Annotated in this window: 50 protein-coding genes and 3 tRNA genes (2 of these 53 running past the window's edge); 31 read left to right on the top strand and 22 right to left on the bottom strand. The window is 68.0% G+C overall.

The window, feature by feature from the left end; all coding sequences use genetic code 11:
• From ACR81A_RS12185 to ACR81A_RS12175, 3 genes are all read left to right on the top strand, one after another.
• A protein-coding gene (locus ACR81A_RS12185; protein WP_440311952.1) for a VWA domain-containing protein crosses the window boundary here: on the top strand, positions 1–1699 show its end. 1754 nt of this gene lie to the left of the window's left edge; the window shows 1699 of its 3453 coding nt (coding positions 1755–3453); its start codon lies off the left edge, out of view; it ends in the stop codon at positions 1697–1699.
• A 101-nt stretch (positions 1700–1800) separates the two neighbouring features.
• Entirely contained in the window at positions 1801–3315 is a 1515-nt protein-coding gene (locus ACR81A_RS12180) for a SpaH/EbpB family LPXTG-anchored major pilin (RefSeq protein WP_440311951.1), read from the top strand.
• A gap of 99 nt (positions 3316–3414) precedes the next feature.
• A complete protein-coding gene (locus tag ACR81A_RS12175; protein WP_440311950.1) occupies positions 3415–4398 on the top strand; it encodes a class C sortase in 984 nt (327 codons plus the stop codon).
• A 3-nt stretch (positions 4399–4401) separates the two neighbouring features.
• Here ACR81A_RS12175 and serC read toward each other — a convergent pair whose 3' ends face one another.
• Positions 4402–5520 (bottom strand): phosphoserine transaminase, encoded by a 1119-nt coding sequence (serC, locus tag ACR81A_RS12170; protein WP_440311949.1) that lies wholly within the window; start codon positions 5518–5520, stop codon positions 4402–4404.
• An 84-nt stretch (positions 5521–5604) separates the two neighbouring features.
• On the opposite strand from serC, the gene ACR81A_RS12165 reads away from it, so the two are divergent.
• The 5 genes from ACR81A_RS12165 to ACR81A_RS12145 all read left to right on the top strand — a co-directional run bounded on the left by ACR81A_RS12165 (position 5605) and on the right by ACR81A_RS12145 (position 10084).
• Positions 5605–6297 (top strand): metal-dependent transcriptional regulator, encoded by a 693-nt coding sequence (locus ACR81A_RS12165; RefSeq protein ID WP_440311948.1) that lies wholly within the window; start codon positions 5605–5607, stop codon positions 6295–6297.
• A gap of 91 nt (positions 6298–6388) precedes the next feature.
• On the top strand, positions 6389–7741 hold the full coding sequence (gene gdhA, locus ACR81A_RS12160; protein ID WP_440311947.1) for an NADP-specific glutamate dehydrogenase: 1353 nt from the start codon (positions 6389–6391) through the stop codon (positions 7739–7741).
• A gap of 216 nt (positions 7742–7957) precedes the next feature.
• Positions 7958–8725: an NlpC/P60 family protein gene (locus ACR81A_RS12155; RefSeq protein ID WP_202380872.1), complete on the top strand. Its 768-nt coding sequence runs from the start codon at positions 7958–7960 to the stop codon at positions 8723–8725.
• A gap of 137 nt (positions 8726–8862) precedes the next feature.
• Positions 8863–8935 (top strand) — tRNA-Arg (locus ACR81A_RS12150).
• 519 nt (positions 8936–9454) lie between these two features.
• Entirely contained in the window at positions 9455–10084 is a 630-nt protein-coding gene (locus tag ACR81A_RS12145) for a hypothetical protein (protein WP_440311946.1), read from the top strand.
• A gap of 7 nt (positions 10085–10091) precedes the next feature.
• Here the strand turns inward: ACR81A_RS12145 and ACR81A_RS12140 are convergent, their stop codons facing one another.
• The 5 genes from ACR81A_RS12140 to ACR81A_RS12120 form a co-directional block, all read right to left on the bottom strand.
• Positions 10092–11306, bottom strand: coding sequence for a peptidoglycan glycosyltransferase FtsW (locus ACR81A_RS12140; RefSeq protein WP_440311945.1), 1215 nt, complete (start codon positions 11304–11306; stop codon positions 10092–10094).
• A gap of 7 nt (positions 11307–11313) precedes the next feature.
• The gene (locus ACR81A_RS12135) at positions 11314–12657 is read right to left on the bottom strand and encodes an LCP family protein (protein WP_440311944.1); all 1344 of its coding nucleotides are present in this window, start codon (positions 12655–12657) and stop codon (positions 11314–11316) included.
• Positions 12658–12791: 134 nt separating this feature from the next.
• Positions 12792–13298 carry a hypothetical protein gene (locus ACR81A_RS12130; RefSeq protein WP_440311943.1) on the bottom strand — a complete coding sequence of 169 codons (507 nt, stop codon included), beginning with the start codon at positions 13296–13298 and terminating at the stop codon, positions 12792–12794.
• A 114-nt stretch (positions 13299–13412) separates the two neighbouring features.
• Positions 13413–14033, bottom strand: a complete 621-nt coding sequence (locus tag ACR81A_RS12125; RefSeq protein ID WP_440311942.1) for a response regulator — start codon at positions 14031–14033, stop codon at positions 13413–13415.
• The gene (locus ACR81A_RS12120; protein ID WP_440311941.1) at positions 14030–15331 is read right to left on the bottom strand and encodes a sensor histidine kinase; all 1302 of its coding nucleotides are present in this window, start codon (positions 15329–15331) and stop codon (positions 14030–14032) included. Before ACR81A_RS12120 ends, ACR81A_RS12125 begins: the two co-directional genes overlap by 4 nt.
• A gap of 143 nt (positions 15332–15474) precedes the next feature.
• On the opposite strand from ACR81A_RS12120, the gene ACR81A_RS12115 reads away from it, so the two are divergent.
• Positions 15475–16002, top strand: coding sequence for a hypothetical protein (locus ACR81A_RS12115; RefSeq protein ID WP_202380879.1), 528 nt, complete (start codon positions 15475–15477; stop codon positions 16000–16002).
• Positions 16003–16364: 362 nt separating this feature from the next.
• Here ACR81A_RS12115 and ACR81A_RS12110 read toward each other — a convergent pair whose 3' ends face one another.
• Positions 16365–16916 (bottom strand): hypothetical protein, encoded by a 552-nt coding sequence (locus ACR81A_RS12110; RefSeq protein ID WP_440311940.1) that lies wholly within the window; start codon positions 16914–16916, stop codon positions 16365–16367.
• Between the two features lie 33 nt (positions 16917–16949).
• Here ACR81A_RS12110 and ACR81A_RS12105 point away from each other — a divergent pair, with 33 nt between their 5' ends.
• The 8 genes from ACR81A_RS12105 (at position 16950) to ACR81A_RS12070 (ending at position 26428) form a co-directional block, all read left to right on the top strand.
• On the top strand, positions 16950–17852 hold the full coding sequence (locus ACR81A_RS12105) for an EamA family transporter (protein WP_237462206.1): 903 nt from the start codon (positions 16950–16952) through the stop codon (positions 17850–17852).
• A gap of 9 nt (positions 17853–17861) precedes the next feature.
• The gene (locus ACR81A_RS12100; protein ID WP_440311939.1) at positions 17862–18572 is read left to right on the top strand and encodes a CYTH domain-containing protein; all 711 of its coding nucleotides are present in this window, start codon (positions 17862–17864) and stop codon (positions 18570–18572) included.
• Entirely contained in the window at positions 18569–18811 is a 243-nt protein-coding gene (locus tag ACR81A_RS12095; protein ID WP_237462207.1) for an HPP family protein, read from the top strand. Before ACR81A_RS12100 ends, ACR81A_RS12095 begins: the two co-directional genes overlap by 4 nt.
• A gap of 122 nt (positions 18812–18933) precedes the next feature.
• Positions 18934–20355, top strand: a complete 1422-nt coding sequence (locus ACR81A_RS12090; protein ID WP_202380881.1) for an NAD(P)/FAD-dependent oxidoreductase — start codon at positions 18934–18936, stop codon at positions 20353–20355.
• A gap of 17 nt (positions 20356–20372) precedes the next feature.
• Positions 20373–20792, top strand: coding sequence for a cupin domain-containing protein (locus ACR81A_RS12085; protein WP_202380882.1), 420 nt, complete (start codon positions 20373–20375; stop codon positions 20790–20792).
• 146 nt (positions 20793–20938) lie between these two features.
• Positions 20939–22303 (top strand): uracil-xanthine permease family protein, encoded by a 1365-nt coding sequence (locus ACR81A_RS12080; RefSeq protein ID WP_440311938.1) that lies wholly within the window; start codon positions 20939–20941, stop codon positions 22301–22303.
• A gap of 103 nt (positions 22304–22406) precedes the next feature.
• On the top strand, positions 22407–26201 hold the full coding sequence (locus ACR81A_RS12075) for an AAA family ATPase (protein ID WP_337248880.1): 3795 nt from the start codon (positions 22407–22409) through the stop codon (positions 26199–26201).
• A complete protein-coding gene (locus tag ACR81A_RS12070) occupies positions 26198–26428 on the top strand; it encodes a hypothetical protein (protein ID WP_202380884.1) in 231 nt (76 codons plus the stop codon). The genes ACR81A_RS12075 and ACR81A_RS12070 overlap by 4 nt, the downstream gene beginning before the upstream one ends.
• A gap of 18 nt (positions 26429–26446) precedes the next feature.
• Here ACR81A_RS12070 and ACR81A_RS12065 read toward each other — a convergent pair whose 3' ends face one another.
• Both ACR81A_RS12065 and ACR81A_RS12060 read right to left on the bottom strand, forming a co-directional pair.
• The gene (locus tag ACR81A_RS12065) at positions 26447–26671 is read right to left on the bottom strand and encodes an FmdB family zinc ribbon protein (RefSeq protein ID WP_202380885.1); all 225 of its coding nucleotides are present in this window, start codon (positions 26669–26671) and stop codon (positions 26447–26449) included.
• Positions 26672–26682: 11 nt separating this feature from the next.
• Positions 26683–27300, bottom strand: coding sequence for a 5-formyltetrahydrofolate cyclo-ligase (locus ACR81A_RS12060; RefSeq protein ID WP_440311937.1), 618 nt, complete (start codon positions 27298–27300; stop codon positions 26683–26685).
• A 78-nt stretch (positions 27301–27378) separates the two neighbouring features.
• Between ACR81A_RS12060 and ACR81A_RS12055 the strand changes: the two genes are divergently transcribed.
• The 6 genes from ACR81A_RS12055 to pdxR all read left to right on the top strand — a co-directional run bounded on the left by ACR81A_RS12055 (position 27379) and on the right by pdxR (position 32360).
• The gene (locus ACR81A_RS12055) at positions 27379–28293 is read left to right on the top strand and encodes a UTP--glucose-1-phosphate uridylyltransferase (protein WP_440311936.1); all 915 of its coding nucleotides are present in this window, start codon (positions 27379–27381) and stop codon (positions 28291–28293) included.
• A gap of 6 nt (positions 28294–28299) precedes the next feature.
• Positions 28300–28908, top strand: coding sequence for a GNAT family N-acetyltransferase (locus ACR81A_RS12050; protein ID WP_202380888.1), 609 nt, complete (start codon positions 28300–28302; stop codon positions 28906–28908).
• A gap of 91 nt (positions 28909–28999) precedes the next feature.
• Positions 29000–30040: a hypothetical protein gene (locus ACR81A_RS12045; RefSeq protein ID WP_440311935.1), complete on the top strand. Its 1041-nt coding sequence runs from the start codon at positions 29000–29002 to the stop codon at positions 30038–30040.
• A 76-nt stretch (positions 30041–30116) separates the two neighbouring features.
• Positions 30117–30192, top strand: a tRNA-Ala gene (locus tag ACR81A_RS12040).
• 85 nt (positions 30193–30277) lie between these two features.
• Complete coding sequence (locus tag ACR81A_RS12035; protein ID WP_440311934.1) at positions 30278–30898, top strand: LysE family translocator; 621 nt, start codon at positions 30278–30280, stop codon at positions 30896–30898.
• A gap of 10 nt (positions 30899–30908) precedes the next feature.
• Positions 30909–32360 carry a MocR-like pyridoxine biosynthesis transcription factor PdxR gene (gene pdxR, locus ACR81A_RS12030; RefSeq protein ID WP_440311933.1) on the top strand — a complete coding sequence of 484 codons (1452 nt, stop codon included), beginning with the start codon at positions 30909–30911 and terminating at the stop codon, positions 32358–32360.
• A gap of 24 nt (positions 32361–32384) precedes the next feature.
• Here the strand turns inward: pdxR and ACR81A_RS12025 are convergent.
• A tRNA-Lys gene (locus ACR81A_RS12025) sits at positions 32385–32457 on the bottom strand.
• Between the two features lie 124 nt (positions 32458–32581).
• Between ACR81A_RS12025 and ACR81A_RS12020 the strand changes: the two genes are divergently transcribed.
• Positions 32582–33211, top strand: coding sequence for a hypothetical protein (locus tag ACR81A_RS12020; RefSeq protein WP_440311932.1), 630 nt, complete (start codon positions 32582–32584; stop codon positions 33209–33211).
• A 211-nt stretch (positions 33212–33422) separates the two neighbouring features.
• Here the strand turns inward: ACR81A_RS12020 and ACR81A_RS12015 are convergent, their stop codons facing one another.
• The 9 genes from ACR81A_RS12015 to ACR81A_RS11975 form a co-directional block, all read right to left on the bottom strand.
• Positions 33423–35222 (bottom strand): amino acid transporter, encoded by a 1800-nt coding sequence (locus tag ACR81A_RS12015; RefSeq protein ID WP_440313152.1) that lies wholly within the window; start codon positions 35220–35222, stop codon positions 33423–33425.
• A 357-nt stretch (positions 35223–35579) separates the two neighbouring features.
• Positions 35580–36359 carry a phosphate ABC transporter ATP-binding protein PstB gene (pstB, locus tag ACR81A_RS12010; RefSeq protein ID WP_202380893.1) on the bottom strand — a complete coding sequence of 260 codons (780 nt, stop codon included), beginning with the start codon at positions 36357–36359 and terminating at the stop codon, positions 35580–35582.
• A gap of 40 nt (positions 36360–36399) precedes the next feature.
• Positions 36400–37521 (bottom strand): phosphate ABC transporter permease PstA, encoded by a 1122-nt coding sequence (gene pstA, locus ACR81A_RS12005; RefSeq protein ID WP_202380894.1) that lies wholly within the window; start codon positions 37519–37521, stop codon positions 36400–36402.
• The gene (gene pstC / locus ACR81A_RS12000; protein WP_440311931.1) at positions 37521–38459 is read right to left on the bottom strand and encodes a phosphate ABC transporter permease subunit PstC; all 939 of its coding nucleotides are present in this window, start codon (positions 38457–38459) and stop codon (positions 37521–37523) included. Before pstC ends, pstA begins: the two co-directional genes overlap by 1 nt.
• Before the next feature lie 84 nt (positions 38460–38543).
• Positions 38544–39650, bottom strand: a complete 1107-nt coding sequence (gene pstS / locus ACR81A_RS11995) for a phosphate ABC transporter substrate-binding protein PstS (protein ID WP_440311930.1) — start codon at positions 39648–39650, stop codon at positions 38544–38546.
• Between the two features lie 247 nt (positions 39651–39897).
• Entirely contained in the window at positions 39898–40848 is a 951-nt protein-coding gene (locus ACR81A_RS11990; protein WP_440311929.1) for an NUDIX hydrolase, read from the bottom strand.
• The gene (locus ACR81A_RS11985) at positions 40845–42971 is read right to left on the bottom strand and encodes an RNA degradosome polyphosphate kinase (protein ID WP_440311928.1); all 2127 of its coding nucleotides are present in this window, start codon (positions 42969–42971) and stop codon (positions 40845–40847) included. The genes ACR81A_RS11990 and ACR81A_RS11985 overlap by 4 nt, the downstream gene beginning before the upstream one ends.
• Complete coding sequence (gene mshD, locus ACR81A_RS11980; RefSeq protein ID WP_440311927.1) at positions 42968–43930, bottom strand: mycothiol synthase; 963 nt, start codon at positions 43928–43930, stop codon at positions 42968–42970. Before mshD ends, ACR81A_RS11985 begins: the two co-directional genes overlap by 4 nt.
• On the bottom strand, positions 43914–44606 hold the full coding sequence (locus ACR81A_RS11975) for a winged helix-turn-helix transcriptional regulator (RefSeq protein ID WP_440311926.1): 693 nt from the start codon (positions 44604–44606) through the stop codon (positions 43914–43916). Before ACR81A_RS11975 ends, mshD begins: the two co-directional genes overlap by 17 nt.
• 145 nt (positions 44607–44751) lie before the next feature.
• Here ACR81A_RS11975 and ACR81A_RS11970 point away from each other — a divergent pair, with 145 nt between their 5' ends.
• The 3 genes from ACR81A_RS11970 (at position 44752) to ACR81A_RS11960 (ending at position 47198) form a co-directional block, all read left to right on the top strand.
• A complete protein-coding gene (locus tag ACR81A_RS11970; protein ID WP_440311925.1) occupies positions 44752–45054 on the top strand; it encodes a hypothetical protein in 303 nt (100 codons plus the stop codon).
• A 196-nt stretch (positions 45055–45250) separates the two neighbouring features.
• Positions 45251–46393: a CAF17-like 4Fe-4S cluster assembly/insertion protein YgfZ gene (gene ygfZ / locus ACR81A_RS11965; protein WP_440311924.1), complete on the top strand. Its 1143-nt coding sequence runs from the start codon at positions 45251–45253 to the stop codon at positions 46391–46393.
• Between the two features lie 61 nt (positions 46394–46454).
• A complete protein-coding gene (locus ACR81A_RS11960; protein ID WP_202380902.1) occupies positions 46455–47198 on the top strand; it encodes a phosphoglyceromutase in 744 nt (247 codons plus the stop codon).
• A 256-nt stretch (positions 47199–47454) separates the two neighbouring features.
• Here the strand turns inward: ACR81A_RS11960 and ACR81A_RS11955 are convergent, their stop codons facing one another.
• Positions 47455–47643 (bottom strand): DUF3073 domain-containing protein, encoded by a 189-nt coding sequence (locus ACR81A_RS11955; RefSeq protein WP_202380903.1) that lies wholly within the window; start codon positions 47641–47643, stop codon positions 47455–47457.
• A gap of 131 nt (positions 47644–47774) precedes the next feature.
• Between ACR81A_RS11955 and ACR81A_RS11950 the strand changes: the two genes are divergently transcribed.
• Positions 47775–48416 (top strand): hypothetical protein, encoded by a 642-nt coding sequence (locus tag ACR81A_RS11950; RefSeq protein ID WP_440311923.1) that lies wholly within the window; start codon positions 47775–47777, stop codon positions 48414–48416.
• Positions 48417–48464: 48 nt separating this feature from the next.
• Here ACR81A_RS11950 and ACR81A_RS11945 read toward each other — a convergent pair whose 3' ends face one another.
• Positions 48465–49724, bottom strand: coding sequence for a DUF445 domain-containing protein (locus ACR81A_RS11945; RefSeq protein WP_440311922.1), 1260 nt, complete (start codon positions 49722–49724; stop codon positions 48465–48467).
• A 142-nt stretch (positions 49725–49866) separates the two neighbouring features.
• Here ACR81A_RS11945 and ACR81A_RS11940 point away from each other — a divergent pair, with 142 nt between their 5' ends.
• Positions 49867–54219: an efflux RND transporter permease subunit gene (locus ACR81A_RS11940; protein WP_440311921.1), complete on the top strand. Its 4353-nt coding sequence runs from the start codon at positions 49867–49869 to the stop codon at positions 54217–54219.
• A complete protein-coding gene (locus tag ACR81A_RS11935; RefSeq protein ID WP_440311920.1) occupies positions 54220–55803 on the top strand; it encodes a DEAD/DEAH box helicase in 1584 nt (527 codons plus the stop codon). It abuts the gene before it with no gap.
• A 19-nt stretch (positions 55804–55822) separates the two neighbouring features.
• Here the strand turns inward: ACR81A_RS11935 and ACR81A_RS11930 are convergent, their stop codons facing one another.
• Positions 55823–56452 (bottom strand): TetR/AcrR family transcriptional regulator, encoded by a 630-nt coding sequence (locus ACR81A_RS11930; RefSeq protein WP_440311919.1) that lies wholly within the window; start codon positions 56450–56452, stop codon positions 55823–55825.
• Positions 56453–56589: 137 nt separating this feature from the next.
• On the opposite strand from ACR81A_RS11930, the gene ACR81A_RS11925 reads away from it, so the two are divergent.
• Positions 56590–57111, top strand: the 5' portion of a protein-coding gene (locus tag ACR81A_RS11925) for an MFS transporter (protein ID WP_440311918.1). Its footprint extends 798 nt past the window's final position; 522 of the gene's 1320 nt are visible here — the first part of the coding sequence; it begins with the start codon at positions 56590–56592; its stop codon lies off the right edge, out of view.

The following is a 57111-nucleotide window of genomic DNA, read 5'->3' as shown; positions in this document are numbered from 1 at the left end:
CCCGGCGCTGACCTCGGTGGCCACGCAGAGCCAGGCCGATGCGTTCAAGGCTCGGTGGAGCAGCTGGGGCGCCAACGGCGGCACGAACTGGGAGCAGGCTCTCGTCGCAGCGTCTGATGCACGCGCAAGCAACCCATACGACGTCGCCATTGTGATCACCGACGGCCAGCCCACCTTCTGGGGCTCGAACGCATCGGGGCCTGGTGATTACACCCGCATGGTCGAGCTTGAGAAGGGCATCTTTGCGGCGAACGCGCTCAAAGCACAGAACACCCGCGTGATCGCGTTCGGTGTGGGCGCCGGCGTCTCAGGGAGTGCAAACGCAGCGAACCTGGCTGCGATCTCGGGCAAGACCGTGAACAGCGACTACTACCAGACGAGCAACTATCAGACCGCGGGGAACACGCTGCGGGCGCTCGCACAGGGCGCGTGCAAGGGGCAGCTCACCGTCACGAAGATGATTGTGCCGAACACCACACCCGCGGGGCAGATCACGGGAGCGACCCCGGCGCCCGCTGGCTGGAACTTCGCAGTGTCGGATCCGGCCCAGGGCGTTACCCTGCCGAACCCAGCAACGCGAGTGACCGAAGACGATGGCACGGGCACCGTGGCATTCCCGCTCACCTACGGGACCGGCGTCACGAGTGGTGCGGTGACGATTGCGGAGACGCAGCAGCCGGGCTATCAGATCGTTCCGGTCAACGGGAAGAACGCCGTCTGCACGAACCTCGTAACGAGGCAGCCGGTCACCCCCATCAGCGATGTGACGAACGGCGTGCGAGTGGCTGTGCCGCAGAACGAGACCGTCAACTGCACCGTGTACAACCGGGCTCCCGACCAGTCGGCCACTGTGCAAGTGGACAAGGTGTGGCGCGTGCTTGATGAGAACGGCACGGAGACGGGCCGCTACCGGATCCCGGGCGATGAGGGATCGCTGCCCCAGGGACTCGGCGCTCAGCTCACGCTGACCGGACCGGCCAGCGCCGGGGCGACCCCGCAGCAGTGGGGGACCCCGCGCTCAGGCTACGCCGCGAACAACACCGTGACGCTGGCGGAGACCACTACGATCGACGCCGCGAAGTTGCCCGGCTGCACGGTCACCTCGCAGCAGCTCACCAAGCGCGGCTCGGTCGCGGTGACCGAGTCGGTGCCAGCTCAAGCGACGCTGACCCCAGGCGCGAACACGTTCGAGATGACCAACACGGTGACGTGCACCTCGAAGCTCACGCTCCTGAAAGAGGTACGCGGGGGCACCGCGAGCCCCGCGGGCTGGGACCTCACGGCAGCCCCGCAGGGCGGTGGCCAGGCGAAGACCGTCTCGGGCGCAAACACGCGCTCCGCGGCGAACACCTTCGCGGTGACCCCGGCGAAGCAGTACGCGCTCTCTGAGGCACTGCACGATCCGGCCACCCCGCTCGCGTACCTCCTCGACCGCGTCGAGCGCTGCGTCCCCGACACCACCGCACCCGGTGGGTGCGACTGGACCCAAGTGGATGAGAGCGCTCCCGTCTCGGTGGGGATCGGACAGCACGAGGTCTACCGCTTCGTGAACGTCTCCGCCCCCGGGCTTGAGGTCCCGTTGACCGGAGGTGTGAGCTCTGACGCGCTCAACATCGCCGGCGCAGGCCTCGCCGCCCTCGCACTGCTCGTCGGATCGCTCAGTTGGGCACACCGCCGACGCAGGGAAGCCCGCGCATAGTGCGCGGCACACAGACCAGGGCGCGGCCAGAACTGGCGCCGCCCAGCAGGGCCCGCACCGCAGGCCCACATGAAATGAACCACCCAGGAAGGACACCCACCATGAGTCAGAACGGACGCGGGGGAACCCCGAAACGAGCGCTTGCTGCGCTCGCCGTATCCGCTATCGCGCTGCTCGGCGCGGTCGGCGCAACCACGCCCGCGTTCGCTGCCCCGGAGCTCGGTGGCATCGACCCGAACGCGAGCGGCTCGATCATCGTGCACAAGCACGAGCACCAGACGGGCACCACGCCCGTGACGAAGAACCCGGACGGCTCGGGCGCTGACATTCCCACGCCCGGAATCAAGGACGTCACCTTCACGGCGTACCCGCTGCTGAAGGGCGGCGCCGCGATCGACCTGAACGATCCCGCCGCGTGGGATCAGCTTGCCGACCTCACCGCCGGTGCCGACTGCACGGCGCCGAGCGGCTACGAGCTGGGTACCCCACTCGCTCCCGCGGTCACCGGGGCCGACGGCACCGCGACGATCCCCACCGACGTGGGCGTCTACGTGGTGTGTGAGACGGATGCTCCCGCGCAGGTCGTTGACCGCGCCGCTCCGTTCATCGTCACCGTGCCGTATCCCTTCGAGGGCACCTGGCTCACTGACGTGCACGTGTACCCAAAGAACGGCGTCACGAGCGTCTCGAAGACGATCAACGCTCAGCAGGGCCTTGGCCTCGGCAGCACGGTCGAGTTCCCCGTGACCGTGAAGGTGCCCGCGCTCGCCGCAGGCCGCACGTTCGCGAGCTTCGATATCGCGGATACGCTCGACGCACGACTCACCCCGTCTCCCGCCGCGAACGGTATCGGCGTGGGCATCAAGAGCATCACCGTTGACGGCACCCCGGTGACCGCGGCGAACTTCGGAATTGCCGCCTCCGGCCAGACCGTGACGCTCTCTTTCACCTCGGCGCCCGGCCTCGACTACCTCCGGAGCCTCGCGGGCAAGGAGATCGTGGTGACGTTCCAGGCAACGGTGACCACGCTCGGTACCGGCGTGATTGAGAACACCGCGTTCGACTCCGTGAACGGCAAGAAGTACACCACCAACAAGGTGACCACGAACTGGGGCGACGTTGTCGTCAAGAAGGTGGACGCGAAGAGCAAGGCGACGCTCGCCGGCGCCAAGTTCGAGGTATACGCGGCAAGCGATCCCTACGCGGCTGACTGCACGAACGCGACCCCCACCGGTTCGGCCCTGCAGGTGAGCGGCGCGAGCGAGTTCACGACGGGCAGCACCGGCCAGGTGACCGTGCCTGGCCTCTTCGTGAGCGACAGCGAGAACGACACGAAGAACGCTGCGCAGCGCTGCTACGTGCTCAAGGAGACCGCGGCTCCCGCGGGCTACGTCACCCCGACCGGCGCTGCTGCGCTCTTCCCCGTGGCAGTGAAGACCGGTGCAACCGCCGGTGTTGACGTGACCGTTGAGAACGTGCAGCAGAAGGTTCCGGGTCTGCCGCTCACCGGCTCGGCCGGCGCGCTGATGCTCTCGGTCGCGGGCGGAGCACTGCTCATCGCCGCGGCTGGCACCGGGCTGATCATCTCGCGCCGTCGCACGGCACGCGCCGAGTAACACCCCTTCCGGGGCTCGGCTGCGGCTGAGCCCCGGTCCCTGACCGGGCCGGCGGGGGATTTCCCCATCTCCCGCCGTCCCCTCTGAGAAGGAGCCCTTGTGTCGCAGCAGACCCTCGCCGAGGACCACACCACAGCTTCCTCGGCTGACACGGGGTCGTCGACCGGCCCTTCTCCCCACCCACCGGGCTCGGTCCGCCGCTGGCGGAGACCGAGCCCGGTGGTCCTCTTCGTTGCGCTGCTCGCGCTTGCCGGCATCGCGCTGATCCAGGCACCGAGCATCGCAACCTGGTACTCGCAACTCGAGTACTCGCGCGAGATCGTGGGCCTCAACCGCGACACTGGCGCGGGGGACGTCACCGCGCGTGCGGCCGAGCTCGCCGCGGCGCGTAGCTACAACGAGGGACTGACTGGCGCGGCGGTGGTCGCCGCGGGGCAGCGGATCCCCCAAGCCGTTTCAGACACCGATGGTGCAGACTACGACGGGCTACTCGCGAGCGACGCGTCGGGACTCATGGCGCGGATCAAGATCCCCAAGATCGACGTTGATCTTCCGATCTACCACGGCACCAGTGATGACGTGCTCCAGCAGGGCGTTGGGCACCTCGAAGGCACCGCGCTTCCTGTCGGCGGCCCCACCACGCACACCGTGCTCACGGGCCACCGCGGGCTCGCGAAGGCAGAGCTGTTCAACAACCTTGACCAGTTGACGCCGGGCGACACGTTCACGATCGAGGTGTGGGGCGAGGTGCTGACCTACCGCGTTGCCGAGACAAAGGTCGTGCGGCCCGATAAAACCGAATCGCTCTACCCAGTATTTGGCAAGGACCTCGCGACCCTGATCACGTGCACCCCGCTCGGGATCAACACGCACCGCATCCTCGTCACCGGGGAGCGCGTCACGCCCACCCCGCAGCGTGATCTTGACGCGGCAGGGGCCGAGCCCACGATCCCCGGCTTCCCCTGGTGGGCCGTCTGGTCGGCCGCTGGGGTGCTGGGCGTCGCCGGATATGTCACGGCAACATGCCGCGTGCGCGGCACCGCTGCTCTGAAGAACAGCCATGCCGCGCACGCGCGGGTGTAGTGCTTAGCTGAGGCGCTCGAGCACGTAGTCGATCGATGCGGTCAGGGCGCGCACGTCGTCCGGCTCGATGGCCGTGAAGGTGGCGATGCGCAGCTGGTTGCGACCCAGCTTGCGGTAGGGCTCCGTGTCAACAATGCCGTTCGCGCGCAGTGCGGCGGAGATCGCCGCGGCATCCACCGAATCGTCGAAGTCGATCGTGACGACCACCTGCGAGCGGTGGTCGGGGTTCGTGACGAACGGCGTGGCCACCGCGGTGCGCTCGGCCCAGTCGTACAGCACGGCCGAGGACTCGGCGGTGCGAGCCGCGGCCCAGGCCAGGCCACCCTGGCCATTGATCCAGCGCAGCTGCTCGTCCATCATGGCGAGCGGCGCGAGCGCCGGGGTGTTGAGCGTCTGGTTCTTCCGCGAGTTCTCAATCGCTCCTGCGAGGTTCAGCGTCTCGGGGATGTAGCGGCCCGAGGAGGTGATCCGCTCGATCCGCTCAATCGCGGCGGGCGAAACAAGCGCGAACCAGATGCCGCCGTCCGATGCGAAGTTCTTCTGCGGGGAGAAGTAGTACACGTCGGCCTGGGAAGCGTCGAAATCGATGCCGCCCGCTGCGCTCGTCGCGTCAACGACCGTCAGTGCGCCGGCATCGCCAGCAACGCGCTGCACCGGCGCCATGACGCCCGTGGAGGTCTCGTTGTGTGGGAACGCGTAGACGTCGATGCCCTCGGCGGGCGCGAACTCCGAGCGGGATCCCGCATCCGAGCTACGCACATCGGGTGCCTCGAGGAAGGGAGCTGCCGCAGCAGCCTTGCCAAACTTTGCGCCAAACTCGCCAAACGCGAGGTGCTGGCTGCGGCGCTCGATGAGCGAGTGCACGGCCGAATCCCAGAACGTGGTCGCGCCACCGTTCGCAAGCAGGATCTCGTAGCCCTCGGGGGCGCTGAACAGCTCTGCAAGCCCGGAGCGGACGCTGCCCACGAGGTCCTTCACGGGAGCCTGGCGGTGCGAGGTGCCCAGCACGCGCGGCTGCAGCGATGCGAGGAAATCGAGCTGCTCTGAGCGAACCTTCGAAGGGCCGCACCCAAAGCGGCCGTCGGCGGGCAAGAGGTCTGTGGGGATCGAGATGTCGGCCATGCGCACGATTCTACCGGGGGAGTACACCGCAGTTTCACGGTACGCATGCCCTAAGCTGGTGGCCGGACTGATGAGAGGACGGCGATGACAGATCTGATCGACACGACGGAGATGTACCTTCGCACGATTCTGGAGCTCGAAGAAGAGGGCATCGTCCCGCTTCGTGCCCGGATCTCTGAGCGACTTGGTCACTCGGGCCCCACCGTCTCGCAGACTGTTGGCCGGATGGAGCGCGACGGTCTCGTGGTTGTGACGGACGATCGTCGCCTCGAGCTCACGGAGCCGGGTCGCACGAAGGCCGTTCGAGTGATGCGTAAGCACCGGATCGCGGAGCGGCTCCTCGCCGATGTGATTGGCCTCGAGTGGGCCTATGTGCACGAGGAAGCGTGCCGCTGGGAGCACGTGATGAGCGAGCGCGTCGAGCGAAAGCTGCTTGGCATGCTCGGCAACCCCACGGAATCGCCCTACGGGAACCCGATCCCGGGCCTCGAGGAGCTCGGCTCCACCCGCGCGGGCTCGTTCCAGACGGGTGTGACCGGTCTCGGTGACCTGCTGATCGACCAGGAGCTCGTGCTGCGTGCGCGGATCCGGCGCCTGGCCGAGCCCCTGCAGGTCGATCCCGAACTGCTTGAGCAGCTCGCGGCCGCGGGTGTGACACCCGGAAACCATGCTTCCTTCGCGCGACGTGGCGACACCGTTCACGTCGAGGTCGAAGGATCAAATGAAGCGATCGATCTTCCACTGGAAGTCGCCGCGCACATTTTCGTCTCGCAGTAGAGGCACCCCGCAATAGCGGTGACTCCCTCCGAATGGAGGGAGCCCGGCCTCGTGCTGCCCACAATGGAGTTGATAGACAGAGGAGTCCCTGGTGACATTGCCCACCCCCGAAGCGCATGTGCGCGACGTAACCGAAGTCGTTGAGCGCAGAAGCGCAGGCGAATCGGAATTTCTGCAGGCCGTTCGGGAGGTGCTGGACACACTCGCGCCGGTGCTCGCCGAGCACCCCGAGTTCATCGAGGGCGGCATTCTCGAGCGGCTGGTGGAGCCCGAGCGGCAGTACATTTTCCGGGTGCCGTGGACGGACGATCAGAACCGGGTGCAGGTGAACCGTGGTATCCGCGTGCAGTTCAACTCGGCGCTCGGGCCGTATAAGGGTGGGCTGCGGTTCCATCCTTCCGTGAACCTGTCGGTTATCAAGTTCCTCGGCTTCGAGCAGATTTTCAAGAACGCGCTCACCTCGCAGCGCATCGGTGGCGGCAAGGGCGGGTCGGACTTTGATCCGACCGGGAAGAGCGACGCCGAGGTCATGCGCTTCTGCCAGAGCTTCATGACCGAGCTGGTCCACCACATCGGCGAGCACACAGACATCCCCGCAGGCGACATCGGTGTGGGGGCCCGCGAGATCGGGTTCATGTTTGGCCAGTACCGTCGCATTACGCAGCGCTACGAGGCGGGCGTGCTCACCGGCAAGGGCGTCGGCTGGGGTGGCGCCGAGGTGCGCACCGAGGCCACAGGGTACGGCGCCGTGTTCTTTGCGGAGGAGATGCTCGCGCGGGCCAGCCAGGGCATCGAGGGCTACCGCGCTGTTGTCTCCGGATCCGGCAACGTCGCAACGTACGCGATTGAGAAGGTCGAGCAGCTCGGTGGCAAGGCGATCACCGCCTCCGACTCAAGCGGCTACATCGTCGATGAGGCAGGAATTGATCTGGATCTGCTGAAGCAGGTCAAGGGCGTGGAGCGTGCGCGCATCTCCGAGTATGCGGAGCGTCGACCGGGGTCGCACTATGTTGCGGGCGGCTCGGTGTGGGACGTCCCCGCGGAGCTTGCCTTCCCGTGCGCCACGCAGAACGAGCTCACTGGTGCGCACGCGCGCACGCTGATCTCAAACGGGGTTCGCGCCGTCACGGAGGGTGCGAACATGCCGACCACCCCCGACGCGGTCGAGGCGTTCCAGGGTGCCGGCGTGCTGTTTGCGCCGGGGAAGGCGGCCAACGCGGGCGGTGTCGCAACCTCCGCGCTCGAGATGAGCCAGAACGCTGCTCGATCCCGGTGGGACCGAGACAAGAGCGAGTCCCGTCTCCACGGCATCATGCGCGACGTCCACGAGGCGACGTACGACGCCTCGGCGCGCTACGGCAAGCCCGGTGACTACGTGCTCGGGGCGAACTCGGCCGCGTTTGTGCGCGTTGCGCAGGCAATGCTTGAGCAAGGCGTCATCTAAACAGCTGAGTTGCGCTGCGCGTGGCCTGGGAATTTCGTTCGGGGTCGAACGAGTTCCAGGCCGCGCTGGCGCCTGGAACTGTTGAAATGACGCGGCTTGTGGCGGGTTCGTGACCTGAGCGTGACATTCCCGTGATCATCCGTTACTCTTGAACGGTCGCGTCTCGTACGAGGCGCCCCAGATGTACAACCCACAAGGTGAAGGCAGATTATTCTCGTGAATCACAACCCCAGTACTGAGGTCGCGGTTTCGGACAACGCTGCCCGTCCCACGCGGGCGCGGGCAAAGCGCGTCGGCCAGATGGTCGGAGCAGCAGTCCTGAGCCTGGGCCTGGTGGGAACCTTCGGGCTCCCCGCCTACGCCCTTGCGCCCGAGGTCGAGGGCCAGCCCGATGCAGACATCGCGCTGCAGCAGAACCTCGATACGCCCGAGGTCGCCGCGCAGATTTCGCCCGTCGTCGCGCTTGATGGCGAGATTGGCGCCGCAATCCTTGAGCAGGAGCGCAAGGACAAGGAAGCCGAGAAGAAGGCTGAAGCTGACGCGAAGAAGGCTGCTGAAGAGCAGGCTGCAACCCTGAACGGCACGAGCACCACGGGTGCAGCTGCCCCCGCTGAGGGAAAGAGCTCGGCAGACGTTCCCGCAGGCAAGGGTGCGCAGGGCCTCGTGGCTGCCGCGCTCGCGCAGGTGGGTGTCTCGCAGGACTGCACCGACCTCGTCCAGAACGCGCTCGCGGCCATTGGGCTCACCGAGCGTCGCGACCAGGGTGGCTACGACCACGGTGTCTCGGACTTCTACCGCTACGGCACCCCCGTCACCGATGGCAACTACGCCCCCGGCGACATCCTGATCTGGCCGGGCGCCCCCCACGTGGCCGTCTACATCGGCAACGGCCAGGCCGTGCACGGTGGCTGGCAGGGCAACCAGACGGTGGTCGCGGGCTACGCGTCGCCGAGCGCAACGCCGGACGTCATTCGTCTCGGCTAAGAGAGCTTTTCAGAGCGGGCGGGGTTTCGACCTCGCCCGCTCTGCGTTTTCTGCGCCGGTTTCTGTTGGGTCCTGTGCGCGCGATGCGGGGTATCTGACGTGCGCTAGACTCCCAAAGGTCGCCTACGCGCGGCTCCGCCCTGGTAGCTCAGTGGATAGAGCACTTCTCTCCTAAAGAAGGTGTCGGAGGTTCGATTCCTCTCCAGGGCACAAAACATCTGAACGGTATTTCGTGTGACGCGTTGCTTTTGTGCCTAGGCCTCTTCAAGTGCTTCACGAGAGAGATCTCTCAATATCACTCCCCAACGATCCTTGGGGTAGAGGTGTGACCCTAGAACTCTTACCACGCATCCCCGTCTTTCCTCTTCCCAAAGCGGAAACTGGGCTAGAAGCTCCTATCTCCGAGCAAGAAGAAGGAAGCGGGTCTCGCCCAGGGGGATGCCCGTTTCGGGAATCAGGTTGAGGGGCTGGCTCACGTCGCGCGCGAACGCGAGTTGGGATTGCAGTGAGAGTGATAGCCTCTTCCGGTTAGGAGTTCGCTGTCCCTTGTCTGTGTCGAGTGCTGCGAGTTCCCGGGAAACTGTTTCTGGGTGGTTGCCTTACCCACGCTGACGTTGAGAAAGCAGATACAACAATATGCAGAATGGACTTTCTGGCGGGGGTGATCGCGCCGTCGACCATACCTCGAATCGCGCTGCTGGGGGACACTCGACAGCAAAGCTCGTCTCCTTGATCAGTGTCGCTGCGGTCAGCGGGTTGGTGCTCGGAGGAAGCGCCGGTGTCATGCTTGGGACAACGGCCCAATCCTCGGCAGGACATGAGACCGCGAAGTCAGGCTCCTCGCAGGAGACTGATGCGACGCCGACCACGGGGCCCGTTGAAGAAGAACAAACTCCTTCCCCGGCGGTGAGTAAACGCGGAAACCTCATTAAGCGGGTAGGCGAACGTGGTGGTATCGGGGATAGTGAGCCGCTCGAAGTGGAGTTCCTGGTCACCGGAATCACGGTCGACCCTGAATGCACCGGGGAGTATCCTCAACCCTCAAAGAACGGCCACTTCGTAAAACTGGACTTTGAAGTGGCGACTTCGTCGGAAGCGCAGGGAGAATTCGGCTTCGCGTTCTGGAAATGGATTCGTCCCGACGGGACTACGGCCAACGCGGACCCCGGACAGGACGGCAATGGGTACATGTGCCTCGCTGCAGGTGAACAATTGCCCCACTACATCGGGCCTGGCGAGAGCGTCACCGGGAGCGTCGTCCTCGATGTCGCGGACCCTGAGGGCACCCTTGTCGCGCAGCCTGCCTACGCTGGAAGCACTGGTTCGTGGACCTGGGAATGGGCGGTGCCAGCTGGGTAGCTGAGGGTTAGTTCGGTCTGCGCGAAGGAGCGCTGTTCGCCTCGCCCTGTTCGCGCACGCAGGCGAGCACCACGCCCATCGCCATGAGCGTTGAGATGAGCGACGTGCCGCCCGCAGATACGAAGGGGAGTGGCACACCGAGCACGGGGATGAAGCCGAGCACCACGGCGACATTCACCGCCATCTGTGCCGTGATCCACGCTGCAGCGCCGCCGAGGACAGCGACCGCGAACGGGTCGCGGCAGTGCCCCATGAGTGCAATGAGCACCGCCACCAGCGTGACGAACGCGAGCAGGATGACGCCTGCGCCCACCGCGCCCAGCTCCTCGCCAATGATGGCGAAGATGAAATCGGTCTCCGCCTCGGGGAGCCACGACCACTTCGCCTTTGAATTGCCGACGCCCGCCCCGAACACCCCGCCTCGGGCGAGCGCCCAGAACCCGTTCAGCGACTGCCAGCACACCCCCTGAGCGTGCTCCGTATCCGAGAGACAGTCGATCTCGATGAAGTGGATGATGCGCACCACCCGGTTCGGCTTGATGAGTGTCATCACGGCGATCCCGGCCGCGGCAAGGGCGGCGATGCCCGCGAGGAACCTCAACCGCACGCCGGAGAAGAACAGACAGCCGAACACAAGCGCCGTGATGATCATGAGCGTGCCAAGATCTCCGCCCAGCACGTTGATGAACATCGACAGCGCGACCACCGGCAGGATCGGAATGACCACGTGCCACCAGCGCCCGAGGAGCGGGAGCTTGGCGGCGAGCACGGTGGCCACCCACACGAGCAGCACGAACTTCATGAATTCCGCTGGCTGGGCGGAGATCGGGCCGAGACGCAACCAGTTGCGGTTGCCGCCGGCCTCGTACCCGAGCGGCGTGTACACGAGTAGCTGCAGGGTGAACCCGGCTCCCAGCAGCCACCAGGCCCGCCGGCGCAGCACGACGGTGGGGACTCGGCTGAGCACGACGAAGAGGGCGAGCCCGATCAACGCGTACGACCCCTGCCGAACAAACCCGGAAATGGGGTTCTGCCCGCCTGCGATTGCGGTGACCTGACTTGCCGACTGCACCATCACCACCCCGGTCACGGTGAGAAACAGCACCGCCCCGATGAGCGTGAGCGCAAGCTTTCTCAGCGGCCCGGGTCCCGGCGGCACGAGCGACCGCCGGGACCTGGGGTCCGCGGGGAGAACGACACGCTGCGTACGGCGGGCAAGCATGGTGCCCCTAGTTCACACAGGGAAGCGAGCCGGCGAGGATCGGTTCGTCCCACGAGTCGTACACCGCGAGGGGTTCGCCCGCTGCGCCTCGGCCACTGGGTACCTGTGCGGGAGCCTCATCCTCGGCGAGCTGGTTCGGCTCGTCCGTCTCGTCCAGATCCCCGTCGGTGATTGGCTCGTCGCCGGCCAGCGCATCGGGATTGTCCGCGGCGACCTCGGGCTCGAAGTAGGAGCCGTCGAGCACGGCAGCGACGACGCTCTGCACCTCGTCAATATCGACCGTGTTGACCGAGGCACCATCGATCGTCTCAAACCCGAGGATCGGCAGCGTGACGAACCGGGCGCCGCTCTTCGACGCTTCGAACGCGGTGCGCACGAAGGCGAGGATGTCGAAATCGGAGTCGAGAGCGACGTGATGCTGCGTGACATCGGCGAGCGCGAGCACGGTCTTCGGGTTCGTGAGCGTGCTGCGCTGCTTCAGGTTCGTCGCGAGGCTTGAGAGGAATGCCTGCTGTCGGCGTGAGCGATCCAAATCAGTGAGGAACGGTCCGTCGAATCCGGTGTCTCGCCGCTGCCGCACGAAGCTCATCGCCTGCTCGGCGTCGAGCTCCTGCACTCCGGCCGTGAACTGGGCGCCCGAGTAGCTGTCTTCGGTCGCCTGGTTCAGGCAGACCGTCACGGGGGCGACGGCCTCGGCAACGTAGTAGAAGCCACCCATGGTCATCTCAACGAAATGGTCGATGCGCACATCGCCGAGGAAGTGCGACACCGTCTCGATCTGCGCCTGCCGACCGGCGCGGCGCGCATCCTGGTACGCCTCCTCGTCCGAGAACTCCTCATCCGAGTAGGCAATCTCGTTCATGCGCTCCTGCATCGCGAGCCCGTACGCCTCCTTGATCTTCGAGTGCGTCACCCCCAGCGGGGCCCCCACCAGCTCGACATAGTCGTCGCGCGGGATCGAGATCACGCTGGTCTGCGATCGATCCTCGGGGATGTGCAGCAGCATGAGCACGTTTGCGTTGTATCCGCCATCATCCGCGTTGCCGGCGTGGAGCGCTTCGTAGATTTCATCGGGCAGTGGCTCGCCGTTCTGATCGACCCGCGAGTCCATGCCCATGATGAGGATGTTCTGCTCGCTCGTGTCTTCTTCGGGCTGTTCGACGAGCGGAAGCGCGAAGTCCGAGCGCACGATGCTGTCGGTGAAGTTCTTGAAGATGAGCGCTGCCACGGCGGCGCCCGCGCCGAGCACGAGCACGAGGCTCGCGGCAATCGTGGTGATGAGGCGACGCCGGCGAGACCAGCGACGTCTCGGCTGGGCTGCGTCGGGGGTAGCGAAATAGGGATCGTGCATGGAGGTTCCGTCCGTGTGGGGTGAGCTGCGATCGCGGCGCGGCAGAGCCGGGCCATCGTGAGTCACCGCGCGTCGAAGCGAAGCCTGCGTGGCACACCCTCAGTGGGCGTGCGTGTCCGTGCGAGGAGCGGTGCTCAGACGCAGAGCAACGGCGGGGTAGTGGGCACCTCGAGCGTGGGGGTGAGTGGCATCAGCAGTCGCGAGAGGCGCTGGGTCTCGCCGCGTGAGAGCGTCGGGAGCGGAACGTCGACCGCCGGGAGCGAGGCACCCGCGTGCGAGAGCGGCAGCACGTGCGACGCTGCCCCATCTGGAGCAGGCTCGTCCGCGCCGGGCGCACGCACCATGGTCATGTACAGGGTGCTCGCCTCCGCAGGCTGCGTGAGCGCAAGTGCCACATCCTTGCTCTCGATGAGCTCGGGGCGATCGCTCGGTGGCGCGATGCTCGGTGCGCTCTGCGGCGTCGCCTCAGGGCGCGGGGAGGGCACGCGCGGCGCCTCAATCTGCTCGGTGGCCTGTACCGGGGTGGCACCCGCGTGGGCGGCGTCCGCCTGCGCGAGGTCGATCATCCAGAACGCCGGCAGCAGCACCGCAAACGCGAGCAGCAGCGCCAGGGGAACGCGGTGCGTGTGTGCGCGCATCATGCTCCCATCAGATCTGGATCGGGGCCGAGCGCCCAGACGGTGAGCGATGCTAGCAGGGTTTGCTGGGCGGTTCTGGGGGCACCCGCGCCGAGCGGCACCCGCGCCGGGCGGCGGCTAGACGAGCCCGGTCTCCTGCGCCACGTGGATTGCGCGCGCCCGAGTCTCGACGTCGAGCTTCGTGAAAATGTGCGCGAGGTGGCTCTTCACGGTGGCCTCGGTGACAAACAGTGCGCGAGCCATTTCGCGGTTGGTGGCACCGGTGACGAGCAATTTCAGCACCTCGAGCTCGCGTGCGGTGAGCTTCGGCAGCGGGTTGCGCATTCCCTGGACCACGCGCGACGCGAGGCTCGGCGCGAGCACCGTTTCGCCGGCCGCGGTGCGCTGCACGGCGTCGATGATCGCCTCGGGCGGCATGTCCTTCAGGAGGTAGCCGGCCGCGCCGGCCTCGATCGCACCAAGGATCTCGGCATCGCGGTCAAACGTGGTGAGGATGAGCACCGCGGGCGCGGGATCGAGCCGCCGCAGTTCGGCGGTGACGCCGATCCCGTCGAGCCCATCGCCGAGCCGCAGGTCGCACAGCACCACGGCAGGGGACAGGTGCCCCGCGAGTGTGATGGCCTCTTCCCCCGTGGCCGCCTCGCCCACCACCTGGATGCGCGGATCGGCGTCAAGCACAGCGCGCAGCCCGGTGCGCACGACGGGGTGGTCGTCGACGAGCAGAACGGTGACGGTCATCGGGGCTCCTCTGTCGGGGCGGGCGCGGTAGCGGTCGGCGCTGCGGCGGAATCGGGGCGTGGGCTCGGGGCAGCGGTGAGCGGGAGGTACGCCGAGAGCGCGGTGCCGTCGCCGGGCGCGCTCTCGACCTCTAGCCCACCGCCGAGCTCGCGCAGGCGATCGCGCATGAAGCGCAGGCCATAGCTTGAGCCGCCGGCGCCCGCGCGTTCCCAGCTCGCCGCGTCAAAGCCACGCCCATCGTCGATGAGGTCGAGGCGCACCGCATCGCCCGCGTCGATCAGGCTGAGCACGGCACGCGAGGCCTCCGCGTGGAGGCGAACGTTCGCGAGCGCGGACTGCGCGGTGCGCAGCAGAGCGACCTCCGCGGCGGCGCCGAGCTGTGGGAGTGAATCGTCGACGTGCAATTCGGTGCGCACGCCGGTCTCGTCCTCGAACGCAGCGAGCAAACGACCGAGCGCCGCACCGAGCGCGCCCTCGTCGAGCTCGGCGGGCGAGAGCGCCGCGATGATTCGGCGCACGTCCCCCAGACTGTCGCCGGCCAGATCCTCGATGCGGGCGAGGGTGCGCAGGGCATCGTCGGGCGTCGCGGGCTCACGCTCCGCGTGCGCGAGCAAGCGGATGGACGAGAGCGATTGCGCGACAGTGTCGTGAATATCGCGCGCGAGGCGCGTGCGCTCAGCGACGGCGCCGGAGTGGCGCTGCGCGACCGCGAGCTCGTCCTGCAGCTCCGCCATCTCCTGTTGCGCGCGCGTGAGCGAGGCGACAAGGCGCTCGCGCTCGGCGGCATCACGCAGCAGTTCAAGGTAGCCGCGTGAGATGCCCAGCGCGAAGATACCGCCGATGAGGGGGCCAAACACGTTCGCGTAGCTCGTGGCGCCGTGGTGCACGAGCGGGCCGCCCACGACCACCGCGTACACGAGTGCCGAGAAGAGCAGCGCCCACCGGCCGGGGAGGAGGTGCCCGGCGAGCAGCCAGAGGAGAAAGGCGAGCCACACGAACTCTGCGGAGACCGCGACCGCGACGACCCAGATCACGGCGAGGCCGACGAGCCACCACGCGACCACGCCCGTGCCGCGCACGCGCGAGGGCAGCAGCGTGCCCGCGGTGTGCCAGGCGAGGATCGCGAGGCCGCAGATCAGCGCGACCGGGATCGCGACCCCGTCGCCGGTCGCGCGGATCACGCCAATCGTGGTGAGCGCCGCGGCGATCACGTGCTGGCCGATCTGCATCGCGCGCACCGCGGGGCGCGGGGCGGTGCCCGGGGCCGCGTGGGGGAGTGGTGCGTTCACAATGCTCATGCCAGTCTCCTCCGTCCCCGTGGGGTTCTGGCCCCACACTATCCGAGCCGTCTGCACCCGTGGCTCCGCCTTTTGATTGATCTTTGCCCCGATCATGCGGTTTTCGGGTGACATCGAGATGAGTGCAGACGTACGCTGGCGCTATGAAATGGGAACAGCTCCTCCTGCGCATCGATCGGCTCGCGGGCGGGCGGGCCGCGGGTGAGCGGATCCCCGTCGCGGATCGGGATCATCCGCGCACCCGCCGCGCCTTTGGATGGATCTGGGCGCTCCTTGGGGTGGAGGTGCTGCTCGGGCTCGGCGCGGTCGTGGTGGCTGTCGTGATCGCCGGGTCGGGTGGTGCAGTGCCGTTCGCGGTGTGGATGCGCACCGTCGTGGTGCTCGGAATGACCGTGACGCTCTGCTACTTCACGTGGCGCGCCTCGCTCGGCTGGCGCTGGGCGTACCAGCGGCTGCGGCTCTTCGCGCAGATCTTTCCCGTGATCACCTTGGTCATGGCGGCGATCCCCGGCCTCTACCCGCTCTGGATGATCACGGAGCAGATCGTGTTCAGCCTCATCATGATCGGCATCGCTGATTTCCTGACGAGCGACCACATGCGCGCCGCGTTTCGGAAACCGGGCAGCGAGCCCAATCTGTCGACCGCTTCCGAGCCGACCACTCAGCCTTAACGCAGCGCGACGCGGCATTCGGCACAGAAACACCGACAACGCTACCCAGTGCCCTCTACGCAACACGGAGTTTTCGAATCCGGGCTACGGAGAACGCCGCGTTCGGGGCTACGGGCGCCGCTCGCGGGCCTACTCTAAAAGGACCACCAACCCCCGGTGGAGCGCGGATCCCCCAATCCGTGCGACACGAACTGCTCGATCCCCAGACCGCAATCATTCCCCCATTCGATCGTGTGTCTTGAGCAGATCCCCCTGAACTGTGTCGGCCGCATCCCCCATCACACGCGGCCGGCACAGTTGTTTTCTGGCAGGAGCCGCTATTTTCTGGCAGGAGCCGCCATGCGGGTCGCGGGTGAGTGCCGCTAGATCGGCTCGGGGGAGCGCAGCAGCGCGGCGCGATCGGCAAGAAACGCAGCAAGCGTCTGCGCTCCGGACAGCGGTGCGCCGGCCCGCCACCGCACGCGCACTTCGCTGTCCGCGAGGCCGAGCGGCAGCGCCGAGTTCTCGGCCTCAAGCGCTGCGAGCGCGTCCGCATCGCCGAGCGGGATCGCGACGGCATCAAAGTTCACGGGCGCACCGCTCTCGAAGCCGCCCCGCAGCGCCGCCGCGGCGATCTCGCGGCGCTCCTCGCGGGACAACGACTGGTAGCCCGGGCGACCGCGCTCGGCTGCCCGGGTCGCGCGACCGGCGGCGTAGAGCGTGCCGTCAGTACCGAGGAGCAGGGTGCCCACGCGCCACACGCGGCCGAGTGAGCGCATGCGAGCGGGCCGAGTCCAGAGGAGCACGCGCCGGGGCGGCTCGAGCACGGCGAGATACTCAGCTTCGACGCCAGCCTGAGTGAGTGCGGCAGCGGTCTCCATGCACGCTGCAACAGCGCGCGCTGTTGCCCCGCTCTCCCGATCGTCCACCGTCACCCGGCCAGTGTAACCGGCACTAGAGTTGGTCTGATGAGCTCAGTGTCGACGCCCCAGCACTTCGGACGCAGCGCAACGATCCGCGCCATGCTCCTCGTGCTGATCGGATCCCTTGGTATGCAGTTCTCCGCCGTAATCGCGGTGGGGCTGTTCCCTGCATTTGGCGTGCTCGGCACGAGCGCACTGCGCATGCTGCTCGCCGCCGTGATCCTGCTCATCATCTTCCGCCCGCGGCTGCGTGGGCGCACCCGCCGCGAGTGGAGCGGAATCGTGCTCTACGGCGTTGCCATGGCCGCGATGAATGCGTTCCTGTACCTCGCGTTCGCTCGCCTGCCGCTCGGCATCGCGACCACAATTGACTTCCTTGGCCCCTGCCTCGTCGCGCTCGCGGCCTCCCGCCGTGCGCGCGAGGGGCTGCTCGCCGTCGTGGCGCTGCTCGGTGTCGCGCTGATCGCGGGCTTCGGCGGCGCGCTCGACCCGCTCGGCCTCATGTTCGCCGGGCTCGCGGGCGCCGCGTTTGGGCTCTACACGCTGCTCGCAGCGCGCGTGGGACAGTCCGACGGTGGCCTGCCGAGCGTCGCGCTGTCGGTGACCGTCGCGGCGATCCTCACACTGCCATTCTCCGCGCCCGTGGTGCCGCTCGTGCGCGTGGAGCACCTCATTCCACTGCTTGCGTCCGCGCTGCTCGGCACCGCGCTCGCGTTCACGGTCGACACGATCGCGGGCCGACTCACCTCGGCGCGTGTGCTCGGCGTCTTCTTTGCGTTCGATCCTGTTGTGGGCACGATTCTCGGCGCGCTGTTCCTGGACCAGATGCTCACCCCCATTGCGCTCGTCGGCATCATCCTGGTGGTCGCCGCGGGAGCCGGAATTGTGTGGCTCTCCGGCGGGCACGGGCCCGCTGCCCCGCCGCAGGACGAGCCGGCGACCCCGTAAGCTGTCGGCGTGACGACACAGCCGGGAACCGAGTCGCTCGAGATCGAGCGCAAGTACGAGATCGCGGTCGGGGCACCGCTGCCGAGCGCGGAGGAGTTCGCGGCAGCGGGCTTTGCCGCGGACGCGCCCGAAACCTTCGAGCTCGTCGCGCGCTACTACGACACGCCTGACGAGGACCTCGCACGGGCTGGCATTGCCGTGCGCGTGCGCGAGGGCGGCACTGACGCAGGGTGGCACGTGAAGCGACGCGAGCCGGGCGGCGTGCGCGAACAGCACTGGCCCCTCGAGACGCAACTGCCCGCGGGGTTGCTCGCAGAGCTCGCCGCGCGGATCGGCGTGGCCGCGGGATCCGTGCGGCCGCGCGCCGAACTGCTCACCGAGCGCACCGTTGTTGTGCTGCGGGATGTCCAGGGCCGCGCGCTCATCGAGCTCGCTGACGACCGCGTGCGCGCGACCGACCTCGCCGACGGGGTGCGGCGCGCCTGGCGGGAGTGGGAGGCCGAGCTCCTCCCAGGCGGAGCGGAACCGCACCTCGATGCGCTCGATCCCGTGCTGCGGGCGGCCGGGGCCAGCCCGTCCGCGAGCCCCGCAAAGATTGCGCGCGCGACGGGCAAGCTCGTGCAGATCGCCCGCGCGAAACAGGCCGATGCTGCCGTGATCGCCGCACTTCTGGAACTCGACGCCGATGATCAGGCGGCGGCGCGTACCCTGGACTCATGAGCAACCGAGCGAAGCCCAATAAGAACCGGAATGAGCGCGGGGCGGGCAAGAAGCAGGGCTCGCAGAAGGGCTCGCAGCCGTCGCCTGAGGCGCGGCGCAAGCAGATCATTGTCGGCATCGTGATGGGCGCCATCATGGGCGTCGTCCTGGGCGCGCTCACCCAGTTCTGGCTGTGGCTCCCCGCCGGGCTCGCGATGGGGCTCGCCACGGGCGCCATCATGAAGCCGCCGGCTGAGTAACGGGCGGCGCGTGGCGGCTCCTGAAAAAGAGGAGTCACCACGTGTAAACGCGAATGTCAATGTCATTTACATTCGCGTGATTCTGTGCAAGGATCGTCTCGGACATCGAAGACGAGGACCCCATGCACCAGACCATTTTTGAAACGAACCGACCGGCAGCGAAGATCGTCGAAGACTCGCTTGCCGACACGAAGCTCTCCTGCTTCTGGATCGACGACGTTGCCGACACCGCAGCGCGCTACCCCGCGCTCGCGGGCGATACGCGCGTGGACGATGCTGTGGTGGGCGGCGGCTACGCCGGCCTCTGGACCGCGATCAAGCTGAAGACGGAGCACCCCGAACGACGGGTGATCCTGCTCGAGGCGAAGCGCGTTGGCTGGGCGGCATCAGGCCGCAACGGCGGCTTCTGCGAGGCGAGCATCACTCACGGTGAGCCGAACGCTGAGGCACGCTGGCCCGAGGAGACCGGCGTGCTCGCTCGCCTCGGCTACGAGAACCTCGACGCGATGGAGCAGTTCATCGCGGACAACGGGCTCGACGTGGACTTCGAGCGCACCGGCCAGCTCTCCGTGGCGAACGCCCCGCACCAGGTCGAGTGGCTCGGCGAGAGCGAGGACCCCACGGTCGTCACGCTGAACGCCGAAGAAGTGCAGGCCCGCATCGCATCGCCGACTTTCCTGGGCGGCGAGTTCGCCCCGCGGGAGAATGCAAACCTGCACCCCGCGAAGCTGGCGGCAGAGCTTGCGCGCCACGCCGCGAAGATCGGCGTCGAGATCCACGAGCAGACGCCCGTGAAGCGCCTCGATGGGGGAGCGGATACTCCCGTGCAGCTCACCACCGAGCGCGGCACGGTCACCGCGGAGCGCGTGGCGCTCTGCACGAATGTGTTCCCCTCGCTGCTGAAGCGCTACCGCTTCCACACAGTTCCCGTGTACGACTACGTGCTCATGACCGAACCGCTGAGCGACGAGCAGCTCGCCTCGATCGGCTGGGACGGCCGGGAGGGTCTCGCCGACATGGCGAACCAGTTCCACTACTCGCGCCTCACGAAGGACAACCGGATTCTCTGGGGCGGCTACGACGCCGTCTACTACGCGGGCGGCAAGATCAAGCCCGAGTACGAGGACCGGATGGAGAGCCACCGCAAGCTTGCGAGCCACTTCTTCACGACCTTCCCGCAGCTCGCAGGCGTGAAGTTCACCCACCGCTGGGCCGGCGTCATCGACACGAGCACGCGCTTCTGCGCCTTCTTTGGCCAGGCGCTGGGCGGTCGCGTGCAGTACGTCGCTGGCTTCACGGGTCTGGGCGTTGGGGCCACCCACTTCGCGGCCGACGTGATTGTCGACCGCCTCGAGGGTCGGGTCACCGAGCGCACCGAGCTCAAGATGGTGAAGGACGTGCCGCTGCCGTTCCCGCCCGAGCCCGCCGCCTCGATCGGCATCAACCTCACCCGTTGGTCGCTCGACCGCGCGGATCACAACGAGGGCAAGCGCAACGTGCTGCTCAAGACGCTTGATGCGCTCGGCCTGGGCTTCGACTCGTGAGCGGCGTAGAGGAGAACATGGATCAGACAGCAGCGAACGAGAGCGCAGCGAACGAGGGTGCCCTGCCGAACGGCCGCAACGCAGCCGTGCACGCCGGGTCGATCCCGGTGGCGCTCGAGGCGGTGGAAGCCGCGGACGTCGTCTCGGGCGATCCCGCGCAGGGGATTGTTGAGCTCGGCGAGATCGGCGGCGCCGAGGCCGGCATCTGGGAGCTGCGCGGCGGCACCGTGACCGACACCGAGGTGGACGAGCTTTTCGTGGTGCTCTCGGGTGGCGCGTCCATCGAGCTGCTCAGCGAGCCCGGCGTTGAGAGCGATCCCTCGGCCGATCCGCGCACGGTTGAGGTGGGCCCCGGCGACGTCATGCGCCTGGTCGCAGGCACCCGCACCCGCTGGACCGTACGCGACCACATCCGCAAGGTCTACATCGCGGGCTAACCCGCACGCGCGCTTGAACGCTCAGGGTCGGTGATCTTTTCGCACCGATCCTGAGCGTTCGCTGTATGATGATCGATTGGTCGCGCGCTCGCAGGGGCGGACGCGCAGCTCACTTCTGAACTGACCGCCCCATTGAAGGAGCCCGCATGGCGCTGCCCTGGAAACTGCACGGTGACGGAAAGCACGTTGCCCCCGACGCGATTGTGCTCCCGGAGGAGCGCCTGAGCTGGGGCCGCACGATCGGCTTCGGCGCACAGCACGTGGTCGCCATGTTCGGCGCGACCTTCCTCGTGCCGCTGCTCACGGGCTTCAGCCCCACGGCCACCCTCTTCTTCTCGGGCCTCGGAACGATGCTGTTCCTCTTGCTCACGGGCAACCGCCTGCCGAGCTACCTCGGTTCGTCGTTCGCGTTCATCGCGCCGATCCTTGCCGCCACCGCCGGCGGCGATGATCTCGGCCGCGCCTCCTTCGGTATCCTCGCGATCGGTGTGCTCATGGCCGTCGTTGGCCTCGTGGTGCACCGCTTCGGCACGGGCTGGATCAACGCGCTCATGCCGCCCGTCGTGATGGGCGCGATTGTTGCTCTCATCGGCTTCAACCTCGCACCGGCCGTGCGCAACAACTGGACCGGCAACCCCGGCGCAAACCCGGATGTCGATCAGGTGCTCTCCTCGTGGGTGGCGCTCGCAACGCTCGTCGCGATCCTGCTCATCACCGTGCTGTTCCGCGGTCTCATCGGCCGCCTCTCGATCGTGCTCGGCATGGCGGTCGGCTACATCATCGCGGTGATCGCGGGTCTCGTGAACTTCGATGCGGTCGCTGAGGCCGACTGGGTGGGGCTGCCCCAGTTCCATGCGGTAGGCAACCCGTTTGCCGATCCCTCGCTGTGGGGCCTCCTCCCGGCCTTCCTGCCTGTCGTGCTCGTGCTCATCGCCGAGAACGTGGGGCACGTGAAGAGCGTGGGCCTCATGGTGAACCGCGACCTCGACGGCGTGACGGGCCGTGCGCTCCTCGCCGACGGACTCTCGACCATGCTCGCCGGCTTCGGCGGTGGCTCGGGCACCACGACCTACGGTGAGAACATCGGCGTGATGGCCGCGACCCGCGTCTACTCGACGGCCGCGTACTGGGTCGCCGGCACCATCGCCGTGCTGCTCAGCTTCTCGCCTAAGGTGGGCGCCGTGATCTTCTCGGTGCCGCCGGCGGTGCTCGGCGGCGTGACCGTCGCGCTCTACGGCCTCATCGGCCTCATCGGTGTGAAGATCTGGATCGACAACAAGGTCGACTTCTCGAAGCCGATCAACCAGTTCTCGGCCGCCGTGCCGCTCATCGTGGGCATCGCAGACTTCACGATTCAGTTCGGCTCGGTGGTGTTCAACGGCATCGCGCTCGGCACGATCGCGGCGATCGGCGTCTACCACCTCATGCGCGTGCTCGCGAAGGCGCGCGGTGGCGAAATGCAGCTCGCGGACCCCGTCGTCACGGGCCCGGCAGCCGACGACGCGAGCTAGCGCGTTCGATCCCGCGCCATCAGCGCATTCACAGCGCATCCGCAGCCGACGAAACTCCGTTGCGGATGCGCTGTTTTGCTGTTTCAGCGCCTAGGGTGGCGGTGTGTGGAGTGTAGACCGACGTCGGCGACCCGAATCGGGTGGCGACGATAATGAGACCGTAGAGGTCACCGCTGAGGCGGTGCCGCCCCAGGACGAGGGCGCGGTCCCGGCTGCCCCCGCCCCCGAGGCTCCCCGCGCCCCCGAGCGCGATCTGACGGCCCAGCTCACCGGGCCGGTGTCACTCGTCGACGCGTACGCGGACGAGCACGCCGACTGGCGCCGCGACGCCGCGCGCATCGGCGGCCGAAACCCGCTGCTGCACTTCGATGACCGACCCGCCAACCGGATTGAGCTCTCGACCACCCACCCGGGCGGATTGCCGCAGTTCATCACGGGTAACAAGATCCTGCTCTCTGCCCTGATTCGCGACGACCTCGCGCTCCGCCACGCGCGCGCCGCCGCTGGGCGCGTGACCGACAAGGCGATCGAGATGCGGACGGTGCGCGGACTCGAGACCGTTCACCTCGGTGTGGGCATCGCGAAGTGGACGTTCGAAGGCGAGGAGTTTTGCGCCCCCGTGCTGCTGCGTCCCCTCGCTATTCGCCGCTATGGCCGCGACTTCGAGCTCAAGCTGAAGCAGTTCCCCTCGGTGAACGAGGAGCTGATCCGTGCGCTGCGCGAACAGTTCGGCATCACGCTTGATGCGCGCGCACTGGTCGAGCTGTCGCAGTCCGAGGGTGTGTTCAAGCCCCAGCCCGTGATCGACCGCGTGCGCCAGACCGTCGCCGGGGTCTCTGGGTTTGTGGTGCAGCCGCGCCTTGTCGTGTCCTCGTTCCACTCGGTGGCGCAGGGCATGGTCGGTGCGGTGAAGGATCTCGACTCGCCGATTCTCGCGGCTGTGTGTGGCAGCGAGCCGGCGCGTGAGCAGCTCGCGAAGGCCTACCGGCCCGTGAGCGCGACCGCGCCCGACGAGCGCTCGCCCGACGTGGACCGGCACCTGTACGACGCCGATGCCGAGCAGGACGATGTGCTTGCGCAGATCGACGCCGGCCACTCGGTCGTCGTGCACACGCTGCCCGGCACGGGCGGCACGCAGACCGTGGTCAACGCGATCGGTAGCCTTGCCCGCGACGGGAAGCGCGTGCTCGTCGTGTCGCCCCGCCGGGCGACGCTCGACGGGATTTCGCACCGCCTGACGCGCGCAGGCCTCGCCGGCCTCTCGGTCGGCCCGCGCCGTGTGCGCCGCAACCTCGTTGAGTCGATTAGCCGCAACGAGAACGCGCGCGCCGAGCAGCTGGGTGAAGTCGATGCTGCGCTGATCCGCCTCCGCGGGGTGCTGCGCGACTACCGCGGTGCACTCTCGACCGCGGACCCGCGCTACGGGGTCTCGCCGCTCGACGCCCTCCGTCGTTTGACGCGGCTCGCCCAGAGCGAGCGTCCGCCGCACACGACCGTGCGGCTCGATGATCACGCCCTCGGCCAGCTGACGCTTGATCGCAGCGCGATGGCGGAGGACCTCACAGAGGTCGCGCGCCTCGGCCAGTTCCAGTACGGGCCCGAGGATTCGCCCTGGTACGGCGTGAGCTTCTCCACGACGGAGGAGGCCCGCACCGCGTACGGCACCGCAGTCGATCTCGCCGAGGCGCAGCTGCCCCGCCTGATCTCGATGGCCAACGAGGTGATTGGCCAGACGTCAATGCGCCCGTACGAGACGATCGCCGAGCTTGGGGTTTATCTCCGGCTGCTCATGGGCATCCGCGATACGCTCGACCGCTTCACCCCGTCGGTGTACGACCGCTCGCTGACCGAGGTCATCGCGGCGCACGCGCCGCGCGGCTCTGACGAGATGACGGCCGCGAACAAGCGTCGCCTGCGCAAGCTCGCCCGCGAGTACGTGCGCCCCGGCGTGCACATCACGGACATGTACTCGCGCCTCGTGCAGATCCAGCAGCAGCGCGTGCTCTGGCAGCGCTACACGACTGTGGTCGGCGCCCGCCCCGAGGTGCCGCTCGGTATCTCTGACGTGGTCGTGGCGTTCCAGTCCGCCTACCAGGATCTCGATGAGCTCGATCGGGTGCTCGGCGTTGCGAGCGATCCCGATCGGCTGAAGAACCGCACCCTCGGATCGCTCGCGAGCCGCATCTCCGACCTCGCCCGCGAGTCCGAGGTGCTGCAGAACATCCAGGAGCGCACGAAGATCGTGGAGCGCATGCGCGCCGCGCACCTCGAGCCGCTGCTCGACGACCTCTCGGCACGCCACGTGCCCGCCGAGGACGTCGCCTCCGAGCTGGAACTCGCCTGGTGGCAGTCGGCGCTCGAGCGGATGTTGCACACGAACCCCGCGCTGCTCAGCGCGAACACTGGCGTGCTCGAGCGGCTCGAGGCCGATTTCCGCCTCGTCGACGATGCGCATGCCGGCGCGAACGGCGCGCTCCTCGCTGCGAGCTTGGCCGATGCGTGGCGCGTTGCCGTGCTCGACCACAAGCAGGAGGCGCTCGCGATGCGCGAGGCGCTGCGCCGCCCCGACGTGACCGTCGCCCAGCTCGCACAGGGCGCCCCTCACCTGCTCAGCGTGCTCGCGCCGGTCTGGACGATGTCGCCGTACGAGGTTGCAGAGCTGCCCGACAGCATGCGTTTCGACACTGTGCTGCTCGTCGATGCGGGAGCCACGACCCTCGTGGAGAACCTCGGTGCCATCCGTCGCGCTCAGCAGGTCGTGGCCTTCGGTGACACGATGACGCAGACGCCCGCGCACTTCGAACTGTCGGTTGGCGCCCCGGTGCCGGAGGCGGCATCCGATCCTGCGGAGGCCGACGCCCTGCACCGCAGCTCGGCGTTCGCCGCGCTCGGCGAGGTGCTGCCGACGCTCACGCTGACGCGCAGCTACCGCGCCGGCGGCGAAGACCTCACACAGCTCGTCAACACGCGCTTCTACGGCGAGGCGATCCAGACCCTGCCCTGGGCGGGCAGCTTCCTCGGACACTCGAGCCTCACGTACGAGTTTGTGAGCGGCGGCCAGGGCCTGCCGGACCAGCAGACCGGTGCCGTGGAGAGCACAGACGCCGAGGTCGAGCGCGTGGTGCAGCTGGTGCTCCAGCACGCGAGCGATCGCGCCGGTGAGTCGCTCATGGTCATCACGGCGAGCGAACGCCACGCGGTGCGCGTGTACCAGGCCGTGCTGCAGGCGTTCTCGAAGTTCCCGCAGTACCGCGAGTTCTTGCTCGGGGATCGTGCGGAGCCCTTCGCGGTGATGACGCTCGAGCAGGCGACCGCGCAGAGCCGCGATCGCGTGATCTTCTCGATCGGCTACGGCCGCACCCCGCACGGGCGCGTGCTCTCCAACTTTGGCGGCCTCGGTCGCCCGGGCGGCGAACGCCTGCTCGCGGTCGCAATGACCCGCGCCCGCCGCGCGATGACCATCGTTAGCTGCTTCAAGCCGAAGGACCTCGACTCCGCGCGCATCAAGCACGGCGTCGTGGAGCTCGCCGAGCTGCTCGCACTCGAGCACCCGGCACCCGAGCCGCCCGCGCTCCCCGCCGAGCGCGATCCCATGATCGGCGAGCTCGCCGACCGCTTGGAAGCGCTCGGGCTCACGGTTGCGCTCGACTACCGCGGCGCGATTCCGCTTGCCGCGTCGTACGACGGCCGCGCGATCGCGATCGATGTTGACCTGGGTGACGGTTCGGAGAGCCTGCGCGATACGCTGCGTCTCCGCCCGGCCGTGCTGCGCCGCCTCGGCTGGCACTACCACCGAGTCCAGAGCTTCGACTTGTTCTCCGACCCCGACGAGGCCGCGCGCCGCATCGCCCGCACCCTCGGAATCGAGGCGGGGGAGCTCGCCGCGGATCAGGCGTGACCGATACCGACCCGGCGGCGGAGTCTCGCCCGCAGCGTCGCTCGCGCCGGGCGCAGCGGCCCGCTCCCTCGGGAGTGGATCCGCGCCCGTCGGAGCACGCGCTCAACGCGCGAGCCGGCGAGGATCGCGCGGAGGGCTGGGGGGACACGGCTTCTGGTGCGGACGGCACTGCCGAGCGCGCCAACGAAGCACGGTTGAAGCGCGATCGCCCGCCGCACTGGGGCTAGCGGGAGCGCGACGCCGAGCTAGGAGCTGGACGAGCTGCTGGAGGAGCCCGATCCTGATCCGCTTGCCCGCGAGTCGGTGCGGTAGAAACCCGAGCCGTTGAACGTCACGCCGAGCGAGGAGCCGAAGACCTTGCGCAGCGCGCCGCCGCACTCGGGGCACTCGGTGAGCGCATCATCCGAGAACGACTGGTAGATGTCGAATGCGTGGCCGCAGTCGGCACACCGATAAGCGTAGGTAGGCACAATCAGTCAGCCTACCCCGTCTTGGCTGCGAAACGGCGGACCCCGGCCGGAGTGACCACGCCCGTGACGGGGATGTCGTGGGCATCGCGGGGGAGCGCGGCCACGAGATCCGCGTCGTGCACCACCGCGTAGACGGGCGGGCGCTGATCCAACGCTGCCAGACACCGGTCGTAGTAGCCGAGGCCCCAGCCGAGGCGCGTGCCCGCCCGGTCGACCGCGCACGCGGGGATGAGCATGAGGTCTGCGCTGCCGGCGGCGGTCGCGAGAAGCCTCGGCCCCACGGGCTCGCGGATGCCGTGACGCCCGGGCACCGGATCGCCCTGCCCCGCGAGCACCCACGCGAGGGTGTGGTCGGGAAGCGAGACCGGCAACAGCACTTCGATGCCCTGCTCGGTGGCCCACTGCCGAAACAGCTCGGGATCGGGCTCGCCCGCAGTCGCGAGGTAGCACGTCACCCGGCGTGCCTGTGCGGCCTCGACGAGCGCGATGAGGTGCGCGGAGATTTCGGCTGCCGCGGTGCTTCGATCTGATGGGGATCGCGTAGCCCGGCTCGCGCGCACCGCCGCGCGCACCCGCCGCTTTGCGCGCGCTCGCGCAGAAACCGGTGTGGCACCCACGGAACTGTCCATAGCGAAACCATACCTTTCCTGCGGAATCGCTGGCGGCCCAACTTTGTTCGCGCCTCTGCCGACATTAGGCTGGCCTGCATGACTGAAACGCAGCGCGCCGTCACGAAGGCCGTCGTCCCCGCCGCGGGGCTCGGTACCCGATTCCTTCCGGCGACGAAGGCGATGCCCAAGGAGATGCTCCCGATCGTCGATAAGCCGGCGATCCAGTACGTCGTCGAAGAGGCGGCATCTGCTGGCCTCGGCGACGTACTCATCATCACGGGCCGGAACAAGGACAATCTGGTCAACCACTTCGACAGCGTGCCGGAACTCGAGTACTCGCTTGAGCGCAAGGGCGACGAGGGCAAGCTCGGCAAGGTACACGAGTCGAGCGAGCTCGCCGAGGTGTACTTCCTGCGCCAGGGCCAGCCGCTCGGTCTCGGCCACGCGGTGGGCCGCGCGCGCGGCCACGTCGGCGACGAGTCGTTCGCGGTGCTGCTCGGTGACGACCTCATCGATGCGCGCGATCCGCTGCTCGACCGCATGATCGCTGAGCATGACAGCCGCGAGGCGACCGTCATCGCGCTCATGGAGGTGCCGCAGGAGTCGATCCACCTCTATGGCTGCGCTGCCGTTGAGGCGACCGACGATCCCGATGTAGTGCGCGTCACCGGCCTCGTGGAGAAGCCTGCCGCTGCAGAGGCGCCCTCGAATCTCGCTGTGATCGGCCGCTACGTGCTGCGCCCGGAGATCTTCGACATCCTCGACGAGCTCCCCCCGGGGCGCGGCGGCGAGATCCAGCTCACAGACGCGCTGAACCAGCTCGCCGAGGGCAAGGGTGAGGCACCGGTTTATGGTGTGATCTTCCGCGGTCGTCGCTACGACACGGGCGACCGTGCCGACTGGATCAAGGCAAACGTGCTGCTCGGTGTCGACCACGATGAGCTCGGCGGGGAGATCTCCGACTGGGTGATTGACTTCGCTGAGCAGCTGCGCGCGCGTCGCGAGGGCTAAGAACCCGTGCCGCTCGGCCAGGCGATTCCAGACCCGGGGCTGCTCAGCGTCGGGCGCGTGGGGTTGCGTGTCGTCCGAGCGGCCGACGCCGCCACGCTGCAGCGGCTCCTGCGCGAGAATCGCGAGTGGCTGCAGCCGTGGGAGGCGACGCACCCGAGCGGGCGCAGCATTGTGCCCGGTTCCGTGCCGATGCGCCCCACAATTCGTCTGCAGCGCCGGCAGCTGCGGGCGGGCAGCGGCGTACCGTTCGTCGTGCTGTACGACGGTGCGGTCGTCGGGCAGCTGAGTATCTCCGAGCTGAGCGGTGGTGCGCTGCAGTCCTCCCAGATCGGGTACTGGGTGTCGCAGCACGTCGCCGGTCGGGGTATCACTCCTGCCGCGGTCGCCCTCGCGATGGACTACATCTTTGGTGAGCTCGGGCTGCACCGCGTAGAGATCTGCATCCGACCGGAGAACTCCGCGTCGCTCCGCGTCGTGCAGAAGCTGGGGCTGCGGTACGAGGGTCGACGTCAGGACTACATCCACATCGACGGCGCCTGGCGCGACCACGAGTGCTTCGTGACGACCCGCGACGAGGGGCCAATGCTCGCCCGCCTGTCGTGGCCGCAGCACTGAGTTCGTACCTGAGTACCGTTCGTGTGGTGAACTCGCCGCGCCGCGGCGCGCCGGGACGCGCCGAACCGGGCGGCACCGTACAGTAATGCACATGACAGGCGGCGTGCTCGGAGGCGGAGTGATCTTCGTGATCGCTGCGCTGCTCTGGGCCGCCGTGCTCGTGCCCGCGTGGGCCCGCCGCCGCGAGTTCCGCGCCGCCGAGCGGAATGCTTTGCGGCTGCAGCGCACCCTTCGCATCCTCGCGGAGACGAGTGAGGTGCCGCAGGAGGTGCGGCTCGAGGCCACCGCACGCGAGGCCCTGGCGCACGAGAAGCTGCTCCGCACGGCTCAGCGTCAGCAGGAGGCCGAGCGCGAGGCAGAGCTCGCCGAGGCGCGCGCAGCGTCCGTGCGGGCGGAGATTCGCGCGCAGCAGATGCGGCGCCGGCAGGCCGCGGCTCAGCGTGCGGCAATGCTGCGCCGCCCGGCCGCTCGCCGCGTGCGTGCGATCGCCGCGCTTGGTGCCCTGATGGGCTTCCTCGGCGCGCTCGTGGGTATCGGCCTGCTCATCGCGGGAAGCGGCCCCGCGCTACTCGTGTGCGCGCTGCTTGTTGCACTGGCCTCGTTGGGCGCGCTTGTGCTGCTCGCCCCGGGGCGCGTGCGCGTCGAGCCGATCGCTGCGGAGCACGTGCCTGTTGAGGTCGCGCCCGCGCCCGTGGTTGAGGCGGAACCCGTCGCGACGGGGGAGACGGACGCGGCCGCCGAGGCGCACGCCGCCGCACAGCGCGCTGCGGCCGAACGCATCACCCGTGCTCGCGCGCTTGCCCGTGCACGCGCTGAGCGCCCGGCTGCTCAGGTGAACCAGACCGACTCGATCCTGCTCCGTGAGGTGCGCGAGCAGGTGGCCCGAGAGCACGCGCAGCGCCAGCAGGCTGCCCGTCCGACGGCTCAGGCTCCCGCGGCTCAGGCCCCCGCGGCTCAGGCCCCTGCTCAGGCCTCCCCGCAGCCCTCCGCGGGCCGGCCCCAGTCGTCTGCCGCGACAGCTCAGCAGCAGGCCGCTCAGAGCCGCCTGCGCGGTATGGGCGTCGTGGGCGATACGAGCGAGGGGATGCCCGATCTCGACGCGGTGCTCCGCCGTCGCCGCAACGCGGGCTGACCCGCACGACACGCTTCGCGCGCCTGCTGGGCGATTTTACGCGCGCACCCGCGCCTGCTAAACTCGATCGCTGTAAGGGTCTGTGGCGCAGTTGGTAGCGCGTCTCGTTCGCAATGAGAAGGTCAGGGGTTCGATTCCCCTCAGATCCACCACAGGAGGCCTCGCGTTTGCGGGGCCTCCTTCGGTTTTCAGGGCCCGGTGAACGAGGGTGCCCCGTGCGGCGATTACACTGTGAAAGTGGCCCCCGCACTCTGGATCTCCCTGCTCACCGCGACGATCGTGATCAGCCTGACCCCTGGGGCCGGCGCGATCAATACGATGTCGAATGCGCTCACCGTTGGGTGGCGCCGCTCGGTGTGGGGTGTGATCGGCCAGCAGCTCGCGCTCCTCGTGCACATCCTCATCGTTGCCGCTGGCGTCGGGGTACTCGTCGCGAGCACGCCTGCCCTACTCACCGGCATCCGCTGGGCCGGTGCCGCCTACCTCGTGTACCTCGGTGTGCGTCTGATCATCGCGAAACCCGAGCCAGAGGAAGACCCCGAGCGCACCGTCAACACGGGCCGCTGGGAACTGCTGCGCCGCGGATTCTGGGTGAACCTGCTCAACCCGAAGGCGGTCGTCTTCTTCCTGGCGTTCATTCCGCAGTTCATTCGGGCAGACCAGCCGCTGCTGCCGCAGTACCTCGTGCTCATCGCCACGGTGATGGGCGTCGACGTTGTGGTGATGTGGGGCTTCTTCGCGGGTGCCGCGAAGCCGTTCCGCCGCTATGCGTCGACCCCGCGCGGGCAGCGTACGCTCAACACCGTGTTCGGCTCGCTCTTCATCGCGGTGGCCGGCCTGCTCCTCTTCGTCCACTGATCACTGCAGCATGGACGTCTTCCCGCAGCTGAGCGTGGACCGGGGGATCCCGATCCCGATCGCAGAGCAGCTCACCGCGCGCATTCGGGAGGCCGTGCTTGCCGGGACCATCGCACCGGGAGAGGTGCTCCCCGCAAGCCGTGCCCTTGCGAGCGCGATCGGGGTGTCCCGCACCGTCGTCGTGTCGGCCTACGAACAGCTCGTGGGCGAGGGATTTCTCGAGAGCCGGCAGGGAGCGGGAACCCGCGTGGTGCCCGAGCTGCCCCGCTGGGGTGAATGGGAACGCCGTGGGGCCGATCCCGAGCACGGGAGTGTTTCGAACGGGCCAGCGAGCTCGGGATCGATCGATCTGCGCCCCGGCCGACCCCACGTTGCGGCAGCGCCCCCGCGAGAATTCGTGCGCGCGATGCAGGAGGCGGCGCGGCAGCCGTGGCACTCTGACGCACCGGACTCGAGCGGGATCCCCGCGCTGCGTGACGCCCTTGCAGCACACACGCGTCGATCGCGCGGGATCGCCTGCGCCGCGGCGGACGTCAGCGTGACGAGCGGCACCTCGGAGGCCTTGCTGCTGCTCGCGCTCGCGCTGCGTGCCGTGCACGGCCGTGCGCCGCGCATCGCGGTGGAGGATCCGGGATACGCGGAGGGCATCCGCGCGTTCGAGCGCGCTGGGGTGGAGATTGTGCGCGTGCCGGTCGGCGCCGACGGGGCAACCGCCCACGACCTTCGGGCGCTGAGCGCCGGGCAGCCTCTCGACGCGGTGCTCCTCACACCGAGCCACCAGTTTCCCCTCGGCGGGCGCATCCCAGCGGCAGAGCGGCTCGGCATTCTCGAGTGGGCGCGTGCAAGCGAGACACTGATCATCGAGGACGACTACGACAGTGAGTTTCGGCACGCGGGCGCGCTGCTGCCCGCGCTCGGATCGCTCGCCCCGGGCGTCGCGACGATCACCACGCTGAACAAAGTGCTCTCGCCATCCATCCGCTGCGCGGCGATCGTGCTCGTGGCAGAGAGCGCGGCGAGCCTCGCGTTGCAGACAGAGCTGCGTGCCGTGCGCGAAGATGTTGGGCCGCCGCTTCCCCTGATCCAGCAGAGCGGGCTCGCCACATTCCTCGAGAGCGGCGGATTTCGGCGCGAGCTCGCGCGCACGCGTCGCGAGTACGGGCACCGACGCGGGCTGCTGCTCGCGCGGCTGAGCGAGCTCGGGATCCCGGTGAGCGGCGCCGACGGCGGGCTCCACGTCGTCGTACCGCTCGAAGACCAGGACGGCGACGCGGTGGTGCAGGAACTTGCCGCGCAGGGTGTGCTCGTCGATCGTGTGGGCAACTACCGTGCGCGCCTCACGAAGACGCAGCAGGACGCGCTCATCATTGGCTACGGTGCTGAGCCCGCGACCCGGCTGCTGCGCGGCATTGACGTCGTCGTGGCAGCACTCGCCGCACACAACAGTGCCCCGCGCCGCTGAGCGACACGGGGCACCATCACGCAGTAGGCCCCGCCGGGCTCGAACCGGCGACCCGCGGATTAAAAGTCCGATGCTCTACCAACTGAGCTAGAGGCCCCTACTCGTTCTAATCTATCGTGTTTTTCCGTGCGCTCGATCCACGCGCGGCGCGCCCATGCGGCGTAGACTCGCCAGGTCCGATGCCGGCCCGCGCGAGCGGGCGATCCGAATCAAGGAGATGCGTGAGCCGAGAACACCTGCGACCCGTGCTGCAACCGAGCATGTCGTTCGACTGGATCATCGGTTCGGACGAGGCCGGCGCAGCGCACCGGCTCGCGCAGGAAACCTCGTGGGCATTGCTCGACCGTGTGCGCCGCGGCACCGATCCTTCCGTGGTTGACCGAGTCGTGGGGCTTGCCTCCGGTGAGGGCCTGCACGACATCGCCGAACTCTGGGCCGGGCAGAGCGCGCACTCGCTCGCCGGGGTGCTCTGGCGGCTCTACCTGCTGCGTCGGGTGGTTGACACCGATCCCGAGGCGGCCGCCGACCTGTTTCGACGCGGCTCCGAGGTGTCCGTGACGATCGACCCGATCGTGGCTGGTGCGCAGGAGCCGGTCACGCCGCTGTCGATCGTCGCGCTGTGCGACACGATTCTCCGCGGCGCGTTCGTGGGCGACCTCGGGGCGGCACTCGAGCGCGCGGCGAGCTACTGCCGCGTCATGGCGCTCGGAGCTGCCGACCTCGCCGACGCGCGGGACGCGCACGACGATGCGCACGCGGGCGAGCTCACCACGCGAGCGCTGCGCTACTCGACCCTCAGCCAGGAGCTGCACGCCGGCGCGCGCCGCTGGCGAGACGGAACGCTCGCGTAACCTGGTCGCCGTGCGGGCCGCGAATCGCGCGGGCCACACACCCCTGCCGCTCCGAAAGGGCCTGAGGTACACTGGTGTCGCCGGGCCGCAGTAACCCCGGGCTCCAATTTTTGCCGCTTCGAGCGGCCTTCCGCCGAGAGGCGTTTCTGCGGTCCGGTTTCTTTCTGCCCGGGGGTAGATTCCCGGTCTGGCCGAGCTCGGCAGCCCGGCGCTAGCCGACGTGCACCCACGGGCGATGCCGCGGATCTGGTGCAGCTTCGCGCAGCACCTCGCGCGTCATCGGGGCGACTTCGCCGTCACCGAAGAAGAAGAAGCGGGCGAGCTGGGCGACGGGGTTCCCCTCGGTCCAGCGGAAGTAGACGTGCGGCGTGCAGCCGATCGCGTCCTGCAGATGGAGCGCCACCGCCGCGATCGCATTGGGCACCGAGCTGGATTCCACCGCGAATACGCGGATGCCGTGCCTTTCGATGCCGCGCACGAGCAGCTCACCCTCGAAGTCCGAGCTGTCGGTCACCGTCACTTCGATGAAGAGCGGGGCGGCTTCGGTCAGGCCGTGCGCAATGCGTGCGTGCGCGAGCTTCTCGGCGTAGCGCTCGGGGCTGAGATCGTTCGGCTCGTGCGCAATCAGGTGCACCGTCTGTCCGGAGGCAATGAAGCTGGCAGCCGTGGGATCAAGATGCACCGCGGTGGCGCGCAGCTCAGTCGAGCGCGCGACGCGTGAGACGAGGCTCACCACGAGAATGCCGAGGAGAAAGCACCCCGCAATCTTGATGCCGTCGGGGCGCTCGATGATGTTGGCAACGGTCGTGTACGCAAACACGAGGCTGATGATGCCGAAGCCAACAGTGGCGCCGCGTTGGCCGCGAGCTCGGGCCGCGAGCGTCACCGCGATTGCGGCCGAGGAGATCAGCACGAGGACGCCCGTGGCGTACGCGCCGCCCTGCGCATCGACGCTCGCCTGGAAGATCCACGTGATGAGGAACGCGATCGCAGTGAACACGAAGACGAGCGGGCGAGTGGCGCGGGCCCACGCAGGCGCCATGCCGTAGTGCGGCAGGTAGCGCGGCACGAGGTTCAGCAGCCCCGCCATCGCGGATGCGCCAGCGAACCACAGAATGGCGATCGTCACGAGGTCGTAGGCAGTGCCGAAACCCTCGCCGAGTAATTGATGCGCGAGGTACGCGAGCGCGCGGCCGTTTGCCGCCCCGCCCGGCTGAAACTCAGCGGCGGGGATGAGCGCAACCGTGGTGATCGACGAGGTGATGAGGAAGCCGCTCATGATGAGAGCGGACGTGGTGAGGAGCCGGCGTGCGCCGCGGATCCGGCCGGTGGGCTGCTCCTCGGTGTCGCTCGCGTCCCCGCGAATCTGAGGCATCACCGCGACCCCGGTCTCGAACCCGGAGAGGCCGAGCGCGAGCTTGGGGAAAACGACGAGTGCGATCCCAATCACAAAGATGGGGTTGCCGTGCTGCGTGGTGAGCACGCTCCACCAGTCGCCGAGCGGGGCCGGGTGCGCGATGAGCTGTGCGCCGGCGACCGCGATGACCACGAGGTTTGCCGCGAGGAAGAGCCCCACAAGCGCGGTTGCAACGCGGATCGCCTCACGGAAGCCACGCAGAAAGACGATGCCCAGTCCGCCGAGCAGCGCGAGCGTGATGACAACTTCCTGCCCGCGCAGCGCCTCCGGGGCAAACGGGTTTTCCACGAGGTGCGCCGTCGCGTCGGCGGCGGAGAGCGTCATGGTGATCATGAAGTCGGTCGCGGCGAAGCCGAGCAACACCAGCACGGCGAGCTTGCCGCCCCAGCGGGGGAGCAGTCGGGCAAGCATGGCGATCGAGCCGGTGCCGTGGGGGCTCTCCTGGGCAACTCTGCGGTAGACGGGCAGAGCGCCCGCGACCGTAACGAGTACGAGCACGATCGTGGCGATCGGTGCGATGGCGCCCGAGGCAAGGGCGGCGATGGCGGGCTGATAGCCGAGCGTGGAGAAGTAGTCGACCCCCGTGAGGCACATGACGCGGAACCAGTGCGCCCGGCGATGCGCGCGTGGACGGCCGTGAGGCCCGGTGTGCTCGCCCGGGGCCTCGGCGGTCTCGGCGAGCAACCACGTGCGGAGGCCTCGGGGCCGGCGCCGCCCGGGCAGATCCTGCGGCGCGGTCTCGAGAGATGACCTGTTCGCACTAGTGTTCACGACGTAACAGTACGTCCGCGGCGGCAGGGGTGTCTACCGCCGCGGACGCTGAGCGTGGCGCAGCACACACGCCCACGCACAAACACGCGATCGGGGTCACTCTGGCAGGGTGTCGCCGCGCTGAGATGCGCGACACCGTGCCGGAGTGACCCCGATCGGGAAGGGGAGACGGGGAGGGGCTTAGCCGAAGCGGCCCGACACGTAGTCCTCCGTGGCCTGCACCGACGGCGTCGAGAAGATCGTCGACGTGTCGTCGTACTCGATGAGCTTGCCCGGCTTGCCGGTGCCCGCGATGTTGAAGAATGCGGTGCGGTCGGAGACGCGGGAGGCCTGCTGCATGTTGTGCGTCACGATCACGATCGTGTACTCCTGCTTCAGCTGGTCGATGAGATCCTCGATGGCCAGCGTCGAGATCGGATCGAGTGCCGAGCAGGGCTCATCCATGAGGAGCACCTCGGGGGACACCGCGATCGCGCGTGCGATGCACAGACGCTGCTGCTGGCCGCCGGACAGACCGGAACCCGGCTTGTCGAGGCGATCCTTCACCTCGTTCCAGAGATTCGCCCCGGTGAGCGACTTCTCGACGAGATCCTCAGCGTCGCTCCTCGACATCTTCCGGTTGTTGAGACGCACGCCGGCGAGCACGTTCTCACGAATCGACATTGTGGGGAACGGGTTGGGGCGCTGGAACACCATGCCCACCTGGCGACGCACGAGCACAGGATCGACGCCCGCGCCGTACAGGTCCTCGCCGTCGAGCAGCACCTCACCCTCGACGCGCGCGCCGGGGATCGCCTCGTGCATGCGGTTCAGGGTGCGGAGGAAGGTCGACTTGCCGCAGCCCGACGGGCCGATGAAGGCGGTGACGCTGCGGGGCTCGATGTTCATCGTGACCCCCTCGACCGCGAGGAACTTCGAGTAGTAGACGTTGAGGTCCGAGACCTCGATGCGCTTCGACATTCGGTGTGCTTTCCTTTGGCTGCGGAATCTGGGTGCCGCGTTAGCGGCCGAACTTGGGCGAGAACCACTTCGCGATGAGGCGTGCGAAGAGGTTGAGTGCCATGACGATGAGGATCAGGAGGAGCGCTGCGGCCCAGGCGCGCTCGAAGAACGCGTAGGCCGGGTTGCCCTGGTTCGCGAACTGCGTGTACACGTACACGGGCAGCGACTGCATGCGATCCGAGAAGAGGTTGTAGTTCATCGACGCGGTGAAGCCCGCAGTGATGAGCAGCGGTGCGGTCTCGCCGATCACGCGGGCGATCGCGAGCATGACACCCGTCGTGATGCCGGCGATGGAGGTGGGCAACACGATCTTGAGGATCGTGCGCCACTTCGGCACGCCGAGCGCGTAGGAGGCCTCGCGGAGCTCGTTCGGGACGAGGCGGAGCATCTCCTCGCTCGAGCGGACGACGACCGGGATCATCAGGACCGAGAGGGCGACCGCGCCGACGATACCCATTCGCACGCCGGGCCCGAAGAACACCGCGAACAGGGCGAACGCGAAGAGGCCGGCCACGATCGAGGGAATACCCGTCATCACGTCGACGAGGAAGGTGATGATCTTCGCGAGGCGGCCGCGGCCGTACTCGACGAGGTAGATCGAAGTCATGAGGCCGAGCGGCACCGAGATGATCGTCGCGGCGAGTGTGATGAGCAGCGTGCCGATCATCGCGTGGAGTGCGCCGCCGCCCTCGCCGGTGACGTTGCGCATCGAGCTGGTGAAGAACTCCGCGTCGAAACGCGCTACACCGTTCGAGACGACCGTGATGCCGACCGAGATGAGCGGCACCATCGCGAGGAGGAAGGCGCCGGTCACGAGGCCCGTGACGAAGCGGTCAACCGCCTGGCGGCCGCCCTCGACCGTGGCCGAGAGGATCGTAATGACCGCGAGGTAGGCGAGGGCACCGATGAGCACTGCGCCAACGAGGGAGAACTCGGAGCCGCTTGCCGCGGCGAGCAGCGCAAAGAGCGCGAAGGAACCGACGAGGCTCGCGCCAAGCACGATCCACGGGGTGCTGCGCGGCAGACGATTGCCCGCAAGGGCTGATCCCGCATGGACGGGGCGGACGGTGAGTGCCACGGGTGCGCTCCTCTTTTCTTTCCGTTCGGTCTGCTGCAGCATTAGTTGGCGGCGTTGAACTCTGCCCGGCGGCTGATGATCCAGCGTGCGAGCGCGTTCACCAGGAAGGTGACGATGAACAGGATGAGGCCGGTCGCGATGAGCACGTTGATGTTCTCGCCGTAGGCCTCAGGGAAGGCGAGCGCGATGTTCGCCGCGATCGTGGACGGGTTCTCGGAAGTGAGCAGCTTGAAGCTCACTACGCCGGTCGCGGAGAGCACCATGGCGACGGCCATGGTCTCGCCGAGCGCGCGGCCGAGGCCGAGCATGGCTGCCGAGATGATGCCGGGGCGGCCGAACGGCAGCACAGCGAGCCGGATCATCTCCCAGCGCGTGGCGCCGAGTGCGAGCGCGGCCTCCTTGTGGAGCACGGGAGCCTGCAGGAAGATCTCGCGGCAGATCGCGGTCATGATCGGGAGGATCATCACGGCAAGTACGAGGGCCGCGGTGAGGATGGTGCGGCCGGTGCCGGTGACGACGCCGCCGAAGAGCGGGATCCAGCCGAGGTTGTCGTTCAGCCAGGCGTAGACGGGCTGCGCCGCGGGGGCGAGCACGCCGATGCCCCACAAGCCGAACACAACGCTCGGAACGGCGGCGAGGAGATCGACGACGTAGCCGAGCAGCTGCGCGAGCTGGCGGGGCGCGTAGTGCGAGATGAACAGGGCGATGCCGATGGCGAGCGGCAGCGCCACGGCGAGAGCGAGGGCGGCTGCCCACACGGTGCCGAAGACCAGGGGGCCAACGTAGGCCCAGAAGTTGCTGCTGAGGAGCGACGCAGTCTCGTTGGTCGCGACGAAGGCGGGGAGACTGCGAACGATCAGGAAGATCGCGACGGCTGCAAGCGTCACGAGGATCATGCTGCCCGCGAAGAGCGCGGACCGCGAGAAGACGCGATCGCCGAGGCTCAGCACCGGCTTGGAAGGGGCGGAAGCGGTGGTCACTCGGGCTCCTGGTTCGTGACGGGTGTTCGTGGGGTGAAGCACGGCGAGTGGGGTGCGGCCGAAGCCGCACCCCACTCAGAGCGATTAGCTGATCGCGTCGATGGCGGGCTGGATCTTGGTGCGCAGATCCGCCGAGATCGGGGCGCTGCCCGCGGCGTCAGCCGCGACCTTCTGACCCTCTTCGCTGACGATGTAGCTGAAGTACTCCTTGACGAGCTCCGCGTTGGCGGAATCGGCGTACTGCTCGCAGCCCACGAGGTAGCTGACGAGAACGATCGGGTAGACGCCGGCCTCGGTGGAGGTGCGGTCGAGCTTGATCGCGAGATCGTGGTCGGTGCGACCCTCCTCGAGCGGCGACGCGTCAACGATTGCTGCGGCGGCCTCGGGGGTGTATGCGACGTACTCCTCGCCGACCTTGATCTCGACGGTGCCGAGCTCGCCGGCGCGCGATGCGTCTGCGTAGCCGATGGTGCCGACGCCGTTGGTGACGGCCTCAACGACGCCCGAGGTGCCTTGTGCACCCTCGCCGCCGAACTCGGTGGGCCAGGACTCGATCGAGCCAACGGTCCAGTCGCTCGGTGCCGCAGCCGCGAGGTAGTCGGTGAAGTTGCCGGTGGTGCCCGACTCGTCCGAGCGGTGCACGGCGGTGATGTTCTGGTCGGGGAGCGAGACGCCCTCGTTCTGCGAGGCGATCGCGGGGTCGTTCCACTTGGTGATCTTGCCCGAGAAGATCTTCGCCACGGTCGCGGCGTCGAGCTTCAGCGAGTCCACGCCCTCAACGTTGAAGATGAGCGCGATGGGGGAGATGTACGCGGGGAACTCGACGATGCCGGTGTCGGGTGCGCAGGTCTGGAACGGGCCAGCCGTGATCTCCTCGGCCTTGAACGCGCGATCCGAGCCGGCGAAGGCGCTTGCGCCCTGCTGGAAGGTCTCGCGGCCAGCGCCCGAGCCCGTGGGGTCGTAGTTCACGGTGACGTCAGCGTGGGTGGTCTGGAAACCGGCGACCCATGCCTCCTGGGCCGAGCCCTGCGAGGAGGCGCCCGCACCGACGAGCTCGCCAGCGAGCGAGGAGTTGGTGTTGCCGCCGTCTGCCGGAGCGGTCGAGCCCGACTCGTTTGCGGCGCAGGAGGTCAGCGTGAGCGCGGCGAGTCCGCCGATGGCCGCGACCTTGGTCAGTGCTGAGAGCTTCACGTGCGTGTGATCCAATCTGAAAGCGGATGTTGGAGGTGGCCTCGTTCGGCCACACCCCCACGCTAAGCGGGCAGTGTGAAGCGCGGTCTGCCAGCGGGTGAACAACGGGTGAACGAGTGGGAGCGGCTGTGCGACGGCAGTACCGGGCGGCGACCCCGCGCGGTCACCCTGAGTTCAGTTCCCGGCCCCCCTGTGGGGTTCGTTCGCGCTCGGTTCGCCGCCCGGCTCGCCGCGACATCGCGGCGTCTCAGTGCTTGAGCGGATACGTCTCGACGGCCAAGATCCCCGCACCGGGTCGGGTCCGCGAGAAGTGGAACACGGAGAACCCGCCGGGAGGCAGCGCGGTCGCCGCAGAGAGGTACTCGCCGGGCACGCTGCCCGTCGCGAGCACGAGCTCGCGGGCGAGGTCGGGCAGCACCGGCCGATGGCTGCACACCACGGTGTTCTTGCCGCGCGTAATGATCTTGCCCATGAGGCGGCGCGTGTCCGCGAGATCGCCCGCGTCCCAAAAGTCCTGGCTCAGCGCCTCCGACACGCGCACGCGCTTGTCGAGGTAGGCGGCGAGCGGCGCGACCGTGTCGAGACAGCGCCTGGCACTCGATGAGCGGATGCGCTTCGGCCCGAAGGACGCGAGGATCGGCACGAGGGTGCGCGCCTGCTTCTCGCCGACCGCGGTCAGTGCGCGCAGGTGATCGACGGGGGCATCCTCGCCGCGCGGCTCTGCCTTCGCATGCCGCAGGAGCGTCACCGAGAAGGTGTCGAGCAGCCCGTGCTCTGCCAGCCGGAGGAACACATCGTAGAGCTCGCGGTCAGCCTTGTACGAGAGCCGGGCACGCGCCGCATTCGCGGGCACCCACTCGAGCGCCTGCACCTCGTTGTTCGGCGTGAACGTGGAGGCGAGTGCGGCATCACCCGTCACCTCGGCGGCCCAGTACTGCACGGTTTTTTGACGATTGCCGCTCAGCTCGTAGTGGATCGTGCCGAGGTTGACCCCGAGTGATACGCGGAGACCGGTCTCCTCCTCGGTCTCGCGGACCGCCGCCTCGGGCATGCTCTCTCCGGGATCGAGCTTGCCCTTCGGGAACGACACATCGCGCTGCTTGGTGCGGTGGATGAGCAGCACGTGCAGCTGCTCCCCACGCGGCGTCGGAACGCGACGCCAGCACACCGTGCCGGCGGCAAGAATTTCGGTGCTCACCGCGTTCTCCGTGCCCTCGCCTCAGTTCGGTCGATCATCACGAGGTCCTGGAGATCGGGCAGCAGTTCGCCCTCCTCGCTGATCACGCGGCGCTGCCAGGTGCCATCGGGCAGCATGCGCCACGACGACACATCGTCACTGAACGCGAACGAGAAGAACCGGTCGATCCGCTCCAGGTGCTCGCGGTCCGAGATGCTGACGAGTACCTCGATGCGGCGGTCGAGGTTGCGGTGCATAAGGTCGGCGCTGCCGATGAACACGTCGCGTTCCCCGGAATTCTCAAACGCGTAAATGCGCGAGTGCTCGAGGTAGCGCCCGAGCACGGACCGCACCTGGATGTTCTCGGAGAGGCCGGGCACGCCCGCGCGGATCGAGCAGATGCCGCGCACCCACACCTCGATCGGCACACCGGCCTGGCTGGCGCGGTAGAGGGCGTCGATGATGGCCTCGTCGACCATCGAGTTGGCCTTTAGCTTGATGCCGCTCGGCAGGCCAGCGCGTGCGTTCGCGGCCTCGCGCTCGATTCGCTCGAGCAGGCCGTGACGCAGCTGCAGCGGGGCCACGAGCAAGCGGTTGTAGTCGGTCTCGATCGCGTAGCCAGAGAGGACGTTGAACAGCTTCGTCACGTCGCGGCCCACCTCGGGCGAGGACGTGAACAGGCCGAAGTCTTCGTAGATGCGGCTCGTCTTCGGATTGTAGTTGCCCGTGCCGATGTGGCAGTAGTGGGCGAGCTTGCCGCCCTCCTCACGAATCACCTGCACGAGCTTGCAGTGCGTCTTGAGCCCCACGAGCCCGTACACCACGTGCACGCCGGCCTGCTCCAGCTTGCGGGCCCACGTGATGTTGGCCTCCTCGTCAAAGCGCGCCTTCACCTCGACGAGCGCGAGCACCTGCTTGCCCGCCTCAGCGGCCTTGATGAGCGCCGCAACGATCGGGCTGTCGCCCGAGGTGCGATACAGCGTTTGCTTGATGGCAAGCACATCGGGATCGGTGGCCGCCTGCTCGAGGAACGCCTGCACACTGGTGGCAAACGACTCGTACGGGTGGTGCACGAGCACCTCGCGGCGGGCGATCGCGGCGAACGTGTCCGGGCGCTCGCTCGGCGAGTTCGTGCGGAACTTCGGGTGCGTCACGGGGATGTGCGGCTTGAACTTCAGGTCCGGGCGGGGCAGCCCGGTGAGCGCGAACAGACCCGAGAGGTCAAGCGGCGCTGGGAGCGTGTACACCTGCTCCTCGTCGATGTCGAACTCGCGAACGAGCAGCTCGAGCGTCGCGGGATCCATGTCGTCCGAGATTTCCAGCCGAATGGGCGGGCCGAATCGGCGGCGCAGCAGCTCCTTCTCGAGCGCCTGGATGAGGTTCTCGGTCTCGTCCTCTTCGATCTCCATGTCCTCGTTGCGCGTCACGCGGAAGACGTGGTGGTCGATGACCTCCATGCCGGGGAAGAGTCCGTCGAGCTGGTTGGCGATGAGCGCCTCGAGCGGGATGTAGCGAATATCCTCGGCGTCCTCGCGGCGATCAACCCGCACGTACCGCGGGATCATCTGCGGCACTTTGAGACGCGCAAACTCGATCTTGTCGGTGCGGGTGTTGCGGACACGGATCGACAGGTTGAGCGCGCGCCCGGAAATGTAGGGGAACGGGTGCGCCGGGTCGACCGCAAGCGGCATGAGCACGGGATAGATCCGCTGTTCGTAGTACTCGGTGAGCACCACGCGGTCGGCGTCGTCGAGCTGTTCCCAGTCGACGATCTTGATGCCGGCATCGGCGAGCGCCGGCTGCACCTGCTCACGGAAGCAGTTCGCGTGCCGCACCTGCAGCTCGTACGCGGTGCGGTTGATGTCTGCGAGCACATCGGTGGGCGCCCGACCCACATTGGTGGGCACCGCGAGCCCGGTGATGATGCGACGCTTGAGCCCCGCGACGCGCACCATGAAGAACTCGTCGAGGTTCGACGCGAAGATCGCGAGGAAGTTTGCCCGTTCGAGCAGCGGCACGGTGGGATCCTCGGCGAGCTCGAGCACGCGTTGGTTGAACGCCAGCCAGCTCAGCTCGCGGTCGATGTACCGATCCGCGGGAAGTGGTGCGAGATCGGTGGCGACTTCAGGCGTCTCTTCGCTCATGCACCCATTCTGGCATCCGCGGCGCCCTGACCGCCCGCTTCCCACTGGCGACTGCGTGAATCAATGGTGAACCCAGCGGTTTCGTAAAGGCGAACAGCGCGCTCGTTGTCACCATCGACGTACAGGGTGACGCTGCGCGGTGCGTGCTGCGCCATGCGCGCGAGCGTCACGTCGAGCAGCAGGCGCCCGAGTCTGCGCCCGGCATTCTCGGGGTGCACCGCGAGCGCGTAGAGTTCGGTGTCGACCGCGCCGGTGGCCGCATCTCGCACGGTCTTCAGCCACGTCGAGCCGATCACGTCGCCGTGTGCATCGGAGAGCAGGATGAGGTCTGCCGGATCGAACCACGGCTCCTCGCGCAGCAGTGCGAGGTCCGCCTCGGTCATGCGCCCCTGCTCAGGGTGCGTAGAGAAAGCGGCCGCATTGACGCGCACCCAGTCGGCCGCGTCGTTCGCTCCCTCGCCGAAGGTGTGGAGTGCGAGCCCGCCGGGCGCGAGCTGCAGCGGATCCTGCCCATCGCTCGGCAGCAGATTGGGATCGAGCCCCATGCGGTACAGCGAACGGATGGGCGCGAATCCTGCCCGTTCGAGGAGCGCGGTAGCTGCGGGGTTCTCGCCGTGCGCCCAGGCGCGCAGCGGACCGGAGCCGAGCTGATGCTGGGCGAGTAGCGCGACGAGGGCGGCGCGGCCGACCCCGCGCCCACGCGCCGCGGGGTGCACGACCAGATCCACCTCGCCCTCACCGATGATGCCGAGCGCGATCGGCTCGGCGCTGGGCGCCGCGGCATCGCCGAAGAGTAGGAGAGTGCGCTGGCCGCGCGTCACTGCGAGCATCGCCTGATCCGAGATCGGCGGCGTACCGTCAGCGGCCTCAGCGCTCGCGGTCAGCGCCCGGGCGGCAACGAGCGCCTCGGCGGTGGGGGCCGTGCCGGCGCCGAACGTGAGATCAGTGAGCTGCACCATCGGTGTCCTCCTCGTCTTCCGCGAGCCGGGCGCGCGCGAATCCATAGCCGACGCCACGAACGGTGCTGATGAGACCCTCGTGGTCGCCGAGCTTTGCCCGGAGCCGGCGCACGTGCACGTCGACCGTGCGCGTGCCGCCAAAGTAGTCTGTGCCCCACACCTCGCTGAGCAGCTGCTCACGGGTGAACACGCGGCCAGGGTGGCCGGCAAGGAAGTGGAGCAGCTCGAACTCCTTGTAGGTGAGATCGAGCGGTCGGCCGAACAGGCGGGCCGTGAAATTTGATTCGTCAATGACAACGCCCGCGGCCTGGACCGCGGGCGGGGGAGTCTGCGTGGCTGACTGCTGCTCGAGCAGACGCAGGCGAAGTTCGATCTCCGCCGGGCTCGCGGTCGGCAGGAGCAGCTCGGACACCCCCCACTCACTCGTCAGCGCGGTGAGTGCGACCTCGGGCAGGATCACCACGCGCGGCGTGGCCACCCCCGAGGCGAGGCTCAGGCATGCGCTCCGTGCGCGGCGGGCATCCAGGGTGCCGTCAATGAGGATCGCATCGTAGCGTGCGGCAAGCGTCTCGGGAATGTGCAGCGCGAGCGGCGAGGTGCGCAGCTCGTGCGGCAGGAGGTCGAGGCCGGGGAGTGACTCACCCGGATCCCGGTCCGTGAGGCAGAGCAGCTCCATGCGCGGGGCTCCCTTCCTCGGTCCAATGAACGACCCCATTCTACGGGGGCTTTCGTTTCCGCTCCGTTTCGCGCAGGTCACACGCCCAAGACAGTACGCTCCGGATCAGGCAGCCCTTTCCGGCGGGGTGTGGAAGAATGTGGCCGTGACTGAGTCCCAGACTGAAGAGCCACGCGAGATGCCCGACGTGCACTCGTGGCACGTGCCGCGCCTGCTCATCGCGTGGGCGGTCGCGGCCATCATTGGCACGCTCGTCACGATTCTGGTGCCCAATGAAGATCGCTTTGCGTGGTTGGTCTTCGCGATCGGCGCGAGCACGCTCGTCACCTTTGGCCTCCAACTGGGTACTGCCCAGCGCGAGGGATTCATCACCCGGGTGGCGTTCAGCGTTGCCGGCTCTGTGCTGGTGATCGGCGTGATCGACGTGATCGGTCTGCTCGTCGACTAGCCGTCTGGTGCGAGCTGCGCGGTGCGCACGGTTCGGCTAGACTAGCCTCATGCTGCTTGCGCTCGAACTCTTTTTTCTCGGCCTCCTGGGCCTCGCATCCCTGGCGATCGCGTGGGTCTCGGGCACTGTCATCTACAAGCTTTTCAAGGGGCAGCGCTAGTCGCCTGCCTCACGCGCTCGGAGGAGTGGTGATTCGATGACTGCCTTCCGTGAGCTTCCGGGGGCGGTCGTTGTCCCCGATCTCGGCGTGCCCGCTCACTACGGTGAGCCGCTCGCTGAGCAGCGTGCCCTCGCGGAGGGACGTGCGCTCGTCGACCTCTCGCACCGCGGTGTGATCCTCGTTGAGGGCGCCGACCGTCTGAGCTGGCTGCACTCGATGACGAGCCAGCAGCTCGCTGGCCTGCGCCCGGGTATCAGCACGGAAACGATGCTGCTCGACCCGAACGGCCGCATTGAGCGTGCTATCCGTCTGGTTGACGATGGGGAGCGCGCCTGGCTGCTCGTCGACGAGGGATCCGCAGAGCCGCTCACTGAGTTCTTGACCCGGATGCGCTTCGCGCTGCGTGTGAGTGTGCACGACGCGTCCGACGAGTTCGCTGCCGTGCTCGCGTTCGCGGGCCCGGCGACCGAGCTGTTGCGTGCGGCGAGCCCCGCTGCGATCTGGGAGGATCCGTGGCGCGGGGTGCTTCCCGGCGGTGTGCAGTACGCGAAGACCGAAGCGCACGCGGGAGCCGAGTGGAGTGCGACACAGTTCATCTTCCCGCGCGCTGAGCTTGCCGGCCTGGCCGCACGTGTCGCCGCGGGCGAGACGCAGGCGGCGGGGCTACTCGCGCTCGACGCCCTGGAGGTGCGTGCGTGGCGCCCGGCGCAGCACGCCGATGTCGATGAGCGCGCGATCCCGCACGAGCTTGATTGGCTGCGCACCGCCGTGCACCTCACGAAGGGGTGCTACCGCGGGCAGGAAACTATTGCGAAGGTCCACAACCTGGGGCACCCGCCGCGACGCCTGGTGCTGCTGCACCTGGACGGCTCCGGCGGATCGCTTCCCGAGGCGGGCGCACTCGTGTTCCGCGCGGGGGAGGCGCAGACGCCCGATGCGCGTCCGGTCGGCCGAGTGACCCGCGCGGCGCTGCACTATGAGTGGGGCGGCATCGCGCTCGCACTGCTCAAGCGCTCGGTGCCGGAGGACGCGGCGCTCGAGGTGCGCGGCGGGGAGAACGGTGGGGACGCGAAGGTTCCCGTCTCCGAGGTGGCCGAGGTGATTGCTGCGGCGCAGGAGGTCATCGTGCCAGCTGACGCCGGGGCGGCCCGAGAGATCCCGCGCCTGAAGCGGCTCTAGTCTTTCGTTTCGGGGGTCACGCGCTCACGAGCATCGGCAAGCAACCGGATAGGCTAGAGGTATGACGAACACGCTGATCTTGCTGCGCCACGGGCAGAGCGAGTGGAACCAGAAGAACCTCTTCACTGGCTGGGTCGACGTCCGGCTCACCGAGCAGGGACGCGGCGAGGCTGCCCGCGCCGGCGAGCAGCTCGCAGCTGCCGGTCTCCTGCCCGACGTGCTGCACACCTCGGTGCTGAGCCGTGCGATTCAGACGTCGAACCTCGCGCTCGACACCGCAGATCGACTGTGGATCCCCGTGAAGCGCTCCTGGCGTCTCAACGAGCGCCACTACGGCGCGCTGCAGGGACTCGACAAGGCGGAGACCCTTGAGAAGTACGGCGAGGAGCAGTTCATGGAGTGGCGCCGCTCCTTCGACACCCCGCCGCCCGCGCTGGATGATGCGAGCGAGTGGTCGCAGTCGCGCGACCCCCGCTACGCAGGCATCGACGGTGTGCGCCCGCAAACCGAATGCCTGAAGGACGTCATTGAGCGCCTCGTCCCGTACTGGGAGGGCGAGATCCTGCCCGACCTGAACGCGGGCCAGACCGTGCTCGTCACCGCACACGGCAACTCGCTGCGCGCACTCGTGAAGCACCTCGAGGGCATCTCGGATGCGGATATCGCATCGCTGAACATCCCGACCGGCATGCCGCTCGTGTACGACATCAACGAGGACGGCACCCCCGCGGGCGCCGGTCGCTACCTTGACCCCGAGGCCGCCGCTGCCGGCGCCGCTGCGGTCGCTGCGCAGGGCAAGCACTAGCTCAGCGCGGCGGGTTCCCCGCCAGTTCCCACGGCCCCGTTGCGCCTCGCGTGCAGCGGGGCCGTGGCGTTTCCGGGTCGAGCGGAGCCCGCACAACCGTGCGGAGATACAGCAGTGCCCGCACCGGTTTCACGTCATCCCGGTGCGGGCAATGGTGCAGCATTGCAGCTGGTTCACATTCACGCAGGAACGCAGCGAACCGGATGGCTCGCTGCGCGCACGAATGCGAGGAGCGCCTCAGCCTGGCGCCACGACGTCAATCGTCGTCGTTATCCTCATCTGCGTTGTACTTGTCCGCGTACTCGGCCCAGGGGTCTTCGCCCGAATGCTTCTCGGATTCAGATGCGAGCTCTCGCTCAAGCGCCGAGTAGTTCGTATCGGGGCTGAAATACTTCAGCTCCCGTGCGACCTTGGTGTGCTTTGCCTTCTGACGGCCGCGCCCCATGCGTGACCCCCTTACACATTCGGGCCTCGCGGAATATGCGCCGCGAGGCAAGTACCAATTTAAATAGACGTATGGAGCAGATTCTAGCATGACCACCGTGCGCTGAGATCGCTGGCCGTTACGATAAAGCCATGACCTCTTCTCGCCCGCGCCCGTTGCGGATCGTGCTGATCGTGCTTTTCGTGGTGGCGCTCCTCGTGCTCGCCGGAGTTCTTGCCGTGCTGATCCCGATCCTCACGCACCAGAGCGCGGGCGGATCCGGCCAGGAACTGCCGCAAGACTACGTTTCCTCCGTGGCGGCGAAGGGGGCCGATGGTCGCACTCGCGAGCTGTCGGCGAAGACCGCAGACGGCGCGGACGCGGAGCTCGAAAATATCGCCCCGGGCGAGTCGCTCGTTGTCACCGGCTCCGGCTTTGATTCCGGCATCGGCATATACCTGGCAATCTGTGCGATCCCGGCCACCCCGGATGAGAAGCCGGGCCCCTGCCTGGGCGGCATCCCCGAGGGTGCCGAGACTGGCGAGGCGAACGCAGAGACCGGGCTGTCGAGCGCGTGGATTACGAGCGACTGGGCGTGGCGTGCATTCGCGACGCAGAGCTACGACGACAACGCGAGCGGCTCGTTCACTGCGACGCTGACGGTGCCCCCGCCCACGGTCGATGGCCTGGACTGCCGGGTCTCGCGCTGCGCGATCACCACGCGCGCCGACCACACCGCGGCGAAGGATCGCGTGCAGGACATGATGCTCCCGGTCGCGTTCCGTACCGAGTAGCCGCGAACGAACGGGGGACCAGGGGCGGCGATCCTACGCTCGCACGAGCTACCCCACGAGTGGCGCGATGACTAGCGTAGCGATCGCGAAGATGGTGAGGCCCGCAAGCGAACCCACCACGGTGCCGTTGATGCGGATGAACTGCAGGTCCTTGCCGACCTGAAGTTCGATCTTCTCGGCGGCTTCGCGGGCGTCCCAGCGCTGCACGGTTTCCGAGATGACGCCCGCCAGGTCGTGCCGGTAGTTGCGCACCAGGTGCTCGACCACACCCATCACCCAGACGTCGATCTTGTACTGAAGCGTGGCGTCGGCGACGAGTCTGCGGCCGAAGTCCTGGGCCGCCCGCACCATACGCACGCGCAGATCGCTCTTCGGATCTTCGAGCATGGCGACGAGCGCCGCGCGGGCGGTGTCCCAGGTGCTCGCAGCAAGCGCTCGCACGCGCGGGCTGTCGAAGACCTCTCGCTTGAAGCTCTCGAGCTGCTGCTGCAGGTGCTCCTGCTCCTGCAGGTCGCGGGCCAGATCACCGAGAAACTTTGTGACCGCGATCCGGAAGGGGTGGTTCGGCTCGGTGGCAACTTTCTGGGCAAAGCGCACGGCCTCCGAGTGCAGCCGGTTGTCAACGAACTTCTCGACGACGCTCGGCATCCACGAGGGCAGGCGTGAGGAGATCACACGGTCGAAGGCCTCAGGGTGGCCGACGAGCCACTCCTCCATGCGCTCCGCCGCGATATCGAGCAGTGCCTCGTGGTGGCCCCCCGTCACGAAGGAGTCGGCGGCCCGGCCGAGCAGTGGACCCCACTCGGGGTCGACCACGTGCTTGCGCACGAGCACCTCGATGAAGTCCTGCACATCGTTGTCATTCAGTACAGTCATCGCGCCGAGCCCCGCGCTCGCGACCATGCCCGCGGCGCGCTCGGCATTCGCGCGCTCGGAGAGCCACACGCCTGCCGTACGAGCCCCGCTGATCTCGGAGAGCTTCGCGTGCACCACCTCGTCGGCGAGGAAGTTCTCCTCGACGAAGGAGCCGAGGCCCTCGCCGATCTCATCCTTCTTGTTTGAAATGAGGTTGGTGTGCGGGATCTTGATGCCGAGCGGATGGCGGAAGAGCGCGGTGACGGCGAACCAGTCCGCGAGCGCGCCGACCATGCCGCCCTCGCTCGCCGCGCGAACGTAGCCGAGCCAGGGGTATCGCTCCTGGAGCACGAAGGATACGACGAACACGACCGCCATGCCGATCAGCAGCCCCACCGCAATACGTTGCATACGGCGGAGGTCGCGCAGGCGCTGGAAATCGTCGGGGGTCACAGCGCCCAGGGTGCGTCGGCTTTGAGACAGCGGCATACCCAGCATTATGGCTGGTCCGGGCGAGTGTTGCCGACCACACTCCGCACGGAGTTCGCGGCGCGCAAACTGGGCGGGAGTGGCGCGGCATGGGATAATCGTGCGCATGCACCAGCTCACGGCGCTCAGCCTGAAGAATCGTGCCCTGATCGCGCTTGTGACCATCGTTGCGGCGGTGTTCGGTCTCATCGGGATGGGCTCGCTCAAGCAAGAACTCATGCCCTCCGTGCAGTTCCCGGCGATCGCGGTCGTTACGAGCTACCCGGGCGCCTCCCCGGAGGTCGTGAACGCCGACGTCTCCGAGCACATCGAGACCGCGCTCCGCGGCGTGCCCAACCTCGAGAGCTCCACGGCGACCTCGAGCACCGGCGCATCGATGGTGCTTGCGCAGTTCACGTACGGCGTGGATATCGCTGCCACCGAGCAGAAGGTCGAGCGTGCGATCAGTCGCATCTCGAAGATGCTGCCGGCGGCCGCGGACACGCAGGTGATGTCGGGCAGCATCGACGACTTCCCGGTGATCCAGATTGCGGTGACTCCCGCGGAGGGAGAGACGCCCGAGCACGCGGCCGAGCTCGTGACCCGTATCGCGGTTCCCGAGATCTCCGATCTTCCCGGAGTGCGCGACGCGCAGCTCGCGGGTGCGCGACCGGACCGCGTGACGATCACGCCGAACGCCGCGGCACTCGCCTCGAACGGTCTCACGGCGCAGTCGATCACGGATACTCTGCAGCAGAGTGGTGTGCTGGTTGCCGCTGGCACGGTGAGCGACGGCGACCGCACGCTCGCGGTGCAGGCCGGCTCTGATATTGATTCGGCCGAGCAGATTGGGGCGCTGCCGATCGCGGTGAGCGCCGGGCAGCTTGAGGCGCAGCAGCGCGCTCTGGTCGCGCAGCAGGAGGCCGCGGCTGAGCAGCTGCGACCGGGGGCGTTGCCGGGCGCATTGCCCGAGGTGGAGCCCGCGCCCGCGCTCGAACCTCTGAAGATCTCCGATGTTGCGGATGTCGAGCTGGGGCCGGGGCCCGTTGAGAGTATCTCGCGGGTTGACGGGGCGCCTGCCCTCACCATTGGCGTCACCAAGATGTCCGCAGCGAACACCGTCGACGTCTCGCACGCCGTGCAGGAGAAGCTCGACGAACTCGCCGATCAACTCGGCGGCGCGAAGCTCAGCGTCATCTTCGACCAGGCCCCCTATGTGGAGCAGTCGATCGAGACGCTCACCACGGAGGGCATGCTCGGCCTCGTCTTCGCGGTGCTCGTGATCCTGGTCTTCCTCATGTCGATTCGCGCGACGCTCGTCACCGCGATCTCGATTCCCACCTCGGTGCTGCTCACCTTCGTGGGGCTGAACTTCGCGGACTACACGCTGAACATGCTGACGCTCGGCGCGCTCACGATCTCGATCGGCCGCGTGGTCGACGACTCGATCGTGGTCATCGAGAACATCAAGCGCCACCTCGTGAATGAGGGGGACCGGGCCGCGACCATCGTTCGCGCAGTTCGCGAGGTCGCCGGCGCGATCACCGCGTCGACGGTCACCACGGTGGCCGTGTTCCTGCCCATGGCATTCGTTGGGGGCATGGTCGGCGAGCTGTTCCGGCCGTTCGCGTTCACCGTGACGATTGCGCTTGCCGCATCGCTGCTCGTGTCACTCACGATCGTGCCCGTGTTGGCCTACTGGTTCCTTCGACCTGAGAACGCGGAGAAGCGGCTGAGCGCGCTCGCCGCAAAGCTGGGGCGCCCGGGCGCCCGGCGTGCCACCGCGCGTCTTGCGGAGTCTCGTCCGGCTGGGCAGCCGACCGCCCTGCAGCGCTGGTACCGCCCCGTGATCGACTGGACGCTCCGGCGCCCCGGCATCACGCTGATGATTGCGGCGCTCGTGTTCGGCGGCACGGTGGCCGCGACGCCGCTGATGAAGACCAACTTCATGGGATCTGACGAGCAGAACTCCGTCGGCCTGGTGCAGACGCTCGCGCCGGGCACGAGCCTCGACGCACAGCTCGCCCAGGCAAAGCGAGTGGAGGAAGCGCTCGCTGACGTGCCGGCGGTGGAGACAGTGCAGGTGACGGTTGGCAGCACCGGTGGCGGCATGGCCGCCATCTTTGGCGGCGGGGGCGACGGTGCGATCAACTACTCGCTCACCACGAACCCGGACGCAGACCAGGCGAAGGTGCAGGACGACATTCGCGCTGCAGTGAAGCCGCTCACGGACGCGGGTGAATTCTCCCTCGGGCAGTCGGGCGGCGGTGTGACGATGTCGAGCGCAATCGAGGTTGGGGTCACCGCGCCGGACCAGGCGACCTTGGAAGAGGCGAGCGACGCCGTGCTCACGGAGCTGCGAGCGGCCGACGGGCTCAAGCAGGTTGAGAGCGATCTTGGGCAGTCGCGCCCCTACCTCTCCGTGACGGTCAATCGTGAGGCGGCCGCGAAGGTCGGGCTCAGCGAGGCGGCCGTCGCCGGCCAGGTGGCGCAGCAGATGCAGCCCACACAGATCGGGCAGATCTCCATCGATGATTCGGGCACCTCCGTGTACCTCGCGGCGGCCGATGCGCCGAACGATGAGGCAGGGGTGGCCGCGCTGCAGATTCAGACTGCAGACGGTGCTCGTGCGCTGAGCTCGCTCGCCACGGTCGAGATTGCGGACGGGCCGGTGACCATTCGCACCGAGGACACCTCGCGCATGGTGACCATTTCGGCGCTGCCGCAGGGGGACGATCTCAGTGCGGCAAGCACCGCGGTGAACCAGGCGCTCGATCGGGTGAAACTGCCCGCGGGCGCAAGCGCGAAGATCGGCGGCGTGATGTCGCAGCAGTCTGAGGCGTTTGGTCAGCTCGGTCTCGCGCTGCTCGTTGCGATCCTGATTGTGTACGTGGTGATGGTGGCGACGTTCCGCAGCCTGCTGCAGCCGCTCCTGCTGCTCATCTCCGTGCCGTTCGCCGCAACGGGCGCGATTCTGCTGCTCATCGCCACCGGGATTCCGTTGGGCGTTGCATCGCTCATCGGTGTCCTCATGCTGATCGGCATTGTGGTGACCAACGCGATCGTGCTGATCGACCTCGTGAATCAATACCGTGAGCGTGGAGATTCGCTGCACGACGCGGTGGTGCACGGCGCGCTCCAGCGTCTTCGTCCGATCGTGATGACGGCGCTCGCGACAATTCTCGCGCTGACGCCCATGGGCATCGGCATCACCGGCAAGGGCGGGTTTATCTCGCAGCCGCTCGCGATCGTGGTGATTGGCGGCCTGCTGTCGTCGACGCTGCTCACCCTCATCGTGCTGCCGACCCTGTACTACGCCGTTGAGCGCCGCCGCGAGGGTGGCGCTGAGCGACGACGTGCGCGGCGCGCTCCGAAGCGTGGCGGCGACGGTGAGGGACTGGTGCTCGCCGGTGCGGGGCTTGCGGGCGCGTCCCTTCCTGCGACGTCGGGCGAACCGCTGGTCGCGGCTACTGCTGCTGACTCGGGCGCAGGTGGCGCCGCGCACGGTGCACATGGTGCGCACGCGGTGACCGAGGCTGTCGCGGATCCCGATCCGATTCCGGCAGCGGATCCCGCGGAACTGCCCGAGTTCGCTGCGGAGGATCTGCCGGCGCCGGTCTCGGCGAGCAACGCCGCGGCCCTCGTCGAGGAGGAACCGCTCGACGCTGCCGAGGTGGAGGAGATAGCGGCGGAGGTCGAGCGTGCCGAAGCCCTCGCCGCTGAGGAGGCGCAGGCCGCTGAGGAGGCGCGTCTGGCTGAGGAAGCACTGGCGGCTGAAGAGGCCCGTGCCGTCGAAGCCGCGCGCGTTGCCGAAGTCGAGGCCGCGCGCGTCGCCGAAGCCGAGCTCGCACGAGCCGCCGAGCTTGAAGCGGAGCAGGCCGCTGCGGCAGCAGCTGAGGCCGAGGAAGCGGCGCGCCGCCAGCAGATCCTCAGCGAGCTGGTGCAGGCCGGGCTCGCGGCGCCCGAAACCTCCGGCGCGCACGCCTCGGTGACGGGTTCGGCGGATGCGGATCCCGATCCGAGTGCATCCGAGACGGCTGCCATTGAGCTCCCCTCCGCGCCAGAACCCGCGGGCACTGACGCCGACATGGGGCCGGCGACGCAGCAGATGTCGATGAACCTGTCGGAGCTCGGGTTCACGGGGGAGCACAATCCGCTCACCGACAGCTCGACCGAGCTTGAAGCCGAAGCTGTGCACTCCGCGGAGGAACCTGACGTATCCTTGCCGGAGCCCGAACCGGAACCGGAGCCCGAGCTGCCTGAACAGCCCGTCGATGTCACGCCGGAGATTCCGCAGGACGCGTTCCACGCGGACTCCGCGGCTCCGCCCGTCACGGGCGAACTGAACTGGGAACAGCTGCTGTGGCAGGCCACCCAAGACATCGATGCCGAGTCCGACGCACCGGCGCAGCCGAGCGACGGGTCGGCGAACGAACACCCCACCACCGGTCGCGATGCGACGGAAAGCGACGAGAAGTAGATGGCCCAAAAGGGACGACGCGGCTTCAAAGCCCCCGCGAACTACGAGCCCGGGCGCAAACCCAAGGGGCGCAAGTTCCACGGCGGCCGGGCGCAGGAGTCGGGCGGGGGCCGGCCGTCGCGCGATGAGCGCGAGCAGACCGGTCGCGCAGACCACGGTGGCCGCGCTGCCCGGGGAGGCCGCGCAGCCCAGGGTGGTCGCTCTGATCGCGCGCCTGATGCTCGGGATCGACAGCGGCCCACATCGGGCGGTGCGCCTGCGGCAGCGGGCGGTGCGGCGCGCGCTGGGCAGCGTGGCGCACCGCGGCGCGACCCACAGCCGCGGGAGCAGCCGCTTCCGAAGCTGGAGGCCAAGCTCACCACGGCGGCCGACGCTGCGGGGGTGAGTTTTGGAGACCTAGGGCTCGGCGGGAACATTGTGCGCGTGCTCGGGGAGCTCGGCGCTGACCAGCCCTTCCCGATCCAGGTCGCAACGATTCCTGACACGGTGCGCGGCCGTGACGTGCTCGGCCGTGCGCGCACCGGTTCAGGCAAGACGATCGCGTTCGGCGCCGCCCTCGTGGAGCGCATGCTCATCCTCAAGGCGCAGGGCGCCTTCGGGGCAGCGCCGGCGAAGAAGCAGAACCAGCCCAAGCGTGGCGAGCGGGCCACTCAGCGTCCGACGCGCAACCCGCGCGCGCTGATCCTCGCCCCCACCCGCGAACTCGCGCTGCAGATCGACCGCACCATCCAGCCGATCGCGCGCTCCGTTGGGTTCTACACGGCGCAGATGGTGGGTGGTCAGCCGATCGATCCACAGGTGCACGCGCTGCAGCGCGGGGTCGACATCGTGATTGGCACGCCGGGTCGTGTGCAGGACCTGGTGAGCCGCCGCAAGCTCGATCTCCGCGAAGTGCTCATCACCGTGCTCGATGAGGCTGACCACATGTGCGAGCTCGGGTTCCTTGAGCCTGTGCAGCAGGTGCTCCGCCAGACCGTGCGGGGCGGGCAGCGCCTGCTCTTCTCTGCGACGCTCGACAGCGGCGTGGCTGAGCTTGTCTCGGAATTCCTCACCGACCCCGCGGTGCACGAAGCTGAGGCTGCGGCAGATGGTCGCGTGCGCCACCGCGTGTACACCGTGCAGCGTGATGCGAAGGATGCGTCACTCGTGCAGCTCGCGCGCACTCCCGGCCGCGTGCTCGTGTTCTGCCGCACTCGTGCGTATGCGGAGCAGGTGGCCGAGATGTTTGACGCCGCGGGCATGCGCGTCGTCGCGCTGCACGGCGATCTGAGTCAGGCACGGCGCGAGCGCAATCTTGAGAAGTTTGCGACGGGCAAGGCCTCCGTGCTGGTCGCCACCGACGTGGCTGCGCGCGGTATCCACGTGGACGATGTTGATCTGGTGTTGCAGGCTGACCCGCCGAACGACTTCAAGACCTACCTCCACCGCGCGGGCCGCACGGGACGTGCGGGTCGCGATGGCGCCGTGGTGACGGTGATTCCGCGGATGCGGGAGCAGCGGATGCGCGAGATGTTGGAGGACGCTGGCGTGACCCCTGAGAAGTTCACGGACTTCGTGCCGAAGGGCGCGGGTAAGCGCCGCTAGCGCGGGCGCAGAGCAGCCATCACTCGGTTGCTCTGCCCGCCGGCTGGGCGAGCGGGGCCCCGATCTCGTCTTCGACAATCTTTCGAAGGAACGACTCAATGCCGAGTCTTTCAACGCTGCCGATATTGAGCGCCCGTTGAATGAGGAATCCGTCCGCGACCACATAAATGCGCTGTGCAGATGCTTCCGGGTCTGCGCAGTGGAAGTCGCCCGTGTCGGTGCCTCGACGCAGGATTGCGGCGAGCGCGGCCGCACCGATCCCCATGAGTTCTGTTGCGGCGTCTCGGAGCCCTGGGCGGCGACTCGCAGCAAGCCAGCCGCTGAGCCATACCGTCAGCGACGGGTCACGCTCCGGTGCAACGCTTCGGGTGAGAAATGTGCTGAGCGCCTCGGTGGGGGGAAGCTCGGCGAGCCCGCCATGCAACCATTCAAGGTCTGCACTTGCGATACGACGAAACGTTGCGATGACGAGATCGTCGATCGACGGAAAGTAGTGATGGAACAGCCCGGAGGTCACTCCGACCCGCTGCGCGACGTCACGCACCGTGAGCCGATCAAGGCCCTGTTCTGCGGCGAGCGCGACTGCTGCTTCGAGGAGCTCTTCGTGCCGCTCGGCTTTTGAGCGGCGGCGCGGCGCGGTCTCTTCCATATCGCCAGCCTAGTTGGTGGTGTGTCCAGCAATCGTTCCGAGCATATTGACTATTTGTCCAACAGTGGTGTTTACTGACATCACAACGGTCAGTTGACTGTTTGTCCAATAGTGCTGTGCGTGATCAAAGGAGCCCAATGAACAGCAATATGCAAGCAGCCAGGCGGCGCAAGGCGGCGTTCGCCTCCTTCATCGGTACCGCGATCGAGTGGTACGACTTCTACGTGTTCTCGGTCGCTGCCGCTCTCGTATTTGGGCCAGTGTTCTTCCCGACGAGTGATCCCATCGCCGGACTCGCCGCCTCCTTTGCAACGTATGCGGTCGGGTTTGTTGCAAGGCCGCTCGGCGCCATGATCTTTGGGTCGATCGGGGATCGCCTCGGCCGGCGGCAGGCGCTTGTCGCAACGCTGGTACTCATGGGACTCGCGACGTGCGTGACCGGCCTCCTGCCGAGCTATGACGCGGTCGGGCCGCTCGCACCCATTCTGCTCGTCGCGCTGCGCGTCATTCAGGGCATCGCTGTGGGCGGGGAGTGGGGCGGTGCTGCGCTCATGGCTGTGGAGCACGCGCCGGAGAAAGCGAAGTCGTTCTACGGCGGCTTTGTGCAACTCGGCAACCCCGCGGGAGCGATGCTCGCGACGGGGATCTTCGCCGTCCTT

The organism is Leucobacter chromiireducens (assembly GCF_051993095.1).
Classification (GTDB): domain Bacteria; phylum Actinomycetota; class Actinomycetes; order Actinomycetales; family Microbacteriaceae; genus Leucobacter; species Leucobacter chromiireducens.
Note: the sequence above shows the minus strand (reverse complement) of the source record. Positions and strands in the feature narration are given on the sequence as shown.

Coding starts and splice junctions, on each gene's coding strand:
- ACR81A_RS11950 (WP_440311923.1), top strand. CDS start 47,775: ATGACCTCTTCTCGCCCGCGCCCGTTGCGGATCGTGCTGATCGTGCTT.
- ACR81A_RS12130 (WP_440311943.1), bottom strand. CDS start 13,298: ATGATGCGCGCACACACGCACCGCGTTCCCCTGGCGCTGCTGCTCGCG.
- ygfZ (WP_440311924.1), top strand. CDS start 45,251: ATGACTGCCTTCCGTGAGCTTCCGGGGGCGGTCGTTGTCCCCGATCTC.
- pdxR (WP_440311933.1), top strand. CDS start 30,909: ATGGACGTCTTCCCGCAGCTGAGCGTGGACCGGGGGATCCCGATCCCG.
- ACR81A_RS12060 (WP_440311937.1), bottom strand. CDS start 27,300: ATGGACAGTTCCGTGGGTGCCACACCGGTTTCTGCGCGAGCGCGCGCA.
- ACR81A_RS11955 (WP_202380903.1), bottom strand. CDS start 47,643: ATGGGGCGCGGCCGTCAGAAGGCAAAGCACACCAAGGTCGCACGGGAG.
- ACR81A_RS12165 (WP_440311948.1), top strand. CDS start 5,605: ATGACAGATCTGATCGACACGACGGAGATGTACCTTCGCACGATTCTG.
- ACR81A_RS12055 (WP_440311936.1), top strand. CDS start 27,379: ATGACTGAAACGCAGCGCGCCGTCACGAAGGCCGTCGTCCCCGCCGCG.
- serC (WP_440311949.1), bottom strand. CDS start 5,520: ATGGCCGACATCTCGATCCCCACAGACCTCTTGCCCGCCGACGGCCGC.
- ACR81A_RS12080 (WP_440311938.1), top strand. CDS start 20,939: ATGGCGCTGCCCTGGAAACTGCACGGTGACGGAAAGCACGTTGCCCCC.
- ACR81A_RS12095 (WP_237462207.1), top strand. CDS start 18,569: ATGAGCAACCGAGCGAAGCCCAATAAGAACCGGAATGAGCGCGGGGCG.
- ACR81A_RS12090 (WP_202380881.1), top strand. CDS start 18,934: ATGCACCAGACCATTTTTGAAACGAACCGACCGGCAGCGAAGATCGTC.
- mshD (WP_440311927.1), bottom strand. CDS start 43,930: ATGGTGCAGCTCACTGATCTCACGTTCGGCGCCGGCACGGCCCCCACC.
- ACR81A_RS12085 (WP_202380882.1), top strand. CDS start 20,373: ATGGATCAGACAGCAGCGAACGAGAGCGCAGCGAACGAGGGTGCCCTG.
- ACR81A_RS12180 (WP_440311951.1), top strand. CDS start 1,801: ATGAGTCAGAACGGACGCGGGGGAACCCCGAAACGAGCGCTTGCTGCG.
- ACR81A_RS11975 (WP_440311926.1), bottom strand. CDS start 44,606: ATGGAGCTGCTCTGCCTCACGGACCGGGATCCGGGTGAGTCACTCCCC.
- ACR81A_RS12140 (WP_440311945.1), bottom strand. CDS start 11,306: ATGCTTGCCCGCCGTACGCAGCGTGTCGTTCTCCCCGCGGACCCCAGG.
- ACR81A_RS11930 (WP_440311919.1), bottom strand. CDS start 56,452: ATGGAAGAGACCGCGCCGCGCCGCCGCTCAAAAGCCGAGCGGCACGAA.
- pstA (WP_202380894.1), bottom strand. CDS start 37,521: ATGCTGCAGCAGACCGAACGGAAAGAAAAGAGGAGCGCACCCGTGGCA.
- ACR81A_RS11940 (WP_440311921.1), top strand. CDS start 49,867: ATGCACCAGCTCACGGCGCTCAGCCTGAAGAATCGTGCCCTGATCGCG.
- ACR81A_RS12125 (WP_440311942.1), bottom strand. CDS start 14,033: ATGACCGTCACCGTTCTGCTCGTCGACGACCACCCCGTCGTGCGCACC.
- ACR81A_RS12135 (WP_440311944.1), bottom strand. CDS start 12,657: ATGCACGATCCCTATTTCGCTACCCCCGACGCAGCCCAGCCGAGACGT.
- ACR81A_RS11935 (WP_440311920.1), top strand. CDS start 54,220: ATGGCCCAAAAGGGACGACGCGGCTTCAAAGCCCCCGCGAACTACGAG.
- ACR81A_RS12115 (WP_202380879.1), top strand. CDS start 15,475: ATGAAATGGGAACAGCTCCTCCTGCGCATCGATCGGCTCGCGGGCGGG.
- ACR81A_RS11960 (WP_202380902.1), top strand. CDS start 46,455: ATGACGAACACGCTGATCTTGCTGCGCCACGGGCAGAGCGAGTGGAAC.
- ACR81A_RS12015 (WP_440313152.1), bottom strand. CDS start 35,222: ATGTGCCTCACGGGGGTCGACTACTTCTCCACGCTCGGCTATCAGCCC.
- pstB (WP_202380893.1), bottom strand. CDS start 36,359: ATGTCGAAGCGCATCGAGGTCTCGGACCTCAACGTCTACTACTCGAAG.
- ACR81A_RS12105 (WP_237462206.1), top strand. CDS start 16,950: ATGAGCTCAGTGTCGACGCCCCAGCACTTCGGACGCAGCGCAACGATC.
- ACR81A_RS11985 (WP_440311928.1), bottom strand. CDS start 42,971: ATGAGCGAAGAGACGCCTGAAGTCGCCACCGATCTCGCACCACTTCCC.
- ACR81A_RS12120 (WP_440311941.1), bottom strand. CDS start 15,331: ATGAGCATTGTGAACGCACCACTCCCCCACGCGGCCCCGGGCACCGCC.
- ACR81A_RS12045 (WP_440311935.1), top strand. CDS start 29,000: ATGACAGGCGGCGTGCTCGGAGGCGGAGTGATCTTCGTGATCGCTGCG.